55 protein-coding genes and 2 pseudogenes (2 of these 57 running past the window's edge) are annotated in these 56,931 nt (G+C 60.1%); 41 read left to right on the forward strand and 16 right to left on the reverse strand.

Annotated features, from left to right (window positions below; translation table 11 throughout):
* Positions 1–131: pseudogene (locus tag ACA074_RS10315) on the forward strand (lysis system spanin subunit) (its annotated part extends 169 nt beyond the left edge of the window); the annotation flags it as partial.
* A gap of 46 nt (positions 132–177) precedes the next feature.
* On the opposite strand, the gene ACA074_RS10320 reads toward ACA074_RS10315, so the two are convergent.
* Positions 178–1,260 carry an acyltransferase family protein gene (locus ACA074_RS10320; protein ID WP_497678931.1) on the reverse strand — a complete coding sequence of 361 codons (1,083 nt, stop codon included), beginning with the start codon at positions 1,258–1,260 and terminating at the stop codon, positions 178–180.
* Between the two features lie 158 nt (positions 1,261–1,418).
* On the opposite strand from ACA074_RS10320, the gene ACA074_RS10325 reads away from it, so the two are divergent.
* Complete coding sequence (locus ACA074_RS10325; protein ID WP_497678932.1) at positions 1,419–1,952, forward strand: glycoside hydrolase family 19 protein; 534 nt, start codon at positions 1,419–1,421, stop codon at positions 1,950–1,952.
* Positions 1,922–2,473 carry a lysis system i-spanin subunit Rz gene (locus ACA074_RS10330; protein ID WP_497678933.1) on the forward strand — a complete coding sequence of 184 codons (552 nt, stop codon included), beginning with the start codon at positions 1,922–1,924 and terminating at the stop codon, positions 2,471–2,473. Before ACA074_RS10325 ends, ACA074_RS10330 begins: the two co-directional genes overlap by 31 nt.
* On the opposite strand, the gene ACA074_RS10335 is transcribed toward ACA074_RS10330, so the two are convergent.
* On the reverse strand, positions 2,445–2,771 hold the full coding sequence (locus ACA074_RS10335; RefSeq protein WP_497678934.1) for a hypothetical protein: 327 nt from the start codon (positions 2,769–2,771) through the stop codon (positions 2,445–2,447). The two genes, ACA074_RS10330 and ACA074_RS10335, sit on opposite strands and share 29 nt — an antisense overlap.
* A gap of 383 nt (positions 2,772–3,154) precedes the next feature.
* Here ACA074_RS10335 and ACA074_RS10340 point away from each other — a divergent pair, with 383 nt between their 5' ends.
* On the forward strand, positions 3,155–4,060 hold the full coding sequence (locus ACA074_RS10340; RefSeq protein WP_497678935.1) for a hypothetical protein: 906 nt from the start codon (positions 3,155–3,157) through the stop codon (positions 4,058–4,060).
* Positions 4,061–4,427: 367 nt separating this feature from the next.
* On the opposite strand, the gene ACA074_RS10345 is transcribed toward ACA074_RS10340, so the two are convergent.
* Both ACA074_RS10345 and ACA074_RS10350 read right to left on the reverse strand, forming a co-directional pair.
* Entirely contained in the window at positions 4,428–4,643 is a 216-nt protein-coding gene (locus ACA074_RS10345; protein WP_187676970.1) for a hypothetical protein, read from the reverse strand.
* Positions 4,644–4,776: 133 nt separating this feature from the next.
* A complete protein-coding gene (locus tag ACA074_RS10350) occupies positions 4,777–5,058 on the reverse strand; it encodes a hypothetical protein (protein ID WP_497678936.1) in 282 nt (93 codons plus the stop codon).
* Positions 5,059–5,285: 227 nt separating this feature from the next.
* Between ACA074_RS10350 and ACA074_RS10355 the strand changes: the two genes are divergently transcribed.
* From ACA074_RS10355 to ACA074_RS10365, 3 genes are all read left to right on the forward strand, one after another.
* Positions 5,286–5,615, forward strand: a complete 330-nt coding sequence (locus ACA074_RS10355; protein ID WP_497678937.1) for a hypothetical protein — start codon at positions 5,286–5,288, stop codon at positions 5,613–5,615.
* Between the two features lie 84 nt (positions 5,616–5,699).
* Positions 5,700–6,176 (forward strand): anti-virulence regulator CigR family protein, encoded by a 477-nt coding sequence (locus ACA074_RS10360; protein WP_497678938.1) that lies wholly within the window; start codon positions 5,700–5,702, stop codon positions 6,174–6,176.
* Between the two features lie 120 nt (positions 6,177–6,296).
* On the forward strand, positions 6,297–8,108 hold the full coding sequence (locus ACA074_RS10365; RefSeq protein WP_497678939.1) for an ABC transporter ATP-binding protein: 1,812 nt from the start codon (positions 6,297–6,299) through the stop codon (positions 8,106–8,108).
* Here ACA074_RS10365 and ACA074_RS10370 read toward each other — a convergent pair.
* From ACA074_RS10370 to ACA074_RS10380, 3 genes are all read right to left on the reverse strand, one after another.
* Entirely contained in the window at positions 8,105–9,049 is a 945-nt protein-coding gene (locus tag ACA074_RS10370) for an alpha/beta hydrolase (protein WP_497678940.1), read from the reverse strand. The genes ACA074_RS10365 and ACA074_RS10370 overlap by 4 nt on opposite strands.
* A gap of 112 nt (positions 9,050–9,161) precedes the next feature.
* Positions 9,162–10,160, reverse strand: a complete 999-nt coding sequence (locus ACA074_RS10375) for an NAD(P)H-quinone oxidoreductase (RefSeq protein WP_497678941.1) — start codon at positions 10,158–10,160, stop codon at positions 9,162–9,164.
* Between the two features lie 61 nt (positions 10,161–10,221).
* The gene (locus ACA074_RS10380) at positions 10,222–11,412 is read right to left on the reverse strand and encodes a YbfB/YjiJ family MFS transporter (protein ID WP_497678942.1); all 1,191 of its coding nucleotides are present in this window, start codon (positions 11,410–11,412) and stop codon (positions 10,222–10,224) included.
* A gap of 111 nt (positions 11,413–11,523) precedes the next feature.
* Here ACA074_RS10380 and ACA074_RS10385 point away from each other — a divergent pair, with 111 nt between their 5' ends.
* Together ACA074_RS10385 and ACA074_RS10390 are read left to right on the forward strand one after the other, a co-directional pair.
* Positions 11,524–12,399 (forward strand): LysR family transcriptional regulator, encoded by an 876-nt coding sequence (locus ACA074_RS10385; RefSeq protein WP_497678943.1) that lies wholly within the window; start codon positions 11,524–11,526, stop codon positions 12,397–12,399.
* 182 nt (positions 12,400–12,581) lie between these two features.
* Positions 12,582–13,058, forward strand: a complete 477-nt coding sequence (locus ACA074_RS10390; RefSeq protein ID WP_497617505.1) for a hypothetical protein — start codon at positions 12,582–12,584, stop codon at positions 13,056–13,058.
* Positions 13,059–13,107: 49 nt separating this feature from the next.
* Here ACA074_RS10390 and ACA074_RS10395 read toward each other — a convergent pair whose 3' ends face one another.
* Positions 13,108–13,830, reverse strand: coding sequence for a pirin family protein (locus tag ACA074_RS10395; RefSeq protein ID WP_497678944.1), 723 nt, complete (start codon positions 13,828–13,830; stop codon positions 13,108–13,110).
* Positions 13,831–14,050: 220 nt separating this feature from the next.
* Here ACA074_RS10395 and ACA074_RS10400 point away from each other — a divergent pair, with 220 nt between their 5' ends.
* Both ACA074_RS10400 and ACA074_RS10405 read left to right on the forward strand, forming a co-directional pair.
* Positions 14,051–15,001 (forward strand): GlxA family transcriptional regulator, encoded by a 951-nt coding sequence (locus ACA074_RS10400; protein WP_187676979.1) that lies wholly within the window; start codon positions 14,051–14,053, stop codon positions 14,999–15,001.
* Positions 15,002–15,091: 90 nt separating this feature from the next.
* Entirely contained in the window at positions 15,092–16,561 is a 1,470-nt protein-coding gene (locus tag ACA074_RS10405; RefSeq protein WP_497678945.1) for an ATP-binding protein, read from the forward strand.
* On the opposite strand, the gene ACA074_RS10410 is transcribed toward ACA074_RS10405, so the two are convergent.
* The gene (locus ACA074_RS10410) at positions 16,526–19,336 is read right to left on the reverse strand and encodes an ATP-binding protein (protein WP_497659198.1); all 2,811 of its coding nucleotides are present in this window, start codon (positions 19,334–19,336) and stop codon (positions 16,526–16,528) included. The genes ACA074_RS10405 and ACA074_RS10410 overlap by 36 nt on opposite strands.
* A 357-nt stretch (positions 19,337–19,693) precedes the next feature.
* Between ACA074_RS10410 and ACA074_RS10415 the strand changes: the two genes are divergently transcribed.
* Complete coding sequence (locus ACA074_RS10415; protein WP_497679315.1) at positions 19,694–20,263, forward strand: flavodoxin family protein; 570 nt, start codon at positions 19,694–19,696, stop codon at positions 20,261–20,263.
* Positions 20,264–20,286: 23 nt separating this feature from the next.
* Here ACA074_RS10415 and ACA074_RS10420 read toward each other — a convergent pair whose 3' ends face one another.
* Positions 20,287–20,742, reverse strand: coding sequence for a helix-turn-helix domain-containing protein (locus ACA074_RS10420; RefSeq protein ID WP_187676982.1), 456 nt, complete (start codon positions 20,740–20,742; stop codon positions 20,287–20,289).
* 254 nt (positions 20,743–20,996) lie between these two features.
* Between ACA074_RS10420 and ACA074_RS10425 the strand changes: the two genes are divergently transcribed.
* From ACA074_RS10425 to ycaC, 6 genes are all read left to right on the forward strand, one after another.
* Positions 20,997–21,989 carry an MBL fold metallo-hydrolase gene (locus ACA074_RS10425; RefSeq protein WP_497678946.1) on the forward strand — a complete coding sequence of 331 codons (993 nt, stop codon included), beginning with the start codon at positions 20,997–20,999 and terminating at the stop codon, positions 21,987–21,989.
* 54 nt (positions 21,990–22,043) lie between these two features.
* On the forward strand, positions 22,044–22,967 hold the full coding sequence (locus tag ACA074_RS10430; protein ID WP_187676984.1) for a LysR family transcriptional regulator: 924 nt from the start codon (positions 22,044–22,046) through the stop codon (positions 22,965–22,967).
* A 207-nt stretch (positions 22,968–23,174) separates the two neighbouring features.
* Entirely contained in the window at positions 23,175–23,591 is a 417-nt protein-coding gene (locus ACA074_RS10435; protein WP_187676985.1) for a DoxX family protein, read from the forward strand.
* Positions 23,584–24,210 carry an antibiotic biosynthesis monooxygenase gene (locus ACA074_RS10440; RefSeq protein ID WP_489880834.1) on the forward strand — a complete coding sequence of 209 codons (627 nt, stop codon included), beginning with the start codon at positions 23,584–23,586 and terminating at the stop codon, positions 24,208–24,210. Before ACA074_RS10435 ends, ACA074_RS10440 begins: the two co-directional genes overlap by 8 nt.
* A gap of 30 nt (positions 24,211–24,240) precedes the next feature.
* The gene (locus tag ACA074_RS10445; RefSeq protein WP_401265817.1) at positions 24,241–26,079 is read left to right on the forward strand and encodes an amidohydrolase; all 1,839 of its coding nucleotides are present in this window, start codon (positions 24,241–24,243) and stop codon (positions 26,077–26,079) included.
* Positions 26,080–26,148: 69 nt separating this feature from the next.
* A complete protein-coding gene (ycaC, locus tag ACA074_RS10450) occupies positions 26,149–26,772 on the forward strand; it encodes an isochorismate family cysteine hydrolase YcaC (RefSeq protein ID WP_016774080.1) in 624 nt (207 codons plus the stop codon).
* Positions 26,773–26,980: 208 nt separating this feature from the next.
* On the opposite strand, the gene ACA074_RS10455 is transcribed toward ycaC, so the two are convergent.
* On the reverse strand, positions 26,981–28,408 hold the full coding sequence (locus ACA074_RS10455; protein ID WP_497678947.1) for a mechanosensitive ion channel domain-containing protein: 1,428 nt from the start codon (positions 28,406–28,408) through the stop codon (positions 26,981–26,983).
* Positions 28,409–28,468: 60 nt separating this feature from the next.
* Positions 28,469–29,488, reverse strand: a complete 1,020-nt coding sequence (locus tag ACA074_RS10460) for an alpha/beta hydrolase (RefSeq protein WP_489880832.1) — start codon at positions 29,486–29,488, stop codon at positions 28,469–28,471.
* Between the two features lie 159 nt (positions 29,489–29,647).
* On the opposite strand from ACA074_RS10460, the gene ACA074_RS10465 reads away from it, so the two are divergent.
* Positions 29,648–30,553 (forward strand): LysR family transcriptional regulator, encoded by a 906-nt coding sequence (locus ACA074_RS10465; RefSeq protein ID WP_187676991.1) that lies wholly within the window; start codon positions 29,648–29,650, stop codon positions 30,551–30,553.
* A 105-nt stretch (positions 30,554–30,658) separates the two neighbouring features.
* Here the strand turns inward: ACA074_RS10465 and ACA074_RS10470 are convergent, their stop codons facing one another.
* The 3 genes from ACA074_RS10470 to gspG all read right to left on the reverse strand — a co-directional run bounded on the left by ACA074_RS10470 (position 30,659) and on the right by gspG (position 32,846).
* Positions 30,659–31,141 carry a hypothetical protein gene (locus tag ACA074_RS10470; RefSeq protein ID WP_497678948.1) on the reverse strand — a complete coding sequence of 161 codons (483 nt, stop codon included), beginning with the start codon at positions 31,139–31,141 and terminating at the stop codon, positions 30,659–30,661.
* Positions 31,142–31,215: 74 nt separating this feature from the next.
* Positions 31,216–32,403 (reverse strand): type II secretion system F family protein, encoded by a 1,188-nt coding sequence (locus ACA074_RS10475; RefSeq protein ID WP_497678949.1) that lies wholly within the window; start codon positions 32,401–32,403, stop codon positions 31,216–31,218.
* Between the two features lie 14 nt (positions 32,404–32,417).
* Entirely contained in the window at positions 32,418–32,846 is a 429-nt protein-coding gene (gspG, locus tag ACA074_RS10480; RefSeq protein WP_401265805.1) for a type II secretion system major pseudopilin GspG, read from the reverse strand.
* A gap of 206 nt (positions 32,847–33,052) precedes the next feature.
* On the opposite strand from gspG, the gene ACA074_RS10485 reads away from it, so the two are divergent.
* From ACA074_RS10485 to ACA074_RS10590, 22 genes and pseudogenes are all read left to right on the forward strand, one after another.
* Positions 33,053–33,661 (forward strand): lytic transglycosylase domain-containing protein, encoded by a 609-nt coding sequence (locus tag ACA074_RS10485; protein WP_497678950.1) that lies wholly within the window; start codon positions 33,053–33,055, stop codon positions 33,659–33,661.
* 196 nt (positions 33,662–33,857) lie between these two features.
* Complete coding sequence (gene mnxG / locus ACA074_RS10490; RefSeq protein WP_497678951.1) at positions 33,858–39,689, forward strand: manganese-oxidizing multicopper oxidase MnxG; 5,832 nt, start codon at positions 33,858–33,860, stop codon at positions 39,687–39,689.
* Between the two features lie 160 nt (positions 39,690–39,849).
* On the forward strand, positions 39,850–41,772 hold the full coding sequence (locus ACA074_RS10495; RefSeq protein ID WP_497678952.1) for a YncE family protein: 1,923 nt from the start codon (positions 39,850–39,852) through the stop codon (positions 41,770–41,772).
* A gap of 27 nt (positions 41,773–41,799) precedes the next feature.
* A complete protein-coding gene (locus ACA074_RS10500; protein WP_187676998.1) occupies positions 41,800–42,453 on the forward strand; it encodes an SCO family protein in 654 nt (217 codons plus the stop codon).
* Entirely contained in the window at positions 42,450–43,082 is a 633-nt protein-coding gene (locus ACA074_RS10505; RefSeq protein ID WP_401265794.1) for an SCO family protein, read from the forward strand. Before ACA074_RS10500 ends, ACA074_RS10505 begins: the two co-directional genes overlap by 4 nt.
* A 9-nt stretch (positions 43,083–43,091) precedes the next feature.
* The gene (locus ACA074_RS10510) at positions 43,092–44,642 is read left to right on the forward strand and encodes an ABC transporter substrate-binding protein (protein ID WP_497678953.1); all 1,551 of its coding nucleotides are present in this window, start codon (positions 43,092–43,094) and stop codon (positions 44,640–44,642) included.
* A 15-nt stretch (positions 44,643–44,657) separates the two neighbouring features.
* Positions 44,658–45,419, forward strand: a complete 762-nt coding sequence (locus ACA074_RS10515; protein WP_187677001.1) for a SurA N-terminal domain-containing protein — start codon at positions 44,658–44,660, stop codon at positions 45,417–45,419.
* Between the two features lie 221 nt (positions 45,420–45,640).
* The gene (locus tag ACA074_RS10520; RefSeq protein WP_497678954.1) at positions 45,641–46,171 is read left to right on the forward strand and encodes a response regulator; all 531 of its coding nucleotides are present in this window, start codon (positions 45,641–45,643) and stop codon (positions 46,169–46,171) included.
* Positions 46,172–46,252: 81 nt separating this feature from the next.
* On the forward strand, positions 46,253–47,959 hold the full coding sequence (locus ACA074_RS10525; RefSeq protein WP_497678955.1) for a GspE/PulE family protein: 1,707 nt from the start codon (positions 46,253–46,255) through the stop codon (positions 47,957–47,959).
* Complete coding sequence (locus ACA074_RS10530) at positions 47,940–48,743, forward strand: hypothetical protein (protein WP_497617531.1); 804 nt, start codon at positions 47,940–47,942, stop codon at positions 48,741–48,743. The genes ACA074_RS10525 and ACA074_RS10530 overlap by 20 nt, the downstream gene beginning before the upstream one ends.
* Position 48,744: 1 nt before the next feature.
* On the forward strand, positions 48,745–49,290 hold the full coding sequence (locus ACA074_RS10535) for a PilN domain-containing protein (RefSeq protein WP_187677005.1): 546 nt from the start codon (positions 48,745–48,747) through the stop codon (positions 49,288–49,290).
* Positions 49,277–49,825, forward strand: a complete 549-nt coding sequence (locus tag ACA074_RS10540) for a GspMb/PilO family protein (RefSeq protein ID WP_187677006.1) — start codon at positions 49,277–49,279, stop codon at positions 49,823–49,825. The genes ACA074_RS10535 and ACA074_RS10540 overlap by 14 nt, the downstream gene beginning before the upstream one ends.
* Positions 49,825–50,343 (forward strand): hypothetical protein, encoded by a 519-nt coding sequence (locus tag ACA074_RS10545; RefSeq protein WP_401265782.1) that lies wholly within the window; start codon positions 49,825–49,827, stop codon positions 50,341–50,343. Before ACA074_RS10540 ends, ACA074_RS10545 begins: the two co-directional genes overlap by 1 nt.
* Positions 50,340–52,190, forward strand: a complete 1,851-nt coding sequence (locus ACA074_RS10550; protein WP_187677008.1) for a secretin GspD/PilQ domain-containing protein — start codon at positions 50,340–50,342, stop codon at positions 52,188–52,190. Before ACA074_RS10545 ends, ACA074_RS10550 begins: the two co-directional genes overlap by 4 nt.
* 2 nt (positions 52,191–52,192) lie before the next feature.
* The gene (locus ACA074_RS10555) at positions 52,193–52,666 is read left to right on the forward strand and encodes a type II secretion system protein (protein ID WP_187677009.1); all 474 of its coding nucleotides are present in this window, start codon (positions 52,193–52,195) and stop codon (positions 52,664–52,666) included.
* Between the two features lie 5 nt (positions 52,667–52,671).
* Positions 52,672–53,046, forward strand: coding sequence for a type II secretion system protein (locus ACA074_RS10560; RefSeq protein ID WP_305442477.1), 375 nt, complete (start codon positions 52,672–52,674; stop codon positions 53,044–53,046).
* Entirely contained in the window at positions 53,021–53,560 is a 540-nt protein-coding gene (locus ACA074_RS10565; RefSeq protein ID WP_401265775.1) for a type II secretion system protein, read from the forward strand. Before ACA074_RS10560 ends, ACA074_RS10565 begins: the two co-directional genes overlap by 26 nt.
* Positions 53,557–53,949, forward strand: coding sequence for a curli production assembly/transport protein CsgE (csgE, locus tag ACA074_RS10570; RefSeq protein WP_497617533.1), 393 nt, complete (start codon positions 53,557–53,559; stop codon positions 53,947–53,949). The genes ACA074_RS10565 and csgE overlap by 4 nt, the downstream gene beginning before the upstream one ends.
* Complete coding sequence (locus tag ACA074_RS10575; RefSeq protein WP_489880820.1) at positions 53,946–54,377, forward strand: curli assembly protein CsgF; 432 nt, start codon at positions 53,946–53,948, stop codon at positions 54,375–54,377. The genes csgE and ACA074_RS10575 overlap by 4 nt, the downstream gene beginning before the upstream one ends.
* A gap of 29 nt (positions 54,378–54,406) precedes the next feature.
* Positions 54,407–55,285, forward strand: coding sequence for a CsgG/HfaB family protein (locus ACA074_RS10580; protein ID WP_187677014.1), 879 nt, complete (start codon positions 54,407–54,409; stop codon positions 55,283–55,285).
* Between the two features lie 899 nt (positions 55,286–56,184).
* A complete protein-coding gene (locus ACA074_RS10585; protein WP_497678956.1) occupies positions 56,185–56,562 on the forward strand; it encodes a DUF6124 family protein in 378 nt (125 codons plus the stop codon).
* 19 nt (positions 56,563–56,581) lie between these two features.
* A pseudogene (locus ACA074_RS10590) lies at positions 56,582–56,722 on the forward strand (hypothetical protein); the annotation flags it as partial.
* Between the two features lie 101 nt (positions 56,723–56,823).
* Here the strand turns inward: ACA074_RS10590 and ACA074_RS10595 are convergent.
* Positions 56,824–56,931, reverse strand: the end of a protein-coding gene (locus tag ACA074_RS10595) for a type II toxin-antitoxin system RelE/ParE family toxin (protein WP_083368636.1). 162 nt of this gene lie beyond the right edge of the window; the window shows 108 of its 270 coding nt (coding positions 163–270); the start codon falls outside the window, past its right edge; it ends in the stop codon at positions 56,824–56,826.

The raw sequence follows: 56,931 nt of genomic DNA on the forward strand, positions 1-56,931 counted from the left end.
CTTCCGGCGCCGTCGGCGTGGATCAGGCAGCCGTACGCGCCCGACTTGACCCAGCGCATGCTCAAAGAGTTATCGCCATCACCGACACCGGCGACCGTGGACTGATTGTCTTGAAGGCCTGTCAGGCTTAAGTCAGGATGTTGCCGCGCTGATCGGAACCAATTGCTCTGAAACCCACTATGAGGGCGTAGATATCGGAGTTCGTGCCCTAGATGACCTCAAACGAGTAATTACCGCCCGTCCAGCATTCAAACCATACTCTTCTACAGTCTTATTTATGGCATAGCAGAATAAGAAAAGAACAAAGATGGTAGCTATTTTCAATAGCTCAACCGGAGCCCCTAAAAAAACAAGCGATTCATTTATATAATTCCAAAGCCAGTTGTGGAATAAATATACAGAATAAGTGAGGGCGGATAGGGTTCTCATAACTGGCCCGTCGCTGAATGATTTTCTTGTAAGCCAAGAAAATGAAAATAAAGTGATCGCGTATAAGCCATAGTTTAACTCCTTCCAGTCTGGCAAGTATTCTGCCGTGCTCGAAAGTGATGTGTATAGTAAAACTGCTATCGACAGCAGGCAAAGATTTACTGTCTGTTTATGTCGTTGGATCAGAAAAATACAAGAGCCAATGAACAGATAAGGCGCATATGCTGTGAAGTAGGCAAATGCTAATCCTGGTGCGTTTGGAAATGGTGGAAGCAACTTTAGAGCTATGGCAATAACAACGAACAGCAACGGAAGTAGAAGCGGCTTCTTGAATGCGCCTAGAGCCCTAAGGATTGCCATTGCGCAATAAAACGAGACCTCCAATCGGAGTGTCCATTCTACACTTCCTAAAACAGGAGGGATCCCAAAGTAGTCACCTAGAAGTAATAGCCTAGGTACCCAAACCTGAAGGCCGGCAAATGGGATTCCAGCGATGTATCTGTCAAGCACAGCTTGCAGCACCACTGCAAAAATAAATAAAGGATATATTCGGAAAATCCTTTTGATGATGAATTCCGTAGTGTTCTCTGTTTGTAATACATGGGTTATTATATATCCAGATGTAAGAAAGAATACAACTACACCTGCTGCGCCACCATATGTAAGCTCATGCATCACTTTTGATAATAGTCGAATGGATGCATGAATTGAATCGTCCTGTGCAATTGACAGAAATAACTTGTTAAATTGATGTCCTATTAAGACACTGATAAATGCGAATGTTCGCATGTAATCAAGAAAGACAATTCGCTCCGAGCTTTTGCTATTCATTCGTCACCGACTTCCGAAGCCGTACCAGGCTAGATGCACGCATTTTACACACCGCTGGGGATGTGGGTATGGGCAAAGGCGTCCATCTCATTAATCTGCTGTGGCCAATGCGAGGCCTGCTCGCTTTTTCCCTACGGTTAGTTTTTTTGGAGAGACCCATGCCTATTACCCAGCAGCAGTTGCTGCAGATCCTCCAGAACGCCGGCAAGCAAGCCGGCGTTTTTGTTTCCGCTCTGAACACCGCTATGCAGCATTACCAGATAGTAGGCCCGAAGCGCGCTGCAGCGCTCATTGCGCAAATCGGCCATGAGTCTGGCCAGCTGCGCTACGTACGTGAGATTTGGGGACCGACCGCTGCCCAGCGTAGGTACGAGGGCCGCGAAGACCTGGGCAACACCGTGCCGGGTGACGGCCGGAAGTATTGCGGACGCGGCCTGGTCCAGATCACCGGCCGGGCGGACTACGCCAAGTGCGGCGAAGCGCTGGGCCTTGACCTGATCAATCATCCCGAGCTGCTCGAGCTGTCTCAGCATGCCGCGATGTCGGCTGCGTGGTTCTGGAAGCAGAAGGGGCTGAACGATTTGGCCGACAGGGACGAGTTCAACACCATCACTCGGCGGATCAACGGCGGCCTGAACGGCTTGGCGGATCGGCTGGCGCTGTGGGAGAAGGCGCGGGCGGTGCTGGCGTGACCGTGCCGGGGCGGTTGATTGGCGTGCTGGGGCTGGTGGTCGGCAGCTTCGGCAGCGCCTGGCAGTTTCAGGATTGGCGTTACGGTCAGCAACTGGCCGAGCAGGCAAAGCTGCATGCCGAAATCTTCAATCAAATGACACAGGCCGCCGCCACGTCGCAACAGGCCGAGCAAGACAAGCGGCTGGCGTTGGAGCAGCGGCTGGCCGCCAGTGAGCAAACCCACTTCAGGAAAATGACTGATGCCCAACGTGACCAAGATCGCCTGCGCGATCGCCTTGCCACTTCTGATTTGCGGTTGTCAGTCCTCCTCGACGCAACCGACGCTGCCAAAGGCTGTGGTCTGCCAGCCTCCACCGGCGCCGGCGGCGTGGATCATGCAGCCATACGCGCCCGACTTGACCCGGCGCATGCTCAACGAATTATCGCCATCACCGACACCGGCGACCGTGGACTGATCGCGCTGCAGGCGTGTCAGGCCTATGTGAAGGCGCTCAGCTCCTCTGCTCCCGCGCATCCCTGAGAAGGCGCTGATTTTCTTGGAAGAGATGGTCTCTCTGGTGCGCCACGTCCGCAAATCTGCGCCTTTCGCTCCGTAAATCCCCCTCGGCGTACTGAAGCTTTGCCCTGAGGGAATTTCTCTCCTGGGTGAGCGCGTCATTGTCACGAACCAAGCCCTCAATATTTTCAAGTGCCCGATCGAGCTTGAGGGTGAGCGCTTCGAATTCATTTTCGTACATCCTGAGCTGGTGCCGGCAGGTTTCGAGCGAAGTCGGGTTACCGAGCCAATCGTCGGTGTCTTCTATATAGAGGGGATCCACGGTAGCGCCTTGCTTTGTACTGTTTGGATATACAGTAATGGGGGCGTGGGCGAGGGTAAGGCGACGAGCTGTAGGGTTTTTGATTGGTGTACGTCTGCAGGACGCCGGGGAGGGATCAGAACACTGCAGGAAAATACAGCGCTAGTTTGTTGATTCTTATAGCGGGTAACTAGATTTTTGACCTCGCTAATTTCGGTATGTTTCCTTTATCTATCAATAGGTTGTGTTTATTTCGGTGTCACCTTGACATGGTGGCTCCCGTGCGGCGAAGTGCTTGAGCAACGTTTTTTTCGGAGGCATGATTCTATTGTGCCAGTACCTTGAAGTATTGTATGACCTCGGTTGAGCAGGCACGTATAGCCTGACCTAAAGAGGAATCGGTAGTGAGCGAAGTTTTAACGTTGGAAGCGTTTCCACATTCCATAATGGTAAAAGAGGGAGAGGAGCTGGCGCAGCAGGGTAGGGAAGCTGTGGAGTGGCTCCGGACTTTAGGGGTATCGACACCAGCAGACCGCTACCATGGGTATGTGCGGGCTATTGAAGCTTTCGGGAAATTTCAAGGTGATGAAGCAGCAGTAAGAAAAACAGCGGACACTTTTGTTAATGCCAATGCCGAACTATATGAGCTGATCAGGGTTCGCACAGCCCTCTTGCAGGTCGACTCGCAGGGATACCTAGATACGCTAAAAAGGATATCGCAAGGACAGCCGTTTCGACACATCGCGGATAACGATCCAGGAAGGGACTACCTCTTCGAGATGTCTATCGCAGCCCGTCTTTTAAATGCTGGGCATGAGGTAGATCTAAATCAGATTGCTGATATCGTCGCTCAAGTCAATGGGCGAAAGGTTTACGTAGAAGCAAAGCGTATAAAATCCAAAAGTAAGGTTGCTTCTAGAGTTTCGGAAGCAAATAAGCAATTGAAGAAAAGGTTAGCTCAGGATAAATCGAGTACTTCCCGGGGGATTGTAGCTGTCAATATAACGGATGTGATATCACCTAATTGCGAGACTGTCCTTGTCCAATCCGAAAGTCATTTGCGTGACAAGCATTCTCGCGTCTTCAATGGATTTATCACAGAAAATCCGGACTCCTTTCATAAAGGAGAGCAGTCGAAATGCCTGGGCGCATTCATTGAATCAAGCTGGCAAGGCTGGATTTGGGACGGCGATTCAGATCCGAGACTCTTTTTCTGTCGCGGTGCTACTTTCAAACTTTATCGAGTAACTCAATCCGAGGAGAATTATGTTCGGGATTTCATCCCAAAGCTTGCCAATCAGTTTGGTTGAATTCCTCCGGTCGGCTTCTTCGGGGCCTGCGCAAAACCTCCTCTGGAGGCCGCGTGTTTCCGTTCGCATAATCACAAAAAAACGGATGTTTTGTTATGGCTAAAAAAGGATTTTGTCAATATAAAACAGTGGCTTAGGTCGCTACAGTCCCCAGCATGGGGTGCTAGGGGTAGAGTGTTCGAATCACTCCGTCCCGACCATATATTTCAATGACTTAGGCCAATGTTCACAGCATTGGCCTTTTTCATGCGTGTGAGTTTTGCCGGACTTGTTTGAATTTGGTGTTTATCAGGACGGGCTGCGCAAATGGATTGCAGTTGCCCGATATTTCTCCGTCGGTGCCGCGCAGTCGAGCGTTCTCGATAAATCAGCTATTTTTTGCGTTTAGCTTGCGAAGCTCTTCGTAGGTCGCGGATTGAACGAACCAGAAACCAGAGATGATGCACCAGCTCAAAGTGCCGATGACGAAGGTGCTGATGGCTGCGAGAAAACTCTGGCTCAGCATTACCAGTGCAGCAATCCAGATGACTGCCAGTGCAATGTAGAGAACGGTGTTGTTGACGCTGATAACGAAGTCTTTCATGTGCATTCCTTGGATAGATTTTCCTCTGGTTACCCTTCATGGGATTCCAGTGGTGGCATCATATTGCCATCGCACCAGGCTTCGCTAGTCGCTAATAGGGAAAGACTCGATATCAGTCATGCTGTTTAGGTGATTACTGATTGGGCTTTTTCTCGATATCTTCCGAGTCACTCGACGTCGCCGCATCTTTTTCAGTTTCATGGGCTTGCGCACCCGCATTTCCCCCTGAAGACTCCTCTCCCTTCTTATTCGCCCTCTCATCATTGGCGCGCGTGCTTTTCGATTGATTGACGCCCGGCAGGGCATTCGGTGGTGCGGCGGAGTCAGCGCTGGTTTTCTCTGTTGCCAAGGCGCATGCCGGCCCGATGAGCAACAGACCGGCAAACGATACCGCCATGATTTTCTTGTTCATCATCTAAGCCTCCACGCGATTGGATGTACTGCATTGGAATTGTGAGTCGGGAAAAGGTGCGCGGAGATGGACGAGTGGTAGTAATTACCGACTTGCAACCCGCGTCATTTGGCAGAGCCTTTGGCTTGGCGAGTTGTCGCCAGATATTGGCCAAAAGCGGCAAATTGCTGGCCCCCGAGTTGTCCTTTCATCGTCAAACTCGCCTTTTTTCAAAAGGTTAGGTTGGCTATATGCGGACGATTGTCATAACCGTTGCAACGCTTTCCCTGGCTGTCTTTGCCTGGGGAGTACAGGCAAAAGAGTTAAGCAAAAGCCATCGTTTCGCCTGTACCTGGGGCTCGGATATCGCCGCAGGAGCGCAGCGATCCAAGCTCTCAGGGATGTCTTTGTATGGCGCGCGTAAACAATTGCAGGTACGTCGATTTCAGCAGCCATGGATGCGCATGACTGCAATGGGGATTACCGAACAGACCTACAACAGCAGCTCAAAGCTTAAACCGGCGGCGGTCAAGCAGACCTACTACGAGCAGTGCGTGCGACATGAACTGGTCCAGCGATAGACGGGGACTACTCGACATCCAGAACCAATTGGCCAATCGCGGTCTACAGTTCAGTGGATGATCCCACTGTCTGAGAGTACGGATATGTTCAGATCAACTCGATGGGTTGCAGGTTTGATGTCGCTCGTTCTGGCCGCCGGCTCGTCGGTGGCGCTGGCCGATCCCGGTAACGGTAAAGGGCAGGGCAACGGTAAAGGCAATCCCCACAATTCCCAGGGCCAGGGCCAGGGCCAGGGCCAGGGCCAAGGGAACAAAGGCAAAAATGCGGGGCGTGACGATTGGAGTCATGGCCCGGCTGTCGACCGAGGTAATGTGATCGGTGTGATTGGCGGCTATCGCGACTACTGGAGCCCAGGCCCTGCACTGCCTCCGGGCATCCAGAAAAACCTGGCTCGCGGCAAGCCGCTGCCGCCGGGTATCGCGAAAAAACTCGACAATCGCCTGCTTGGCCACCTCCCGCGTTATGACGGCTACGAATGGCAGCAGGCGGGTACGGATTTGATTCTGGTCGCACTCGCCACGGGTCTTATCTATGAAGTGCTCAATGGTGTCTTTGATTGAGCGCAAGTCAGCCATCAGCCCAACCTTTTCAGGTTGGGCTTTTTAATACCTTGAATAAGTCGTAGCAGGAGCAGCGGAGTACCATGTCGCGCTCTATTCACCTGCCGAGCTCATTGTCCTATGCCTGCATTTTCCCGCGTCACTTCGTTGCTCGACCAAGCGCAACGCGCCTTGCGATTGGTTTGGGGGACGTCGCGCGGTTTGTTTCTGGGGTTGGTGCTGGCGACATTGATTGCAGGTGTGCTGCCGGCACTCGCGGCATGGTTGGGGCAGCGCATTGTCGATGCAGTGGTTGCAGCCATGCAGTTGCACGCGCAGCAGGGCGATGCGCCGTTGTGGCCGGTGTTGCGTTATGTGCTGTTGGAGGCCGGTGTGCTGGCGTTGTTGTCCGGCACACAACGGGCGTTGTCGGTGCAGCAGTCGTTGTTGCGGGTGCAGTTGGGGCAGAAGGTCAACACGTTGATTCTGGAGAAAGCTCAGACTCTGTCATTGGTGCAGTTCGAGAACTCTGAGTTCTACGACAAACTGGTGCGCGTGCGCCGCGAAGCCTCGACACGGCCACTGGCGTTGGTCATGAAGTCGCTTGGGCTGATCCAGAACCTGATCATGCTGATCAGCTTCGGTGTGCTGCTGGTGCATTTTTCCCCGTGGGCATTGGTGCTGCTGGTGATCGGTGCGTTGCCGGTGTTCTTCGCCGAGGCGCATTTTTCCGGTGATGCTTTTCGGCTGTTCACCCGTCGCGCGCCGGAGAGTCGCCAGCAGAGTTACATCGAAACGCTGCTGTCCCACGAGGCCTACATCAAAGAGGTCAAGCTCTTCGGTTTTGCTCCGCTGCTGTTGCAACGCTATCGCGACACCTTCGCCAAACTCTATGCCGAAGACCGGCGACTGACGTTACGTCGCGATAGTTGGGGGTTCGGTCTCGGCTTGCTGGGCACTGCGGCATTTTACGTGGCGTACGCCTGGGTGGTGATCGATGCGGTGCATGGCAATATCAGCCTGGGTCAGATGACCATGTACCTGGTGCTGTTCAAACAGGGGCAAAGTGCAGTCAGTAGCAGTCTGAGCGCAATCAGTGGTTTGTACGAAGATGGCCTGTACCTCACGAGTCTTTATGAATACCTGGCCGAGCCGGTTCTCGCCGACAGCGGTCACCTGACTGCCGGCGCACGACCGGGCGATGGGTTGCGCTTCGAAAACGTCGGTTTCCGTTACCCCGGTGCAAGTCGTGCGGCACTGGAAGGCATTGACTTGCATCTGGTGCCGGGCAAGAGCATGGCGCTGGTCGGGGAAAACGGCTCAGGCAAGACCACGCTGATCAAGTTGCTGACCCGGCTCTACCGTCCCGATCAAGGGCGGATTCTGCTTGATGGCAGCGATTTGCAGGATTGGGAGGAAACCACGTTACGGCAGCGCATTGGCGTGATTTTCCAGGATTACATCCGCTACCAGTTCAGCGTTGGAGAAAACATCGGCGTCGGCGACACGCTTGCGTTCAACGATCAACAGCGCTGGAAAGAGGCCGCAGCCGAAGGCATGGCAGCGCCCTTTATCGAAGCCCTTGACCGTGGTTATGCGACACAACTGGGGCGTTGGTTTGCCGGTGGTCAGGAGTTGTCTGGCGGGCAATGGCAGAAAATTGCCTTGTCCCGGGCCTATATGCGGCGTGATGCCGACGTCCTGATCCTCGACGAACCGACGTCAGCCCTTGACCCGGCGGCAGAGGCGGCAGTGTTCGAGCATTTCAGCCAACACATGGATGGCCGGATGACCTTGCTGATCTCGCACCGTTTTTCCAGTGTGCGCAATGCTGATCACATCATTGTCTTGGAGCAGGGCCGGATACTCGAGCAGGGCGGCCACGAAGATCTGATCGCCGTTGCAGGGCATTACGCCCAACTGTTCGATTTGCAGGCCCGCGGCTATCGCTAGGAGTCCTGTGCGCTGCGCAGCGCCGCTGGCCCGGCAATCCGCGGAGCAGGTTTGGTCTGCATCAACGCATCGATTGCCTTACGATAATTCTGTCCGCCCAGCGCCATGCTGTTGTTGTGCGTGGCGCCCGGTACCAGCAGCAGGCGCTTGGGTTGTTGCGCGGCGTTGAACAGTTGCTCACTGAAGCGCGACGGCACAAAAGCATCTGCCAGACCATGCACCACCAACAGCGGCATATGAATATCGGCGATCTTGTCGACGGAATCGAATTTCTGCGACAGCAGCCAGCGCACCGGTAGCGAGGTGTTGGCCACGGCGGCAGCGACGTCCGCCAGCGACGTGAACGTCGACTCGATCACCAGACCGCGCACCGGTAGCGGCGAGTGATTGCGGGTGGCGTCCTGACCGAGTTCGGCCGCCAGATCGATCGCCACAGCGCCCCCGAGGGAATGACCGTAAATCAGGCGTTTTTGCGGATCCGGTTGCAGCAGTTTGAAACGCTCCCAGGCCACCCGGGCATCTTCGTAAACGCTACTTTCCGATGGCAGATCACCCTTGCTCTTGCCGAACCCCCGGTAATCGATGGCCAGTACCGAGTAGCCCGCCGCGCGCAATTGCTCGATGCGGAACAACTGCCCGGTGAGGTTCCAGCGCACGCCGTGCAGATAGAGAATCGCCGGTGCGTTGGCTTTTTCCGCCGGCCACCACCAGGCATGAATGTTTTGCCCGGCCTTGAAACTCTTCGGTTGCAGATCGAGTTCCTGCACGCTGCCGGGCAGGCCGCGATACCAGCCGGCCGTGCCCGGTTCGATGCGAAACAGCAGTTTGCGTTCGGTATGTTCCAGCACGGCACAACTCGTCGGCACGCCGATAATCAAGGCGGCCATGCAGGCAAACGCCAAGCGGCGACGGCGCAGACGAGTCATGAAGGAAAGGAACATTAAACGTTTCACCACGGCGCAGACAAAGAACGCTTTTTACCAGATGCCTCGGTCTGCGCGCGATATTTTCGACCATCGTGCATGCGCAACGATTACAAAATGCTGCAACGGCTCAGTCGACCCGCAGCACAATCTTGCCGATATGGTCGCCGGCTTCCATGTGCGCATGGGCCTGCGCCGCGTCGGAGAGTGAGTAAACCTTGTCGATCATCGGCAGGCAGCGTCCGGCGTTCAGTGCTGGCCAAACGTGCTCGCGCAATGCGTCGGCGATGGCGGCTTTCTCCGCAGTGGTTCGTGCGCGCAGCAGCGATCCGGTGACCACCGCGCGTTTGCCGAGGATTGCCAGCAGGTCTACGTCGTTGGCCTTGGCGCCGCCCAGAAAACCGAGCATTACCAACCGCCCGTCCATCGCCAGGGCGCTAACGTTACCGTTGAAGTACGAGCCGCCCATGATGTCGAGAATCACATTCACACCCTGGCCAGCGGTTTTTTCGGCGACGACTTCAGTAAAATTTTGATCGCGATAGTTGATCGCCTCGCCACCCAGTTCACGAATCGCCGCACATTTTTCAGGGCTGCCGGCGGTGGCGAAGGATTCGATGCCGAATTCGCGGCAGAGCATCAGAGCGGTGGTACCGATGCCGCTGGTGCCGCCATGAATCAATACACGTTGCCCCCGGCTGGCGCCGCCGAGGCTGAACAGATTGGCCCATACGGTAAAGAAGGTTTCCGGGATCGCGGCGGCCTGCACCCAGTCGAGGCCATCGGGGATTGGCAACGTCTGGCCCGCCGGGACTGTGCAATATTCGGCATACCCTCCGCCATTGGTCAGCGCACAAACCTTGTCGCCCACGGCAAACTGGCTGACTCCGGCGCCGAGCGCCACCACTTCACCCGCGACTTCCAGGCCGGGAATCGGGTTCATGCCGGGCTTCATCGGATATTTGCCGGCACGCTGCAAGGCGTCCGGGCGGTTGATTCCGGCGGCATGCACACGGATCAGCACTTCACCTGCTGCGGCCACCGGTAGCGGCACGCGTTTGGCTTGCAGGACATCAGGGCCGCCGGGTTCAGTGATTTCGATTCGGGTCATTTCGTTGGGTATGGACATGTCGATTCCTGTTGCTAGAGGTTCTGTAGATCGGAGCACGGCCCGCAGGCAATGATTCCCTTCAATTTGCGCAGCAGCGTTGTTCAGTCGAAGAGGGCAGCCATTTCAGGGCCTGCTCCAGCAAAAGCGCCACTGCAATCGCGCCGGCAGCGATCACGAACAGCAATGCATGATGGCCGCCCGTGGCATTGAACAACGCCGAATAGGCAAACCCGGCCAGCGCCTGAAACGTGGCAAACGATACGGTGGCGCGGCTCCAGGCGATTTGTTGGCGATGATGATTCGGCACCAACTCATGCACGCGAGCCAGGGCCAGTGGCACGATGCCGGGTGGGAATGAACCGATAATCACTGCCAGAACGGCCAGCGCCATAAAGGATTGGGAAATCGCCAACAGCCCCAGCGCAATCGCCTGCACCGCCAATACCAGTCGGATGCCCATCCGTGCGCCAAGCCGATCCGCCAGAAAGCCATAACTCACCGGCCCGACGATTGCACCCAGGCCATACATGACCCACACCAGTGCGCCAATATGCGCCCCGGCACCGAGCCCGCGAGCCACGTAATCCACCAGGAACACCATGGCCGGCACCAAACCTGCGGCCATAAACGCGTACTGGGCGAACAGCAGATAGACGGCGGGCGGCGTTGGCTCAACGGCCGCAACCTCGTGGGTCGCAGTCGGGTGCGGTAAATCGGAAGGCCAGCCAAACCAGCTCAGTGCCGTCAGCAACAACGACAATCCGCCCAGCCCCAACCAGGTGGCTTGCAGGCCAAGGCTCAACAGCGGCGGCACGATTGTCCCGGAACCGGCAATCCCCAGACCGATGCCCAGAAAAATCGCTCCACTGGCCAGCCCTTTGCGGGACGCTGGCACATGAGGCAGTACGGTCGCCGCCACCAGCACCATGATCGCGCCACCCGTAATCCCCGAGAGCAAACGCCAGCCAAAGAACCAACTGACTGATATCGGAAACGCACAGGCAAAAAACGCGGCGGTGACCAGCAGCATCATTAGCCGCAGGGCGTTTTTATTGCCGAGGTGCCGCGCTATCGGTCGGCCGAGCAGGGCGCCGATCAGATAGCCGACCAGATTGGCCGCGCCGAGGTAGACCACATCGTGGGCGGAAAACCACTGCGCCTGAATCAGCGAGGGAATCAGCGGTGTGTAGGCAAAACGCGCCAGGCCGATGCTGACCAGGCTGGCGCAGAGTCCCGCGAAGATCGGTAACGCTGAGGTTGATGTACGCATGACAGCAATCCTGAGGAAGGTTTATGGCGCTCAGCATATCGGCTATCTTTGCTGCGTTAATGCAGCGATTTGGCTTTATTGTGATGCAGATTTGCATCGGGCGGGGACAGAATGAATTGGGACGATGCAAGGGTTTTTCTCGCGGTATGTCGGGAGTCGACATTACGCGGCGCGGCGCGGGTACTGGGCGTGGATCAGGCCACCGTCGGGCGACGGATCACGGCGCTGGAGAAGTCCCTGAGCGCGACGTTGTTCCTGCGCACCTCCGACGGTTATGCGCTGACGGCGGTCGGCGAAGCGGCGTTCAAAAGCGTTGAGAAAATGGAGCACTCGGCGCTGGAGCTGGAGCGGCAGATTCAGGGGCTGGATGATCGCCTGACCGGTATCGTGCGCGTCAGCACCACCGATTCGCTGGCCATCGACTTCCTGATCCCGGCCATCGCCCGTCTGCACGAGCAACACCCGGACGTGCGCGTGCAACTGGATGCCTCCACGCAGATCCTCAGCCTGGCCAAGCGCGAGGCGGATATCGCCGTGCGCAACACCCGGCCTGACAATCCGGACCTCATCGCCCGGCGGATTGCCCGCTGGCCGGTGGGATTGTTCGCGTCACAGGCGTATATCGACGCCAAGGGCGCTCCACCGCAGGGAACGGCTTTCGAAGGCCATGACCTGGTGGTCTACCAGCCGTATTTGCAGACGAACAAAGACATGACGCTGGTTTCCGAACCGCTGCATCGCGGGCGGATTGTCGCCAGCCTGAGTTCCAGTCTGTTGGTGCGCCGCTCGATTGCGGCGGGTCTGGGTGTAGGAGAAATCCCGGTGTATATGGGCGAGCGTGACGGCCTGATCAGGCTTTGGCCGGAGCGCAATCGTCCGCAACCGTATGAGGTGTGGCTGGTGACCCACGCGGACTTGCGCCATACCGCGCGGGTTCGGGCAGTGATTGAACAGATTGTCGAGGCATTTGCGCTGGAGAATGAGTGACGGCTTAAAGCGCTTTGGAGAAGCTACGTCGTCTGACGAAACGCCCTACATCCACAGCAGAATCTGCCGGCTTGTGGGCTTGGGAGACCGGCCCTATTGTTGATGTGACTCGCAGCAACAGAAAATTCGCTTGTGAGTGATGCGCCAGGGAAGGTATCGGTAACCCAAGGAAGGGAATCGGATTGAACGCCAGGGAATTTGAGCAATATCAAAGCACCATCACATTGAGCAAAGGGCATAACATTCAAGCCATGAACGCTATCAGTCGTGAAGAATTCAACGCCAGGATCGAGACCATTGAGGCAAGAATGGATGCTCGGGTCGAATCTGTGTCAGCGAAAATCGAGGGGTTTCTGGATGTTCAGCTCGAGCGAGACAAGGCGCTGCTCGACCGCTACAACTCCATTTCTGCAAATGTGCAGCAGATCGCTCTAGAGTCAAAAGAGGCGGTCCGACAGGCCTCTACGATCAAGGCGAATTATTGGGCTTCAACCGCTGTGTATTTTCTCGGGATCGTCGGCATAGTCGTGGCGACTTACTACGCCAATCAAGCCAACGTCTATGTAGCGATTCAAACGACTTTGTCGGCGGTTCAAGCAGGCAAGGACACCCATCCGCCTAAACCTGCCGTGTCGCCATTACCGAGCACGCCACAATAAAGAACGGCCTTCAAATGAAGGCCGTTCTTGTGGGCGTTGAAACCCTGCCTCATGGCATTTGCGGCAATTCCTGAGGCCGCAGATCAAACACCAATACCTCGGCATCCACGCCGTTGCTCAAGGTCAGCGCCTGTTCCTCGCGAACCCGCACGCCGTCACCTTCCTGCAACAACTGACCATTGAGTTCAACGCTACCGCGTGCCACATGCACGTAGGCGTAACGGTTGGCCTGCAGCTTCAGGGTGGCACTCTCTTTGCCGTCGAACAGTCCGGCATAGACCCGCGCATCCTGGCGCACTGTCAGCGAACCATCGCTACCGTCCGGCGAGATGATCAGTTGCAGACGACCGCGTTTTTTCTGCGCGCTGAAGTGCTCCTGCTGGTAGCGCGGTTTGGCGCCGCCGACGTCCGGCACAATCCATATTTGCAGGAAGTGCACAGGCTTGGTGGCCGAATGGTTGAACTCACTGTGCGCCACGCCGCTGCCGGCGCTCATCAGTTGTACGTCGCCTGGGCGGATTACCGAGCCTGTACCCAGGGTGTCTTTATGTTCCAGCGCACCTTCAAGCACGTAGGAAAAGATCTCCATGTCGCGATGCGGGTGTTGGCCGAAACCCTTGCCGGCGGCAACGCGGTCATCGTTGATCACCAGCAGGTCGGAAAAACCCTGTTCACGCGGATCGCGGTAGCTGGCAAAGGAAAAGGTGTGGAACGACTTCAACCAGCCATGATTGGCGAGGCCACGATCGGAGGCTTTGCGAAGAGTCAGCATGATGAAATCTCCTTGGGGGACGTGAATTCGTCCGAGTGAGGAGAAGGTTACTGTTTACTCTTCAAGGCAATAAGTAGATGAAAATTGAAATACTGTCCTGTTTTGGTTGACAGTTGTGTGCGGTCGATCACGTATTTTTTTCCGACGACTGCGCCGCAGTTGGCCATAATGCTCAGCCTGTCTTGTCCGTTTACCCTTCTTTATCAGTGATGTTTACCTCATGAAAACCGTGGCAATGGTGTTGTTCCCCGACTTTCTTCTGCTCGATATGGCTGGGCCGCTGGAGGTGTTTTCGGTGGCCAATCGCTATTTGAAACCGGAGTTGCACTATCAACTGACCACCCTTGGCACCGAGCGCGGCCCGTTACGGGCATCCAATGGTGTGCTGGTACACACCGACCGGCATATAGAAGATGCCCCTGAGCGCTACGACTTGCTGCTGGTGCCGGGAGGGCCGGGGGCTTACAACGAAAGACACCCGGCGCTGCTTGCCTGGCTGAAAGCAGCCGTACCCTGTGCCGAGCGATACGGTTCGATCTGCACTGGCGCCTTCGTGCTCGGACATGCGGGGTTGCTCGACGGCTATCGGGTTACCACCCACTGGAACTACACCGAACGCCTGATCAAGGCTTTTCCGAAGGCTAGCGTCGCAACCGATCAGATTTTCATCGAGGATCGCAATCTCATTACCTCAGGCGGGGTCACGGCCGGCATCGACATGGCGCTGGCATTGGTCGCTCAGGATCACGGCAAGAAGCTGGCCCAGGACGTCGCCAAAGTGTTGCTGGTGGTGATGAAGCGTCAGGGCGGACAGGCTCAGTTCAGCCCTTTGATGGCAGCGGTCGCCCCTCTGGAAACACCGGTCACCCGAGTACAGAATTACGTGCTGGAGCACCTCGACGAAGCTTTCAGCGTCGAGCGCATGGCTGGGTTGGCCAACATGAGTGCGCGGCACTTTGCGCGGATTTTTGCCCGCGACATCAATATGACACCCATGGAGTTCCTGCAAAGTGCACGCATCGACTGCGCACGAAATCTGCTGGAAACCAGTGATCTGCCTTTGAAAACCGTGGCCTACAAGAGCGGTTTTGGCAGTGTGCGGCACATGCGCCTGTTGTTCGCTGAAAAACTCGGCCTGACCCCCGTGCAGTACCGCGAACAGTTCAGCTAGAGCGGTTCTGTCCGTTACGCGCACCCGGATGTCCGTGATGCGCCCTGTACGGAGGTTGTGCCGTCATCGCAGGCTGCCAAGATAGTTGGCATGAACAGCCTCAACGATTTGAACCAGGCGACCGTGCTGCATTTCGGCCCCTACGCCTTTCATCTGCGCCAACGGCTGATCCTCGAAGGGGATCGGCCACTGCGCATGGGCGGGCGTGCGCTGGACATTCTGCAGGTGCTGGTCGAGCGCGCAGGTCGAGTAGTCAGAAAGGAAGAGTTGATTGCGCGGGTCTGGCCCACGTCGGTGGTTGAGGAGATCAATCTTCGCGTACACATTGCTGCCCTGCGACGGGCCCTCGGTGATGGTGAGAACGGCCAACGCTACATCGTCAACGTGCCGCAATGCGGCTACTGTTTCGTTGCTCCGGTGCACGGCGACAGTACCGCGCAAGTGGCCCTGGAAAACCTCCAGGCACCGCAACACAACTTGCCTGTGCGGCTGACGCCGGTCACCGGTCGCGACTCAGTGGTGGGCTCGATGGTGCGGCAATTGCCGCTGTGCCGGTTGATGACCGTGACGGGGCCTGCGGGTGTCGGTAAAACCACGGTGGCGTTGCGCGCTGCGGAATTGCTGTTACAGCACTTTCGTGACGGGGTATGGCTGGTGGATCTGGCGGTAGTCAACGACGCTACGCCACTGCTCGATCATCTGTTGCAAACCCTTGATACCGATCTTGTCACGCTGTCTGCCCGCCACACGTTGTTGGTGCTGGACAACTGCGAGCACCTGCGCGAAGCCTGCAAGGCTTTGGTTGAACGTTTATTGGAGGCCGCGCCAAGGCTGTCGATTCTCGCCACCAGTCGTGAAGCATTGCAGGCCAGTCTGGAGACGGTGCAGATCCTGCCGCCGCTGGTCATTCCAAAATCCTCGGCGTTGAGCAGTGTCGAGGAGACCATGGGCTATTCGGCAGTGCAGTTGTTTGTCAGTCGTGCCCGTGCCCGGCAGCAGGGTTTTACCCTGCGCGAACAGGATCTCCATGCCGTGCGTGACATCTGTCGACGACTCGACGGGCTGCCGTTGGCGATTGAACTGGCGGCGGCGCACATCGATGCGTTGGCGATGGTCGGGTTGCAGTCACAGCTCGACAATTGTCTGCAATTGCTCAGTCATGGCCGGCGTACGGCCGTGCCCCGCCATCAAACCTTGAAAGCTGCGCTGGACTGGAGTTATCAGCACCTGAACGATCAGGAACAACGGGTGCTGCAACGCCTGTCAGTGTTCAAAATGGCGTTTGCCATTGATGCCGCGATGGGGGTGATCAGTTGCGCGCAATTACCACCGTCGACGCTGGCCTTGATCATTGAGCGGTTGGCGCAGAAGTCCTTGCTGACGGTGGAGCGGGGCAGTGCCGGGGTGCGCTATCGCATGCTCAACACGACCCGTCGTTATGCCCGCGAGCAACTGGAGCGCAGTGGTGAGTCCAACGACTACGTGCGCCGGCATGCGCGCCACGTCAGTCGCAGTCGTTTGGCTTCAGGTTCGCAGTTGACCGCCCAACTCGTCGAGTAACACGCGCACCTTGCGCAAGTCCGGTGTCGCGTAGCCTTCGGTGAAGCGTTGGTATATCGGACTCAACAGGTCCAGCGCTTCTCGATAGCGGTTCTGCCGTTGCCACAGTTGGGCCAGCGATGTGGCACTGCGCAATTCCCAGGCCAGAGCGCCTTGGGTTTGAGCGATCAACAGCGCTTGGCGCAATACATCTTCTGCTTGCTGAGTGTTGTTGGTTTTAGGGCAACCCGATTCTTCATTCAACAATCGATCCGCCCGAGCGCGCAAAATTTCTGCCGCGCTCCAGCCTGCTGCACCGCTCTGTGCCCGTTCAAGCAACGCATCATCAACAAAGCCACTGTCCAGCGTCACCATGATTTCCCTGATCAGGCCGCTGTCATCGGTTGGCATCGGCGCGGCGGTATCGGCGTCGATGACCTGCGCGTAGTGCCGTGCCCATCGATAGAACAGCAGTACCGAATGCTTCTGTGCCTGCTCCAGCAACAGATTCAGCAAAGCACGGGCGTTTTGCTGGTCTCCGTTGTAATGAGCGATCAGGCAACTGGCCAACGCCAGGGTGTAGCAGATCGAGGTGCCGTGATTGATTTGCACGGCGATGTCCAGTGCCTGCCGTGCCGTACGCCAGGCTTGTTCCGGGAAGCCTTGCAGCCATAACACCCGGGCGAGCACCGTCAATGAGGCGACGCTTTGGTCGTACTGCACGCCGAAGCCATGGGTGAAGCGGTTGAGATTACCGCTTTGCGCCATGCGCTGAATCACTTGCTCTGCATGCAGGCGCGCCTGCGGCTGGTCGCCGGCGTAATGCAGCGCCAATACTCGCAAACGATGCGTGCTCAGCGACAGTAGCGGATCGCCGTGCACGCCGAGTCGATCGAACTGTTCGCTCTGTTCCAGCGCCAGTCGATAGTGGCCACAGCTGAGGTTGACCGCCATGTGCCCGGACACCGCGCGCAGTTGCCCGGCTACATCGTCAAGTTCCTGCGCCAGCGCGTGGGCGTCGACGAAGGCCGCGATGGTTTCCGGGGTGCCGCCCCAGGTGTGGTAGCAGGCGCTGCCGAGCGCCAGTTTCAAGGCGATTTTCACCCGAGGGCAAGCCTCATCAGCGTTTTCGAGCAGGGCCAGCGCCTGACGCACGTAACCACCGTATTCCTTGAGTAGCGACAGCTCTTGCCACAGCGGCGCCGAGGTCGCGGCCAGATAAATCCCTACATCATTGGGGCCGACACCGTTCAGGCTCCAGTCCAGCGCCGCGCGCAAGTCTTCCAGGCCGCGTGCATAACGCTCGATCCACAGGTCGGTTGGGGTGTTTTCCCAATCGGTCTGCCCCTGATACATAAGTGCCAGGCAGCGTTCAGCGTGGCGTTCGCGGGTTTCGGCGAGTTCGGCGCACTGGTCGAGCTTTTCCAGGGCATAACGGCGCGTAGTATCGAGTAGCCGGTAGAACACCTCTTCATCACCGACTTCGACGTTGAGCAACGACTTGGCGACCAGTTGCGTGATCGAGCCAAACACTTCGCCGGGCTTGATGTGCTGGCCACCGATCACGGCAGCGGCGGACTCCAGCGTGAAGCCGCCACGAAACACGCCGAGTCGGCGCAGGCAAGTCTGTTCGCAATCGGTGAGCAGGTTGAAGCTCCAGTCCAGCGTGGCACGCAGAGTGAGATGACGCTCCACACTGCTTTGATTGCCGGCGGCCAATGCCGGCAAGCGGCCCTGCAACTGGCTCAACAAACCATTGAGGCCCAGTTCGGCGACCTGTGCCGCCGCCAGCTCCAGCGCCAGCGGAATGCCGTCCAGACGACGGCAGATTTCAATGGCATCGGGCAACTCGGCGTCGCTGAGTTCGAAGCCCTCATGAGCCGCCAGTGCGCGTTCGGCAAACAGTTGCAGTGCAGAAAAACTCAACGCCTGTACGCGATCAAGCACGGCAATCGGCGGCGGGTAATCAAGGGACTCAAGACGCTGCACATACTCGCCTTCGGCACGCAGGCTCTCGCGGCTGGTGGCCAGAATGTGGACCTGTGGCGCACCGCGCAAAATGCTCTCGCCGATCAGCGCCACGGCGTCGATCAAGTGTTCGCAATTGTCGATCACCAGCAGCATCTGGCGCTCGCGCAGGGCGTTGACCAGACTGGTCAGCGGCTCGTTGTCATGCAGTAGCACATCAAGCAGGGCCGCCAGGTGCGAGCAGATCATTCGCGCGTCGTTGATGGGCGACAGATCCAGCAGCCGAATACCGTCCCGATAGTGGCCGATCATCTGTTCGGCAACGCGCAGGGCCACGGTGGTTTTACCAATACCGCCGGGGCCGACCAGCGTGATGCAGCGCTGGCGCGGCAACTGCCTGATCAGGCTGTCGACCAGCGGCTGCCGGCCGATCATTCGCGTGCGGCGCAGCGGCAGGTTATGCCGCGTGCCGGTCTGGGCGCAGGTGGGTTGTTCGATCAATTGCAGCACGAGCGGTGCGACAAAACTGTAGCCGCGCTGTGCCACGGTGACGATGTATCGCTGTCCGGCCTGACCATCGCCGAGTGCTTTGCGCAGGGCCGCCATGTGTACCCGCAGGTTGATGTCTTCCACGACGCTGTCCGGCCAGACCCCGGCGATCAATTGCTGCTTGCTCACGACTTCGCCGGCATGCGCCAGCAGGATCAGCAGAATGTCCATGGCGCGTCGGCCCAGGCGCAACGGCTGGTCGCCCTCAAGCACCAGCCGTTGTCCAGGATGAATCCGATAGGGGCCGAAACCGATGGCCTGATTCGGGGAAAGACTCAACCGCTCACTCCTGCGAAATTCTTGTCATCCTGCCCCAGGCTTGTGAAGCCTCCGTGAAGGGCAGGGCGGATCAGGGCGTCAGTTGCACGCAAGCCTTCTAATCCGCAGTTTGCGGACATATTCCTCAGGTTCTGGCGCCAGTGCAACGTGCAGATTGCCGTCAACACTCGAAACGCTATGGCGTAACTTCCGTTTTTACACACTGCAATGCCCAAATCACCGCTCTGCGCCACGGACAATTAACAACGATTAACTCGTCTGCGTCCGCTCCAGCCTCAAAACTCCGATCAAACAAGTTCAACCTCAGGCACAGACCTGATGGCTGCAATGGAATGCACTCGTCCGGAGGACGGCGCAATGAGCAACGTGGTGGTGGTCTATCACAGCGGTTATGGCCACACACGCGTCATGGCCGAAGCCGTGGCGCAGGGCGTCGAACGGCACCTGGGCAGTACCTGTCGGTTGGTCGCGGTAGAAGAAGTCGAACGCTATTGGGATGAGTTGCACCGCGCCGATGCGATCATCTTCGGCGCGCCGACCTACATGGGCAGCGCCTCGGCGGGCTTCAAGCAATTCATGGAGGCCAGCGCGGCGTTCTATCTGGCCAAACCGTGGCGCGACAAGGTCGCTGCGGGGTTCACCAATTCCGGCAGTCTGTGCGGCGACAAGCTCAATACGTTGCTGCAAATGGCGGTGTTCGCCGCGCAGCATTCGATGATATGGGTTGGGCTCGATTTGCTCCCGGCGCGCTCGGCGGCCGGGTTCTTTGATGGGCAATTGAACCGTCTTGGCAGCTCGCTCGGTGCGATGTCCCAATCCAATGTCGAACAGACGTCCGAGCAGGCGCCGCCGCTCGAAGACCGGCGCACGGCGGCCCATCTGGGTGAGCGGGTGGCACAGGTGGCGCAGCGGTTGAGGCACAAGTGAGGAAGGGGCGATAGGATCGGCGCCTACACTGCAAGGCGCATGCCGGCAGACGCTGGCGAAGGTTGCGATCTTTTGAGCTTCATATCCGGCACTTCACGACAGCGCCAGGCAAACGGGCTGATCCCTTCGCTACGGGTGAAGATGTGGCAAAAGTGCGCCTGATCACAGAAGCCGCATTCCAGGCTGATCTGCGTCAGGCTCAAGTGGGTGTGCTGGATCAACAGCTTGGCGCGGGCGATGCGCTGAGTCCGGATCCAGTCCTGTGGCGAGAGCCCGGTACTGCACTTGAACGCTCGGGAAAAATGACTGCGTGACAACGAACATGCCTCTGCCAGTTCGGTGACCTCCAGGCTTTCACCCAGGCGATCGAGGATCAACTGTTTGACCCGCCGTTCGCGCTGCGGACTGAGGCCGCCGATGCGCGGTGTGCGGGATTCGCTGGCGGGGGCGAGGGCGACTGTTTGTTGTAAGTGAGCCATGGCCAATGTCCGTGTCGGGGGAGGGGACGCACGCTGGGTGCTTTCCCCTCTGGTCAAGAAAACAATGTTTCGCAGTGGGTTTCATTGTTGGACGGGGCCGGAGGACTGACGAGTTAAACGTTGTTAATTGCGCCGCAAAACTTTGAACTCAGCACATCGCTGCAAGTCGGCGACGGGGCGGATCGGCGAGGATGACGACTAATAAGAGGCACACGTTCGGTGCCGTCGAAGATCGATCAAGCAAGGGGACTCGCATGACAGGTTCGTTGCACGCTGCATTGGGCACACTCGGTTTGGCACTCGCGTTGGCGGCCGGTAGTGCTGTGGCACAAGCGCCGCAGGTCGGTACGCAGGCGCCCGGTTACTTCCGTTTGGCGTTGGGCGACTATGAAGTGACCGCGCTGTTCGACGGCTACAACGATCTGTCGCCCAAACTGCTTCAGGGCATGAGTCAGGGACAGATCCGTGCATTGCTCGCTCGCCGTTCGATTGAAACCCCGGGTGTGCAAACGGCGTTCAACGCGTTTCTGGTCAACACCGGCAAACAGTTGGTCCTAGTCGACACGGGCGCCGGGCAGTGCATTGGCGCGACTGCCGGCCAGCTCTCGGCGAACATGCAGGCAGCGGGCTACAAACCGGAACAGGTCGATACCATCCTGCTGACCCATCTGCATCTGGATCACGTTTGCGGATTAGTCGACGCTCAGCAAAAACCGATTTTCGCCAACGCCACGGTGTATGCGGCCAAGGCTGAAGCTGACTATTGGCTTGATCCGCAGGCCTTGGCCAAGGCACCGGCCGGGGCGAAAGAGTTCTTCAAAATCGCTCAGGATTCCACGGCGCCCTACGTGGCCGCCGGCCGCTTCAAAACCTTCACGCCAGGGCAATCACCCCTGCCGGGCGTGGTCGAGGCGCAACTTGAAAACGGGCACACGCCAGGCAGCACCACTTACCGATTTACCTCGCAGAACCAGAGCATCGTGTTCATGGGCGATCTGGTGCACAACCTTGCCGTGCAGTTCGAACACCCTGAAGTGTCGATCAGTTTTGACGTCAACAGTCAGCAGGCCATCAAAAGCCGTAACGCCGTGTTCAGCGCTGCTGCCGCCAGCAAAACCTGGGTGACCGCCGCGCACCTGCCGTTTCCGGGGATCGGTCACGTCACCGCCATCGACAAGCATTTTCAATGGGTGCCGGTGGAATACGGCCCTTACAAACGCGCGGCCAAAGTACCGTTGATCGAGTAAAGTAAGGCGCTTTCGCATGACTGAACAAGACCTCCAGGCAAGGAACACGAGCCCATGAACCGTAACGATCTGCGTCGCGTCGACATGAACCTGCTGGTGATTTTCGAAGCACTGATGTTCGAAAAGAACCTGACCCGCGTCGCCGAAAAACTGTTCATGGGCCAACCCGCCGTGAGCGCGGCGCTCGGCCGTTTGCGGGATCTGTTCGATGATCCGTTGCTGTTGCGCAACGGTCGCGGCATGGAACCGACCGCCCGCGCCCTGGCTATTCTCAAAGAACTGCAACCGGCAATGGACGTCATTTCCGGGGCGGTCAGCCGGGCCAAGGAATTCGAACCGGCGAGCAGTTGCGAGGTGTTTCGCATTGGCCTGTCGGATGACGCCGAATTCGGTCTGTTTCCGCCGCTGCTGCGCCAACTTCAGGAGGAAGCGCCAGGGATTGTGGTCGTGGTACGCCGCGCCAACTATTTGCTGATGCCGGCGCTGCTGGCCTCCGGAGAAATCTCGGTTGGCGTCAGCTACACCACCGATCTGCCGGCCAACGCCAAACGCAAGAAGCTGCGCGACATTCCCTGCAAAGTCCTGCGCGGCGACGACCGTCCGGGGCCGCTGACGCTGGACGAATACTGCGAACGGCCGCACGCGATGGTGTCGTTCTCCGGTGACTTGAGCGGCAACATTGATCTGGATCTGGCCAAGCTTGGCCGTTGCCGTCGCGTGGTGCTTGGTGTGCCGCAGTTCAGCGGCTTGCGCGCTTTGCTGGCGGGCACCGAAATGATCGCCACGGTGCCGGATTACGCCGCCTGTGCGCTGGTTGAAGGCTGCGCCCTGCGCGCCGAAGACCCACCGTTCCCGATTGAGGCGGCGCAATTGTCGATGGCCTGGAGCGGGGTGCATGACAACGACCCGGCGGAGAAGTGGTTGCGCTCGCGGATCAGCCAGTTCATGTCGGCATCGCTGGATATTCCGCCAGCCTGAAGAAAAACGTAAATCCCCTGTGGGAGCGAGCCTGCTCGCGATGGCGCCCGGTCAGTCGACTTCAATGTTGAATGACACACCGCTATCGCGAGCAGGCTCGCTCCCACATTGGTTTTAGGTGACTGAAAGAAAGAGAGCACATCCATCCAATTTCTCCCCGCCCCGCATTGGCATTATTCAGTTCAATGACATTTAAAGGGTCGGGTCATGAATGCTTTGCAACGAGACGAACGGGCGCGCGACCTCGGTTTACTGTTTTTACGGGGCAGCGGTGGATTGTTTCTGCTGTGGGTACACGGCTTGCCCAAGCTGCTGGACTTTACGGCCCAACTGCAACTCATCGAAGACCCGTTCCACCTCGGCGCCCACCTCACCCTGATTCTGGCGATCTTTGCCGAAGTCCTCTGCCCGCTACTGATCGTCGCCGGAGTGCTGGCGCGATTGGCGTGCTTGCCTATTCTGTTTGTGCTGCTGGTGGCGATGCTGGTCGTGCATCCGCAATGGAGTGTGGCCGAGGGGCAGTTCGGCTGGCTGCTGTTGATCCTGTTTGCCACTGTGTTTATCGCCGGGCCGGGACGGCTGGCGCTCAATGTTCGTTTACCCGGAGTACTGCGTTATGCCTGAAGTCCTTAGTCAAAAAGCACCGGGGGCCGATGAGACCGTCACGCTGATCGTCAAGCACCGGGTCAAGGCCGGTTTTGAAGCAGCCTATGAAGCCTGGTTGCGCAATATCGTAAAGGTGGCGGGGCAGCGCGAAGGGCACTTGGGCGTCGACGTGGTGCGCGGCAAGCGCGCCGGCCTCGATACTTACACGTGTGTGCTGCGTTTTTGCTCGACCGAGGCGATGCAATTGTGGCTGGAGTCACCGCAGCGTCAGGCCCTGGTCGATGAAGCCGCTCCGATGCTCGCTGATGGCGACCAGACTGAGGTCGCCCCGGTCAATGAATTCTGGTTCGCGCCGCTGGCCGATGCCGCCTCGCCGCCGCCGCGCTGGAAGCAGGCGGTGGTCACCTTGCTGGTGATTTTTCCGCACACCTTGCTGGTGCCGCTGATCTGGGGGCCGCTGCTCGGGTTGCACCCACTGCTTTCCAACTACGTGATTGCCACGTTCCTGATCACCCTGACCATCGTGTTGTCGGTGGTGTACGTGTTCATGCCGCCCGTGACCCGTTTGTTTGCGCCCTGGCTGGAAGCCGGTCAGGCCCATACACACGTCGAATCCACAGAACACCCGTCACGCTGAAACCATTCATTTTTTGTCGAAGGAACTGCGATGAACGCCGATCTGATTCTCTTCAATGGCCAATTTCATACCGTAGACCGCACTAAACCACTGGCCAGTGCCGTGGCGATCAAGGACGGCCGTTTCGTGGTCGTTGGTAACGACACCCAAGCCATGGCCCTGCGCGGTTCATCCACGCAAGTGATCGACATGCACGGCCGCTGCGTCATCCCCGGTCTCAACGACTCGCACTTGCACCTGATCCGTGGCGGTTTGAACTACAACCTCGAACTGCGCTGGGAAGGCGTACCGTCGCTGGCCGATGCGCTGCGCATGCTTAAGGAGCAGGCCGACCGCACACCGACGCCGCAGTGGGTGCGCGTGGTCGGCGGCTGGAACGAATTCCAGTTCGCCGAAAAACGCATGCCGACCCTCGAAGAACTCAACCAGGCCGCGCCGGACACGCCAGTGTTCGTCCTGCACCTTTACGACCGTGCGCTGCTCAACCGCGCCGCATTGCGCGTGGCCGGTTACACCCGTGACACGCCGAACCCGCCGGGTGGCGAGATCGTCCGTGATGCCAATGGCAACCCGACCGGCATGCTGGTGGCCAAACCCAACGCGATGATTCTCTACTCGACGCTGGCCAAGGGGCCGAAGCTGCCGCTGGAGTATCAGGTCAACTCGACTCGCCAGTTCATGCGCGAACTCAATCGTCTCGGCCTGACCAGCGCGATCGATGCCGGCGGTGGTTTCCAGAACTACCCGGACGATTACCAGGTGATCGAGCAATTGGCCAAAGATGACCAGTTGACCGTGCGTATCGCCTACAACCTGTTCACCCAGAAGCCGAAAGAAGAGCTGACCGATTTCCAGAACTGGACCGGCAGCGTCAAGTTGCACCAGGGCGACGACTTCCTGCGCCACAACGGCGCCGGCGAGATGCTGGTGTTCTCGGCAGCGGATTTCGAAGACTTTCTCGAACCGCGCCCGGACCTGCCGCAAACCATGGAGCAGGAGCTGGAACCGGTGGTGCGCCACCTCGTCGAACAGCGTTGGCCATTCCGTTTGCACGCCACGTACAACGAATCGATCAGCCGCATGCTCGACGTGTTCGAGAAGGTCAACCGTGACATTCCGTTCAACGGTCTGCCGTGGTTCTTCGACCACGCTGAAACCATCACCCCGCAGAACATCGAACGGGTGAAAGCGCTGGGCGGTGGCATCGCGATTCAGGATCGCATGGCGTTCCAGGGCGAGTACTTCGTCGACCGTTACGGCGCGAAAGCCGCTGAAGCCACGCCGCCGATCAAGCGCATGCTCGCCGAAGGTGTGCCGGTCGGCGCAGGCACCGACGCCACGCGGGTTTCCAGCTACAACCCGTGGACGTCGCTGTACTGGATGGTCAGCGGCCGCACCGTCGGTGGTCTGGCGCTGTACGAAGAAGGTTTGCCGCGCACCACCGCGCTGGAATTGTTCACCCACGGCAGTGCCTGGTTCTCGTCCGAGCAGGGCAAGAAAGGCCAGATCAAAGTCGGGCAACTGGCAGATCTGGCGGCGCTGAGCGCGGACTTCTTCCACGTCGAAGAAGAAGCCATCAAGTGGATCGAGTCGGTACTGACCGTGGTTGGCGGCAAGATCGTTTACGCCGCGGGCGACTTCCAGGATCTCGGGCCAGCCAGCGTGCCGGTGCTGCCGGACTGGTCGCCAGTGGCAAAAGTCCCGGGCCACTGGCGCCAGAACGCGCCGATGCAGGCTCAGGTGCACCAATGCGTCGGCGCGTGCGCCGTGCACTCGCACAGCCATGAAAAGGCGCGCCTGTCGAATGCCCCGGTCAGCGATTTCGCCGGTTTCTGGGGGGCGTTCGGCTGTTCCTGCTTCGCCTTCTGATTCTTACCCAAAAGCGCTGGCCTCGACGGTCGGCGCTTCACGCAACAACCATCCACCCAGGAGTTTCCCATGAGCGTTCCATACAAGCGTCTGAACAAAGATGATGCGGTTGTGCTGCTGGTCGATCACCAGACCGGTTTGATCTCGCTGGTACAGGATTTCTCGCCAAACGAATTCAAGAACAACGTGCTGGCACTGGGCGACATCGCCAAGTTCTTCAAGCTGCCAACCATCCTCACCACCAGTTTCGACGCAGGCCCGAACGGCCCGATCGTACCTGAGCTGCTTGAGCAGTTTCCGGACGCGCCGTTCATTCAGCGTCCAGGCCAGATCAACGCCTGGGACAACGAAGACTTCGTCAAAGCCATCAAGGCTACCGGTCGCAAGCAACTGATCATCGCCGGTGTGGTGACTGACGTGTGCGTGGCATTCCCGACGCTGTCGGCCATCGCTGAAGGTTTCGAAGTGTTCGTGGTGACCGATTCTTCCGGCACTTTCAACACCACCGTGCAACAAGCGGCGTGGGCACGCATGTCGGCGGCCGGTGCTCATCTGATGAACTGGTTCGCTGTGGCTTGCGAGCTGCAGGGTGACTGGCGCAACGACATGGAAGGCCTGGCGCATCTGCTGTCCGAGCGTCTGCCGAACTACCGCAACCTGATCAACAGCTACACCAAGTTCACGGCCAAGTAATCGATCGCGCCTGAAAAGCCCCTCACCCTAGCCCTCTCCCCGAGGGAGAGGGGACTGACCGAGGGGTTCTTTCGAGTTGCACCGACCTGAGCGATCGAGTCGATCTCCGGTCTTGAAAAGCTTGAAGATCAGCTCCCTTTCCCCCTCGCCCCCCTTGGGGGAGAGGGTTGGGGTGAGGGGGTAAGCTCTTGATCTTAAAATCTTCGCATCAGCGCTTTTGCAGCCAACCGAGAACCCCGCCTTTCCTCACCACCACCGGTTTAACCATCAACGCGAGGCGACTGTTCTGCTGCCGCACCGCCTGCAACTTGTTCAACGCCGACCCAACCTCCTTGCGCTGCTCCATGCACTGGCGCGTCAGGTTCTTGTCGAGGCGATAGATGATGCTCGACGTCAGCGCCGTAAACGTAGCCTGCGACGGGGTATCCGCCAGAATGCTTTGCTCGCCCATGACCTCACTCGGCCCCATGCGCCCGGCCTCTGTCTGGCTGGCGCCATCCGGTACCGTTGCGCTGACCACCCCGGTGGCAATCACGAACAGACTCTCCGGCACTTCGTCCAGATCCAGCACCACCTGGCCCGCGCTGTACTGCTGCGCGACCATCGATTCGGCGAGGCGATCACGTTCGTCGGCACTCAGCGAGCGGAAGATTTTCACTTCATCGAGCAACGCGCGGGCGCGGGTCGACGGCTCGATCACGCCGTCCGGATGCCGCGAAATCCCGGCGGCTTCCAAGTGGCGGTGTGCGAGGTCGAAGAGTTGATTGCGCACTTCGCTTTTTTTGCCCAGTTCGGCGATAAACCCGCTGGCCACGTATTCGGACATTTCTTCGCCGGCCTCTTTCAACACCACTTTCGGCGCCGGGCTCAGCAGCAGGCTGCTACTGCCTTGCAGCGTCCGGTCGAGGGCGTCGAGCACGCGGCGTGGGCGGATGTGGTTCGGCACTTTGATGCTGATCGACACGCCATGCATGTTATTCGGCCGGCTAAGGTTGACGATCTTGGCCTTGGCCGCCACCGAGTTCGGCACCACGGCCATGGTGCCGGCGCTGGTCAGCAGGTGCGTGGCGCGCCAATCGATGTCGAGCACTTTGCCCTCGACGCCGTCGATCACCACGAAGTCGTCCACTTGATACGGCTTGGTGGTGTTCAGAACGATCCCGGAAAACACATCGGCCAAGGTGCTTTGCAGTGCCAGACCGACGACGATTGCGAACACACCGGACGTCGCCAGCAAGCCTTTGACCGGCAGCTCCAGCACGTAGCCGGCCGCAGCGACGATGGCCACCAGAAACACCAGCGCACCGATGACGTCCTGCAACAAGCGACCGCTGTGGCCGATGCGCCGCATCAGGATCAGGCCGATGACTTCGGTAAGGACTCGCGCGGCGTACAACCACCAGATAATGCCCAGCGCGGTTGCACCGAGTTGCGCGACCTGGTCATCGGCAAACTGCGGCGCCTGCAAAGGGCTGACACCGGCGTTGATCACCAGCGCGGTGAACGCCAGAAACAGCACCAGCCGCACACCCACGCGCGGCGCGCGATGTGTGAAGGGGGCGAGGTGCCAGAGCAGGCCATCGAGCACCAGCAACACGGCACTCCAGGACAGCAGGTGAGCAAGCATGAAGTTCATGGGAGCGCTTCCACAAAAAAGCCCTTCCCCATACATCGCTGCGTGGGGAAGGGCTTGGGCTTAGTTGAGGTGGGTTTTCAGCTCAGCCGCTGCCTGGCGTACCGCCGCTTTCACTTCGGGAATGTGGCTCAGCGGATTGAGCAAGCCAAAGTCGTGGATCATCCCGTTGTAGCGCACCGCGGTCACCGGTACACCTGCCGCATCCAGGTGTCGGGCATAACCTTCGCCTTCATCACGCAACACGTCGAACTCGGCGGTCTGCACCAGCGCGGCGGGCAGGCCTTTGAGCTGTTCGGCGCTGGCGTTCAGTGGCGAGGCGTGGATCTGCGCACGCTCGGCCGGGTTGGTGGTGTAGCTGTCCCAGAACCATTTCATCATGCCTTTGGTGAGGAAGTGACCCTCGGCGAATTGCTGGTACGAGCCATCGTCGAACTGTGCGTTGGTCACCGGCCACATCAGCAACTGGAAGCGCAGCGCCGGGGCTTTCTGTTCTTTGGCCATCAGTGCCACGACCGCCGCCATGTTGCCGCCGACGCTGTTGCCGGCCACCGCCAGACGCTTGCCGTCGACACCGATGTCCTTGCCGTGCTCAGCCACCCATTTGGTTGCGGCGTAAGCCTGGTTGATCGCAGTCGGGTACTGCGCTTCCGGCGACGGCGTGTAATCGACGTACACCGCCACAGCGCCAGAGCCCACCACCAGATCACGGATCAAGCGTTGGTGCGTCGGGAAGTCGCCCAATACCCAGCCGCCACCGTGGAAGAACATGAACACCGGTAACTCGCCTTTGACCTTGGCCGGACGCACCACTTTCAGGTTGATCGTCTGGCCGTCGACCTTGATTGCCTTGTCGCTGACTTCCACACCGGACAGATCAACCTTCACCGAAGCCTGCGCGCCGGTCAGCACCGCACGGGCGTCTTTCGGACTCAGTTGCTCAAGCGGCTTGCCACCACCGGCGGCGAGGGCTTCGAGAAAGGCTTGGGTGTTGTGTTCGACACCCGGGCTGCCAGCGGCGAAAGCGTTGCCGATGGACAGGGCGAGGAGGGAAGCGGTCAGGGTTTTTTTGACGATGTTCATGTGCAATTCCTTTTAATCCGTTTGATTTTTTATGCCTGAGTTGCGGGCTGCTGTGGCGCTGGGGTTCAGGCCTCAGCAACACCGTGAGCACAGATTAGTGGGATGCCGAAAAGTGAAAAAGCGGCTATAAAGCGTTTAACTGTCCACCAGAGAGTGACAATGAACCCGTTCGAAGACATGCGTATTTTTTGCCAGGTCATGGACTCCGGCAGCTTCACCTCAGCAGCCGATCAGTTGGGCCTGTCCAAGCAGTTCGTGAGCCGCCGGTTGATGCAGTTGGAAGAGCGCCTTGGCGTGCGCTTATTGAACCGCTCGACCCGCCGGCTGGACGTCACGCCATTGGGCCAAAGCTATTACGAATCGGCCCTGCGCCTGTTGAGTGAGGTAGAGCAGGTCGAGCAGGGCATCGCCGGGCAAACCGCCGAGCCACGCGGGACGATTCGCCTGAGTGCGCCGCTGTCGTTTGCCGTGGCGCACCTGGGTTGTCTGCTGCCGATGTTCTTGCAGCGCTATCGCGAGGTCACGGTGGAAGTCGACTTGAACGACCGCCCGGTGGACCTGCTCGGCGAAGGCTATGACCTGGCGCTGCGCATTGGTGTGCTGGAAGACTCGACCTTGATCGCCCGCCGTATCGCCTCCATCGAACGGGTGTATTGCGCCAGCCCGGCCTATCTGGCCGAACGCGGTACGCCGCTCAAACCCGAAGATTTGCACAGTCATGATTGCTTGCCCTACGGTCACGGGCGCTCGGTGCAATGGCGGTTCAATGAGGGGCAGGGCAAGCCGCTGCTGGTCAACGTCACCGGGCGCATGCGCGTCAACAACGGCGAGTTGCTGCGCGATGCGGCGGTGCAGGGGATGGGGATTACCTATCTGCCGACGTTCATTGTCGGCGCGGCGTTGAAGGATGGCCGACTGGTGCCGGTGCTCGATGACTTGCGTCCGGAGCCGCTGACGTTGTCGGCGGTGTATCCGCAACATCGTCAGGCTTCGCGGCCGGTGCAGGCGCTGGTGGAGTTTTTGCGGGAACGCCTTAACCAGAATCCAGTCGCCCACCCTTTGTAGGAGCTGCCGCAGGCTGCGATCTTTTGATCTTGCTGGCAAAGGTCAAGATCAAAAGATCGCAGCCTGCGGCTGCTCCTACAGGGATCGTGGTGTTTTCAGGTGGGTTCAGTTGGCGCGTTTGTCATCGCCAGGTTCGCCGCCGACGTGAACACCGCGATCATCACCGACTTCACCTGACCGGTGTACGCCGTGATCATCCCCCGGTTCGGAGTGATTGCCGCTGCGACCCGAGGCTGAGTGATCGCCGGAATGTCCCGAGCCCTGACCGCTGCTGCCACTGTGTCCGCCGCCTTCGCCATGACCGCTACCGCTGCCACCGTGGCCACCACCATTCCCGCCACCGCCGCTGCCGCCACCACTTCCTCCGCCGCCGCTACCACCGCCCCCACCACCATGGCCGCCACCGTTTCCGCCACCGCCACCGCCACCGCCACCGCCGCCATGTCCGCCACCGCCACCGCCTCCGCCACTGCCACCTTCCTTGGCTTGAACAGTGGCTACTCCCGACAGGCTGTCCGGAATCAATACGGTAGACGCTGAAAGAACTGCGCCGATGGCCATTGCGAGCACGAGCTTTTGAATGTGCATATCGTTCTCCATCTTGGTGATTTGGTTGGGAACGTCGATGAGCATTGTTGCGTCGATCCGACCCGTTCCCGAGGTCAGTGAATACTCGAAGCCAGTTCGAAAATCGGGATGTACATCAGGATCACGATGACCCCGATCAGCAGGCCGATGAAGGTCATCAGCAGCGGTTCGAACAAACGCACGAACCACTCGATCCAGCGGCTGATTTCTTCGTCGTAGAAATCGGCGCTGCGTTCCATCATCTGCCCAAGGTTGCCGGATTGTTCGCCCGCTCGCAGCAGCCGCAGGGACACTGGCGTCACCAGCCGGTTGAGCTCCAGCGCGGTAGACAATGACTGGCCTTCGCGCACTCGCTCGCAGGCCTGATCCAGCCGCGCCCGCGACGCCACGGTGAGCAAGCCGCGGACCATGCCCATGGCGGTGACCAGCGGAATCCCGCCTTGCAGCAGAATCCCCAGCGAACGGTAAAACCGCGCCAGTTCATACATGAAAATCCGTTGATGGACGGCGGGCAGCTTCTCCACCAGCCGATCCAGCCATCGGCGAAACGCCGGCTGTTTTTGCAGCAGGGCGAGGGCCACGACAATCGCCGCCAACGCACCGAAGAACTCAAGCTGATGGGCATGCAGAAACATCCCGCTGCTCATCAGGATCTGCGACAGCCACGGCAGGTTCGAGCCCAGTCCTTCGAACACCAGGCTGAAGCGCGGTACCACGTAACCCATCAAAAACAACACCACGCCACCGCCGACGACCAGCAACAACAGCGGGTAGATCGAGGCGCTGACGATCTTCTGCCGCACCTCGTCCATACGCTGGCGATAGCTGACGTAACGACCCAGTGCTTCGCCGACCGCACCCGTCTTTTCGCTGGACTGCACCAGCGCCACGTACAGCGGCGGAAACACTGCCGACAACTGGCCCAATGCCTGGGAGAACGATTTGCCCTCGTACAGTAGGCGCACCAGTTCACTCAGGGTTTTGCGGGCGGCGGGGGCGGTTTCTTTTTCGGCGAGACTTTCCAGCGCATCGATCAACGGCAAGCCGGCGTTGATCAGGGTGGTCAGTTCCTGGCTGAACAACACCAGATTGAAGGTTTCGCGCTGGCGCAATCGCAGTGAGCGCCAGTGTTTTTCCGCGTGGAGGCTGAGCACGCGCAGACCCTGGTCTTCGGCGATGTGCCGCGCCTCGCTGTGCCCCGGCGCCTCGATGCTCATAGACACCACGCCAGCCTTGCCGACCGCTTTCAGATTAAATCGCATGGGCCGCGCTCCGCTTACTGCCAATTGGTCACTTCGGCGTTTTCGCCGTCACCGCCGGGCTGGCCGTCCTTGCCCATCGACAGCAGGTCGTACTCGCTGTTTTCGCCGGGATAGCGGTAGGCGTAATTTCGGCCCCATGGGTCTTGCGGAAGTTTTTTCTGCAAGTACGGGCCGGTCCATTTCGCTTCATCGCTCGGCGCCAGTACCAATGCCTGTAGGCCTTGTTCGGTGGACGGGTAGTGGCCTACCTCCAGTCGATACAAGTCCAGCGCTTTGCTCAGGCCTTCGATCTGCGCCTTGGCCACTTTCACTTCGGAGCGGCCCAACTGGGCGAAGTATTTCGGCGCGACGATCCCGGCCAACAGGCCAAGGACCACCAGCACCACGAGCAATTCGAGCAGGGTGAATCCGCGTTGGCTACGCGGACGAATTTGCAGCTTCATGATGACCTCCCGTGAGTGGCAGCCGTGTCGCCAGGAGGGCTTATGCAATTGCCATGCTCAGCCCCCGCTTAAACCTGGTTGATTGGCTGAAGCCCTTGTGTTTCGGGCTTTCCAAGAAACGGCACAGTGCTTGCGTATGGCTCAAACGTGATCGGCCATTGGGGCATTTCCCCCAATTTATCGGGGCTGATCCGGGGAGGCCCGACATGAAATTTCTTGCCAGCGGATTGCTCGGCTGTGTGCTGCTTGGCGGCACCGCGCAAGCCGATGTGTTCATCTCCGTGGACGCCAAGGGCAGCTACGTTCTGTCCAATGTTCACCGTCCCGGACGCACTTACGAACGGGTGATTCAGGAAGCCGAAACACCGCTGGTCAGCCTTGATCAGCAGCCGCAGATGATCGCCAGGCAGCCCTATGCCGAACTGGTCTCGGCGGCGGCGACAGCCCATCAATTACCTGAAGCGTTGCTGCACGCGGTGATCAACGCCGAGTCGCATTACAACGCCGGCGCGACCTCGCCCAAAGGGGCAGGCGGGTTGATGCAGTTGATGCCTGATACCGCACGGGAGTTGGGGGTGAAGGACGTCTACGACCCCAAGGCCAACATCCAGGGCGGGGCCAAATACCTCAAGCGTCTGATGACCCTGTTCGACAACGATATCGCCCTCGCGGTGGCCGCCTACAACGCCGGGCCGGAAGCCGTGCTCAGCCGTGGCCGGGTGATTCCGCCGTTCGCTGAAACCCAGCGTTATGTGCCCAACGTGCTGCGCCAATACCGGCGATTGCAGGGGCTGGCGATGGATGCGCCGTTGTAGGCCCACCCGGTTCACCCACTTTCGGGGCAAATCGGGCAGGCCCGAAAAGTGGGGAAAAGCGGTGGGGAATATCCCCCGTAATCTCAAGTCGTTGCGGTAACTGATTGAACGGTAATGAAATTTTTTGTGGCACGCGGATTGCTCCACCGGTTTACGAGAATCATTCCCGTGAGCACCCACTACGAGGTTTGCGATCATGGTCGGCTTTCATCACGCTCATCGCTCATTCAATTGGTTGCTGATACTGGCCTCGATGCTCAGCATCGACCTGGCCAGCGCGGCCGTGCGCTGCGAGCGCAACCTGGTGGCCAATGTCGTGGCCTTCGATCAGCCGCTGATGTTCAACCGCCTCGGTGCGCAGAATGCCAACGGCATGATGTACGCCCTGCGCCGCGATGTGGTCGATGAGCATGACGTGTCGCTGGCCTACGGCGGCGCGGCGGTGCCGGGCAAGGTGTCGTTGCGTGCGGACAAGCGTCCGCGGCCATTGGTGCTGCGGGTGGCGGCGGGGGATTGCCTGACGATCAATCTGCAGAACCTGCTCGACTATCAGGCCAACCCGAACAAGCACTTCGAAAACGAGGGCGAAGAAGAGGGCGGTGAAAACGCCAACGGCGCCGAAGCGTTCAAAGTCGACGAGCAAGTCGCTGATCGTCATGTCGGTTTTCAGGTCAACGGCCTGCAAGCGGTGAACAGCATCGACGACATTTCCTCGTTCACCGGGCGCAACGCCAACACCCTGGTGGTGCCGGGCGCAAGCCGCTCCTACACGTTGTTCGCCGAGCGCGAAGGCGCGTTTGCGGTCAGCAGCCGCGGTGCGACGTTTGGCGGCGAAGGCGCGGCGGGTAACGTTGCCAACGGCCTGTTCGGCCAGGTCGTGGTGGTGCCCAAGGGCGGCCGCAGCTATCGCAACACCCTGACCGAAGAGGAAATGCGCCTGGCCACCACAGGGCGTGCACCGACCGGTCAGCCCATCGTCGACTACCAGGCGCGTTATCCGCAGCGCGAACCGTGGCTGCGCGAAGGCAAGGCCGGCACGCCGATCATCAACATGGTCGACGGCAGTGAAATCATTTCCAGCGAAAGCGACGCGATTGTCATGGGCAGCAACGCCGACGGCAGCTTCCCGGCCAGCACTTATCCGCTGGAATCGGTCGGCAAACGCAACCCGGCGATCCCTAACCGACTCGAACCGTTCCGCGATTTCGCCTCGCAGTTCCAGGACGAAACCGCCGCCACGCAAGCATTTCCCGCTTACTGGGCAGACCCGGTGATGGCCCATGTGCTGGAGCCGACCCGCGATTCGTTCATGATCAACTACGGCTCCGGCGGCATGGGCGCCGAAGTGGTCGCCAACCGTTTGGGCGTAGGGCCGATGCATGACTGCCTGTCCTGCGCTTACGAAGAGTTCTTCCTCAGTTCGCACACCGTCGGCGACGTGGCAATGCTGGTAGACGTACCGGCCAACGCGGGACTTGAGAATATTCTCCCGGGCCAAACGCCTCGTGCCGATCAGATAGGTGTCAAAGCGACCATGGCCCTGTATCCGTCGGAGCCGTCGAACGTCAACCACAGCTACATTGGTGACTTCGTCAAATTCCGCAATACCCACAATGGTCACGAGCAGCACATCTTCCACCTGCACGGCCATCAGTGGCTGTTCAACCCCAACGACGACAACTCCGATTACGTCGACGCCCAGGGCATTGGCCCTGGCGCCGGTTATACCTATGAAATCGCCAACGGCGGTTCGGGTAACCGCAACCGGGTGGCGGGGGATGCGATCTATCACTGCCACTTCTATCCGCACTTCGCCCAAGGCATGTGGGCCATGTGGCGGGTTCACGATGTTTTTGAAGAAGGCACCCGGCTCGATGTTTCGCAGCAAGGTGCGGACGGTTATCACAGCGAACCGTTTGCGCTGCGCAGCGGCAAACCGGCGGCCGGTGCCCGGGCATTGCCCGATGGCGAAATCATCGCCGGCACACCCATTCCTGCAATAGTGCCGCTGCCTGGCAAAGCCATGGCACCGATGCCCGGCAAAGTCGTGGTGGTGCCGAAAATCGGTGAAACCCTGGTGGCCGGCAACGACGACGATGACGAAGAAGAGGGCGACGACGACGGCGAGCACCAAGGCGGCAACGCGGGTGGGCAAGCCATCGGTTCCCTGGCGTTGGTGGATCGCAGCGAAGCCAACCGTAATGCTGACGGCAGCCTGAAAAACCCTGGTTATCCGTTCTGGATCGGCGGCATGGAAAGCTCGGTCGGCCAACGTCCGCCAACCCCACCGCTGGACATGCTCGACGCCGCCACCGCGCAATCCCTGAAGGCCAGCGGCAAAGCGCTGTGGGCCAACCTCGACCCGGCGCAATCCGGTGGTTGGGACGGTGGTTTGCAGCGCCATACACTCGATGGCGTGTCGGCGGGAGGCGAGGCGCGCACCGTGACCACGTCGCTGGATTTCTCCAAGGAAGTCACCCGTGCCAAACCGATTTACATGCCGGAAGAGGGCACCGAAGTCGAACAGGCGGCCATGGCCTTCCACGCGAAAAAGGATCACCCAAGCTATGCCTTACTGCCCGGCAATCAGGTTGTGGCCAAGGCTTTCCGCACCAACGGCGCCTTGCCGATTGCCGGCGCGCCGTACTACGAACCCTGCATGGATGACCGGCAAAAACGCCTGACCAGCAGTGCCGGCAGCGGTGAGTTCGCCAGCGGCGAGCGGGTTGACGGCATGTCCTTCGTCGGCGCCTCGACGTTCACCGCCGACCGTCCGCGGATCTACAAAGCCGCCAACATCCAGTTCGACGCGGTGTACAACAAAGTCGGCTACCACTTTCCGCAGGCGCGCATTCTGGCGCTGTGGGAAGACGCCTGGCCGGTGATCACCAAGCAGCGTCCGCCAGAGCCTCTGGTGATGCGCATGAACACCTTCGATTGCGTGCAATACCAGCAAACCAACCTGGTGCCGGCCACCTATGAAATGGACGACTATCAAGTCCGCACGCCAACCGACGTGATCGGCCAGCACATCCACTTGCCGAAGTGGGATCTGACCTCTGCCGATGGCTCATCCAACGGCTGGAACTACGAGGACGGCGTGCTCTCCCCAGGTGCCGTGCAGGAACGTATCCTCGCGATCCGCGAGTTCAACCAGTGCGAAGGCACCGACCCGCGCGATGGCACTCAGGCCTGCCCGAAAGCCAAGGCGCATCCGTACTTTGGTCAATTCGGTCGTGCCGACTGGATCGGTGCGCGCACGGCGATGCAGCGCTGGTTCGTCGATCCGGTGGTCAATATCAAAGGCGTGGACCGTGGCCTCGGTACGATTTTCACTCACGACCACTTAGGCCCATCGACGCACCAACAGATTGGTCTGTACGCCACTGTGCTGGCTGAACCTGCCGGTTCCACCTGGCTGCACGCCGAAACCGGCGAGCCTCTGTACAGCGGCGCACGTCAGGACGGTGGGCCGACTTCATGGCAGGCGGTGATCAACACCGGCGACCTCGATGGCGACGGCAAGAACGACAGCTTCCGTGAGTTCTTCCTCGAATACAGCGACTTCCAGCACGCCTATGAAGCCGGTGTGTATGTCGGCGCCGGGCCTAATGGCGTGCCGAATCCGCAAGCGTTCCCGGCCACGGCCGACAGCTTCCGCTACGCGATCAACCCGCCAGTGCGCAACAACGCCAGCAACCTGCTCGAAGGTATCGTGGAAGTGCAGGGTGGTCAGGTCCCGGGCTGCCCGAGCCGGCCATGCCCACAGGCGATCTCGGTGGATGACCCTGGCATGTTCGTCGTCAACTACCGCAACGAGCCGCTGGCCCTGCGCGTCTACGACCCGAACAAGGTCGGCCCGGACGGCAAGCGCGGCATGCAGGCCGACGGCCTCGGCGGTGACCTGGCGTATGCCATGCAGAGCCGTACCGACCGTGCAATCCCGGCGATGAACCTGGCGCCGAACCTGCTCACCTCGGCCACCGGGCCTACCGGCGGCACCACGCTGTTCCCGCCGCACATCAACAAGGGCGGCGCAGAACCGGGCGACCCGTTCACGCCAATGCTGCGCACCTACACCGGCGACAACGTGCGGCTGCGGGTGCATGCCGGCGGTCATGAGGAAGAGCACAACGTCACCTTGCACGGCGTGAAATGGCTGCAGAGCGGTTCCGGTTTCGGCAACAGCTCCAACTCCGGCTGGCGCGCGTCGCAGATGATCGGCATCTCCGAGCAGATGGGCTTCATTGCGCCGGTGTCGATGCTCTCCAGTTCTGCGGCAACGACGGGCGACTATCTGTACTCGATGGACGCCTCGATCGAAGGCTACTGGAGCGGTATCTGGGGCGTGATGCGCAACTACACCGCCAAACGCAGTGACCTGTTCGCCATCCCGAACAACCCGACTCCGGCGGGTATGCGCAACACCGTTGCGTTTGAAGGCAGTTGCCCGCGCTACGGCGCCAACCCGAACGGCATCGGCACCCGGCCGACCGTGCAGCGCAACTATGAAGTGGTCGCAGCCCTGGCCAACGACATCCTCGGCAATACGCTGGGCCTGACCATCGGCGATCCCGAAGGCCTCGGCCAACATGTTGGCGGGCCGCTAAACCCGGCGGGCGGCACCCTGGTGCTGAACTCGCGCACGGTGAGCATTCCACAGGTGACGGTGACCGACCCTGAAAATGGCGAGACCATAACCATCGGCGGGCAGAGCGGGCCGCTGCATGATCCGACCGCGATCCTGTACGTGCGCAAATCCGACCTTGATCCGGTCAGCGGCAAGCTCAAGCCCGGCCTTCCAGTCGAACCGCTGGTGCTGCGCGCGGCTGCCGGGGACTGCATCAACATCACTCTGGAGAACCGTCTGCCGAGCGTGATGCCGGATCTGACCCAGACCGCCGTGATGCAAGGCATGGTCAAGCGCGACCGCAACAGCGGCCTCGGTTCGACCACCTTCAGCAACAACCTGATGCGTCCGTCCAGCCACGTCGGCCTGCACCCGCAACTGCTGGCCTACGACATCACCAAATCCGACGGCACCAACGTCGGCGTCAATCCGACCCAGACCGTGCCGCCGCGCGTTGGCAGCAGCGGCGCGTACCCGACCCGTACTTATCAGTACTACGCCGGGCACCTGGAGCGTGAAGGCAAACCGGTGACCCAACTGGGTCGCAGCGTCGACAACATCAATGCCACGGCGGTCGAGTTCGGCGGTTTGAACTTCACCCCGGCGGACGTGATCAAGCAGCCGCAAAAAGGCCTTGGCGGGGCGATGAGCATCCTGCCGATCGGCGCCACCTGGGTCGACGATGCGCGCAAGGTTAACGCTACGGTCACCGCGCCAGGGCAAACGACTTACCGCGACTTCGCGATGGTCTGGCACAAAGCGTTGAACACCCGTTGGGCCAACGGCCGGCCGGTCGAAGGCATTGCCGCCGAAGGCTTCGGCTTGCCGACCGATCCGCAGGACAACTCGAGCATGGCGATCAACTACAAGACCGAGCCGCTGTGGTATCGCTTCGGCCTCGCCCCGGATGCACCGTTCGGGCACGCCGATGGCGCTGGTTATGGCGACATGACCAACGCGCACATGGCCTACAGCAATGCGCTGGTCGGCGGTGATCCGCAGACGCCGGTGCTCTACGCCAAACCGGGGCAGCCGTTGCGCGCACACGTCCTGATGCCGAGCGGTGGCAGTCGTGGCAGCACGTTCCAGCTCGACGGGCACGTCTGGTCGATCAATCCGTTCCAGGCCGAGAAGAGCGACACCAGTGGCTATCCGCTGGGCACGCCGGGCGTGGGTTCGGTGCGTTACGGCTACAACCCGATGTCGATGTACATCGGCGCCCGCGAGAGCGTCCTGCCGGCAGCGCACTTCAGCCTCATGCTGCCGAGCGCCGGGGGCAGCAATGCGATACCGGGGGACTACCTGTTCCGCGACTACGGCGCCTACGGCAACATTTCCGGGTTGTGGGGATTGCTGCGGGTGACCAATGAACCGGAACCGGCACCGCAGGGCCAGTAGCTGCAAAGCAATGGATCTGTGAATGCAAAACCTGTAGGAGCGAGCCTGCTCGCGATTGGGAGCAACTCGGTTTTGGATGGTGTAGCTGAAATGCCATCGCGAGCAGGCTCGCTCCTAAAGGAACCGTGTCGTCTGGATTGGATTTGAAGGGGAGTGCGGTATGAACAGGATCATCAACATCACGGGAGTTTGTCTGCTGGCAGTCGCGGGGGCGTTGCTCACGCTCAGCGAAATGGCGCTGGCGCAACCCGAGACCGACCAGGTGCTGAAACGCGATGGCGTGGCGGTGGACTTCAAACTCCAGCCGCTGGCCGCTGACGGCAAACTGCGTGAAGGCGAGTTCGCCGACGTGCAGTTCCGCATCACCGACAGCGCCTCCGGCCAGCCGTTGTCCGGTGTGGCGCCGGGGGCGTGGGTCGACCCTGAAACCGTCGCCGCCGATCTGGCCCAGGGTCGCGAAAAAAGCTGCAAATCCCGGGTCGGGGTGTTCCTCAAATCCAACATCGGCGCGCGCCCACTGCTCGATCTCAACAGTTATTACCTGTTGGTGATGAACCGCGACGCGAGCATTGCCGTGGTCGATCCCTCGGTGTCGGTCGGCGGCATCACCAGCACCATGGCGCGGATCGAACTCAAGCAACCGCCGATGGATTGGGTCACGCCCAAAGACAACAAACGCGTATTCGTGTCGATGCCCACGGCCGGCGAAGTGGCGGTGATCGACAGCGAACAATTCAAAGTCCTCGACTCGATTGCCGCTGGCAGCCAACCGGTGCGCGTGGCACTGCAACCGGACGAACGTTTGCTGTGGGTCGGCAACAACGCGAGCAAAGCCGAAGAGTCCGGGGTGACGGTGATCGACACTCAGAGCCTCAAAACCCTCAAGCATCTGGCCACCGGCCGTGGCCATCACGAAATCAGCTTCAGCAAGGACAGCCGTTTTGCCTTCGTCAGCAACCGTGACGACGGCACCGTGAGCGTGGTGGATATCGCCAGCCTGAACATCCTCAAGCAAGTCAAAACCGGCTCCAGCCCGCTGTCGGTCGCGTACTCGCCATTGTCCGGCGCGGTTTACGTGGCCGATGGCAAGGACGGCACCGTGACCGTGATTGACGGCAACAGCCATGCCGTGCGCCGGGTTATCCCGCTCCAGCAAGGCCTCGGCCCGATGGGTTTCAGCGCTGACGGCCGCTTTGGCGTGGTGCTCAACACCGTGGAAAACCGCGCCTCGATCATCGACGCGGCCAACGACTCGGCGATCCACGACCTCGACGTGTCCGCAGAACCCTATCAAGTGGTGTTCACCAAGGCCTATGCCTACGTGCGCGGACTGGCTTCGCCGAAGGTCACCATGATCAATCTGGCCTCGCTCGGTGAAGGCCGCCAGCCGATCAGCCAGGGTTTTCAAGCCGGCCCGCAACCGCCGCGCATGGCCGGGGATTTGCCGCTGGCCTCAAGCCTGGCGGTATCGCGCGATGACAACGCGGTGTTCGTGGTCAACCCGGTGGACAACACCACCTATTTCTACGCCGAAGGCATGAACGCGCCGATGTCCGGTTACCCCAACCGGGGCCAGATTGCGCGGGCGGCCATGGTCATCGACCGCAGCCTGCGCGAAGTGTCGCCGGGGCTGTACAGCGCGCGGGTGAAACTGCCGCCAGCGGGGCGTTTCGACGTGGCGTTCCTGCTCAATCAACCGAACATCATTCACTGCTTCACGGCGCAAATCGAAGCCGATGGCACGGTGGCAAAACACCTCGGGCAGCCGAAGGTCGAGTTCCTGCTCGACAAGACTGCCGTAGCGCTCAATGACCCCTACGTGGTGCGTTTTCGCATCGTTCAGGGCAAGCAGAAAGTCCAGCGCAGCGGCGTGAAAGACGTGCAGTTGCGCTACTTCCTCGCACCGACCTCGCACCCCCGCGAAGTGGCGGCACGAGAAGTCGCCGATGGTGTGTACGAAGCGCCGGTGACCCTTGATCGCAGCGGCGCCTGGTACCTGCATGTGCGTGCGGCATCGCTGGGTGCCGGTTTCGATGACAAGACCTTTGCCAGTGTTCGGGTAGCCCCGGGCCAGACGCGTTGATCCGTTCTCATGAAGAGGAATTTCGACATGAACCGATTTGCATCCCGTGGCCTGTTGACCCTGTGCCTGCTGAGCGTGGGCATTCACCAGGCTCAGGCCCATTCAGCCGACGAACATGCCGGGCACAAAGCAGCCGTCCCCAGCAACTCGCAGGAAAACGCTCAAGTCAAATTCGCCAACGTCTCGTTGCTCGATCAAAACGGCAAAACCGTGCGCCTGGAGCAGGATCTGGTGCAGGGCAAAATCGTTGTCATGAGCTTCATCTACACCAGTTGCACCACGGTGTGCCCGGTGGTGTCTTCGATCATGGGCAAGGTGCAAAAGCAGCTGGGCGCACGGGTCGGCACTGAAGTGCAACTGGTGTCGATCAGCGTTGATCCGCAACGCGATGACCCGAAACGCTTGCAGGAATACGCCCGCACCTTCCAGCGCGGCCCGGGCTGGAGCTGGTTGACCGGCTCGTCGCAATCGATCACTGAAACCCTCAAGGGGCTGGGCAGTTTCAGCGGCGACTTGAAGAATCATCAACCGCTGATCCTCGTCGGTGATGGCGACAGCCGCCACTGGACCCGCTATTACGGCTTCACCGATCCGGCGCTGCTGTCCAAGGAAGTGGAAAAGCTCAGCGGCCTGCGCACCCACGCCAAACACACCGCCATTGCCATGGAGCAACAGCCATGAGAGCCCTCGACTGGATTTCCCTGACCGCGTGCTTGTGCATTTTCGGCAACGTCGCCGTTGCCCACGAAGGCCATGCTCCCGAGGCTTCTGCCACCGCAACTGAAAGCGTTGCGGCGGCACCGGCCACAGGCACCCGCGACGCTAAAACCTGGTTCACCGACACGCCGTTGCAGGATCAGAACGGTGAAACCCTGCGCTTCTATAGCGACGCGCTGCAAAACCGCGTGGTGCTGCTCAACGTGATTTTCACCAGTTGCAACGATGCCTGCCCGTTGATTACCCGCAAACTCAAGGAAGTGCGCGAGTTGCTGGGTGACAAGGCTCAGGACATCACCTTTATTTCCCTTACCAGTGACCCGCTGCGCGACACGCCGGCGGTGCTCAAGGCTTACACCTTGAAGCAGGGTTCCGATGACCCTCATTGGCTTTTTCTTACCGGCGACAAGGCGCAGATGGACCTGGTATTGAGCCGTATCGGCCAGATCATTCCGACACCGGAACAACACTCCACGCAGTTGATCGTCGGCGATGTCGCCAACAAACGCTGGAGCAAAATCCGCCCCGATGCCCCGGCCGCCGCCATTGCCCAGCGCTTGCAGTTGCTGACAATGCCCGTGGCTGGCCGTTGAGCACGCACCATGAAGCGCTGCCGCGTTCTCGCCCTGTTCCTGCTCGCCAGCGTCAGCTTTGGCGCGACGGCGCTGCCACTGACGCCCGAAGAAGCGGCGGGCAAGCGCCTGTACCGCGAAGGTCTGTCGGCCAGTGGCGAGGCGATCATGGCGCGGGTCGGCGCGGCGGATGTGTTGCTGCCGGCCACCAGCCTGCCGTGCAGTAACTGCCACGGCGCCGATGGCCTCGGCCGGCCCGAAGGCGGGGTGCGTCCGCCGGCATTGAACTGGTCGCGGCTGACCAGCAGTTATGGCCAGCAACAGGTCAACGGCCGCCACTATCCGGCCTACACCGACAGCAGCGTGGCGACGGTGATTCAGCAGGGACGTGACCCCGGCAACAACCGTCTCGACCCGAGCATGCCGCGCTTTCTGCTGTCGATGAAGGATCAGCGCAACCTCACCGCCTACCTTAAACGCCTGGCCGATGAGCGCGACCCCGGTCTCGATACCGAGACCTTGCGCCTCGGTACGTTACTGCCCAGCCAAGGACCGTTAGCCGAGGAGGGCGCCACGGTGGCGGCGGTGCTCAACGGCAGTGTCGCGCGGATCAATCAGGCGGGCGGCATTCATGGCCGGCAGTTGCGCCTGACGGTGATCGACCCCGGCCCGGATCGCGCCAGTGCCGAACAGGCGTTGCAGCGACTGATCGAGCAGGAACAGGTGTTCGCCCTGATCGCGCCGCTGGCGCCGGCCCTCGACAGCGCGTTGGCAACCCGTTTGGAGCAGGCCGGCGTGCCGCTGATCGGGCCGTTGTCGCTGCTCGGCTCGGTGCAGGCCAGTGCGCAGATTTTCGAACCGTTGCCCGGATTGCGCGAGCAACTGATTGCCCTGGCCGATTACGCCACGGCCAGCCTGCGCGTGCTGCAAGGGCCGACGCTGATTGCCTGTGCCGACGACCCCACGCAGACGCAAGCGGCGCAAACCCTGGGTCAGTATTTGCAGGGTCACGGCTGGCAGAACGTCCAGGTACACGTCTATGACCCGGCGGCGGATGCGCTGCCGTTGGGCTCGCGTTCAGTCTTCTATCTGGGCAGCGGCGCTGGCTTCAGTCGCCTGGCCACACGCTTGCAAAGTGCCGGGCAGGTGCCGTACCTGTTCGCCGCCTCGAGCCAGGTGGCCGGGGATCTGATGCAGGTGCCGGACGGCTTTTCCCGGCGGGTGTTCCTCGCCTATCCGTTCGTACCGAGCGACTGGACCCAGAGCGGGCGCATGGCCCTGACGTTGCTGCGCGAGCATCAAGGCCTTGGCGCTCAGCACGCAGTGCTGCAGGTCGGCGCCTACGCCTCGATGTTGCTGCTCAGCGAAGGCATGAAACAGGCCGGACGCGATGCCAGCCGCGAAAAGCTGGTGGCCGCGCTGGAAGGCCTGCACGACTTCGACACCGGTCTGACCCCGCGCCTCAATTTCGGCCCCGGACGACGCCTGGGGTTGAGCGGCGCGCATGTCGTCACGGTGGATTTACCGGATCAGCGCTTTTATCTGGTTGCACCCTATAAACCGATTGTTGCCAGCCCCTGAACGGAGGCTCTGATCATGAAGCTCAGAACGTTAATGCTGTTGCTGACATGCTGGTTGCCCGTAGCCTTGGCCAACAATGGGCCAGCGGCCGCGCGGGTCAATGGCGAGGAAATCTCCGAGTTTCGCCTTGAGCGGTTCTTCGCCGAGTACCTGGAAGATCAGGGCCGCGCGGTGGCGAGCATTCGCAATCCCAAAGCCTATAAACAGCTGCGTCAGGCCGCGCTCGATGCGCTGATCGACAAAGAGCTGCTGTGGCAGGAATCGCGCAAACGTGGCGTGGTGATTGACGAGCAAAGCGTGCGCCGGCAGGTCGAACAGACTCGCACTACAATCGGCGGCACCGAGAACTTCAACCGGCGTTTGCAGGAGGCGGGTTTCGATGAAGCCTCGTACGTCGAGTACATGCGTCGCGAACTGGCCGCGCAGCAGATGTTCGCCGACCTGATCCGGCAGCGGTTCACCCAGACGAGGCACGTCTTGATCAAAGTCGCGCCGAACGCCGATGCCGCCACGCAGGCTCAGGCACGTCTACGCTTAAATCAGATGCGAGCGTCTATCATCAGCGCTTCGGGGTTTGCCAGCGGTGCGGTGCGATCACCGTTTGGTTGGCATCTGATTTATTTGCAGAACCAGTTGGAGGCGAGCGATGTCCCACAATCAGAGGGGCTGGAAGCAGTCACGGGCGAGTTTGCCCGACAGCAACAGACCCAGGCTCGTCGCCAAGTGCTCGCGCAATTGCGGGCGCAGAACAGGATCGAACGAATTGACGACGATTGAAGGTTCCCCCCCATTAGTGGGGAATGGCTTCGATGCCCATTCAGGTGCTTCCCCGTTTCTGGGGAACGGGGTACCGGGACGAGCGGGCATTGTCATGAAATTCAAGGACATGAAGACTAAAATTTACCGGCACTCAGCCTGGCATGAAGTGTGCGTTACCCATGGTAAGGCGCACTCCAGCGGGTTCAGTTTTCGGACTTGCGGGTTTCAAGGAGTCGACCTTGGTTAACAAAGTACTGGTTGTCGAAGACGAACAGCTGCTTGCACAGAATCTTCAGGATTATCTGTCGGCGCAGGGGCTGGACGTCCGGATTGCACATGACGGAGCGACGGGTATCGGTTCAGCCGAAACGTTTGCCCCCGACGTGTTGGTGTTCGATTACCGCTTGCCCGATATGGAAGGCTTTGAGGTGCTCGACGCGGTCCGCCAGAACAGGGCGTGTCATTTTGTGCTGATAACGGGTCACCCGACCGCTGAAGTCTGTGAGCGGGCACGGCAACTGGAAGTCAGCCACATCCTGTTCAAACCGTTTCCATTGGCGGAACTGGCCCGAGCTGTCTGCGACCTTCTGGGGTTCAAGCGCGAAGCGAAACCCGGTTCGAACCCTTCCGAGGGTTTCGTCGAACGACGCCAGAGCAGGACCGAGAGCTTCCCGTTGCAGTTGTACGATGGCAGTTGGGTGCTGGCGGATCGACGACGACAGTCGCCATCCAAGGCACCGGACGACGATCAAATGCTCACCGGGGAGTAGTGGCGCGATCAGACGTTCCGGCATTTGCCGCCAGGGTTTGTCGCGCCGACAGGGCTTTAAGCCCCGGTTGGAGAGCAAACCATGGAACGTCTGTCCGTTGTCGTCGAACCGCTGGTGGTGGAGAGCGCACCGCAACGCTTTTCCAGTGAGCAGTTGGCCCAGGCCCGGGCGCGGGCCGCCAGTTCCGGGGAGCGCGTTCTTGATGCGCTCGGCGTGCTGTGCGAACTGGCGCCGATGCCGTTCATTGATTGCCTCGGCGCCACCCTGCATTATCCGGTGCTCGACACCGACAGCCTGTTTCAATCGACGCCGGTATTCGACCGGGTCACCCTCGCACAATGCCTCAAACGTGAATTCATCCTGCTGCGCCACAACGACGAAGTCATCGGCGTGTTTGCCGACCCCTTCGATTCGGCGCGGCTGGCCTGGATCGACGATTGCCTGCACGGCGCGCCGCTGTATCTGGTACACGCAGACGACCTCAAGGCCTATCTGGCACGCCACGAAGAGAGCTTCCACGCTGTCGAATCGCTGAACGCCCAGGGCGACACCCACAGCGAGATCGACACCTTGCAAAGCCTGTCGCTGACCAGCATCAGCGAAGACGCCAGCAGCGTGGTGAAGCTCGTTAACTCGACCCTCTACGACGCGCTGAAAATGCACGCCAGCGACATCCACCTCGGTACTACCGGTCACGGTCTGGTGATCAAGTACCGCATCGACGGCGTGCTCAACAACATCAGCAAAGTCCAGGGCGCCGAGTTTGCCGAACAGGTGATCTCGCGGGTCAAAGTCATGGCCGAACTCGATATCGGCGAGAAACGCGTACCGCAGGACGGTCGCTTCAAGATCGGCATCAGTGGCCGGCAGATCGACTTCCGGGTATCGATCATGCCGAGCATCTTCGGCGAAGACGCGGTGCTGCGGGTGCTCGACAAACAGGATCTGGCCGACAAGGTCTGCGGCGTGCAACTGCAAGCGCTGGGCTTTGAAGACGAGACCCTGCGCCAGTTACGGCGCCTCGCCGCCGAACCCTACGGCATGGTCCTGGTCACCGGCCCGACCGGCAGCGGCAAGACCACCACGCTCTACGCGATGATCACCGAGATCAACCACGGCGTGGACAAGATCATCACCATCGAAGACCCGGTCGAATATCAGTTGCCGGGGGTGCTGCAAATTCCGGTCAACGAGAAAAAAGGCCTGACCTTCGCCCGGGGGTTGCGCTCGATCTTGCGTCACGACCCGGACAAGATCATGGTCGGCGAAATCCGCGACCCGGACACCGCGCAGATCGCCGTGCAATCGGCACTGACCGGGCACCTGGTGTTCACCACCATCCACGCCAACAACGTCTTCGATGTGATTGGCCGCTTCACCCAAATGGAAATCGACCCCTACAGCCTGGTCTCGGCGCTCAACGCGATCCTCGCCCAACGCCTGATTCGGCTGGTGTGCAGCAGTTGCAGCGCGCCGGTCAACCCCAGCGATGAAGAACTGCGCGCCTCGGGCCTCGACCCGCAGAAAGTCGACCACTACCACTTCGTTCACGGCAAAGGCTGCGGCCACTGCCGGGGCAGCGGTTATCGCGGGCGCACGGCGATTGCCGAGTTGCTGCACCTGGACGACGAGCTGCGGCAGATGATCGTCGAGCGCCAACCCATCACCAAAATCAAAGCCCTGGCCTGTGCCCGTGGTTTGCGCCTGCTGCGCGAATCGGCGCTGGAGCTGGTGGAACAAGGTCGCACCACGCTGGAGGAGATCAATCGTGTCACTTTTATCTCGTGAACATTTTGTCGCCGTGCTCGGCGCCAGCGGTGTTGGCCTGGGGCAGCGGCGGGGCAGTGAAACCCTGTGGCTGGGCAGCGTCGGTTACATCGACGAAGGCTTCCAGAGCTACGCGGTGGCGCTGGACACCCTCGACCGTCTGCTCGGCGAACACGCCCGCGCCGGTGCCGAATTGAGCGTGGTGATCTCCGGCCACTTCAGCCGTTTCTGTCTGGTGCCGTGGAGCGCGCAAATCAGCAGCCCGGATGAGCTGAGGGGCTTCGCCCAACTGTGCTTCGAAGACCTGTTCGGCGTGCCGACGCAAACCTGGACTCTGGTGTTGTCTGCCGAGCCTGCCGGTTACGACCGCATCGCCAGCGCCTTGCCGCAAGACTTGCTCGATCGCCTGCGGGCACTGGTCAGCGGCCGTGGTGTGCGCCTGCGCTCGGTGCAGCCATACCTGATGACGGCGTTCAACCGTTTCGACAAAAGCCTCGACGCCGGCGACTTCCTCTTCGTGGTCGCCGAGCCGCAACGCAGCGTGTTGCTGCTGGCCCGGGAAGGGCGTTGGGCCGGCGTGCGCTCGGCGGGTGGCAGCGACAGCGATGCAGCGCTCAGTGCCTTGATCGGTCGCGAACGGCAGTTGCAGGCGTCGACCAGCGAACGCGCCTTCAACGTTTATCTGCATGCCCCGGCGCGCCTCGATGCGCATCCGGACGTGGCCGGGGTGCAACTGCGCACCCTTGAAGACGACTCGATGACCGTGCGTGACGGCTTGTACGTCATGTCCCGGGCGGTGGCCTGACATGCGCGCCCTCAACCTCGACTTTCAGCCACGTCCACGCTCCGGCCTGTTGGGTTGGAGCCTGCTCGGCGGCGGCGCGTTGCTGGCGCTGCTGTGCTTCGGCGTGCAACAGCATCTCGATGCCCAGGCCGAACAACAGCAAGGTCATTTGCAAACCACGCAACGCCAGCTCACCGGCGACAGCGCCAGCAAAAGCACCTTGAGCCCGGCCGAAACCCGTGAGCAAGCGCAAAACCTTGCGGAAATGCGCAAGGTCTCGCAGCAACTGCGCCGCCCGTGGGAACGCCTGTTCGCCATGCTTGAGGCCATGCCACGCGAGGACATCGCGCTGCTGACCCTGACCCCGGATGCGCGCAAGGGCCAGTTGCGCATCAGCGCCGAAGCGCGGGATCTGCCAGCGATGCTGGCTTTCCACAAGCGTCTGGAAGCCAGCGACGAGCTGTCCGACGTGTCGCTGCTGAGCCACGAAATTGTCGTCAAATCGCCGGAACAACCGGTGCAATTCAACCTGTCGGCGACTTGGGAGATTGGCGATGCGAATCCCTAGACTGATCGTCCACGAATACCTGCAAGGCCTTGGCCTGCCGGGTCTGGCCGGGCTGGCGCTGTTGTTGATCGCGCTGATCTGGGCGCTGGGCGGCTTGCTGCCGGGCTGGCAATCGTTGCAGCACCTGAACCAGCAGACTCAGGAAGCCAGCGAGTATCTGGCCAAGGTGGAGGACGGCAGCATCGCGCCGCCGGTGGTGCCACAGCGTCAGCTCGACGACTTCCGCAACAAGCTGCCGGCGCAGCCGCAGGCCACCGTGGCCATCGACCGCATCTACGCGCTCGCCGCCCAGGAACACATCACCCTGGCACGCGGCGAATACGCCCTCGGCGTCGATCCGAAAACCCATCTGGCGCGCTACCAGATTCTGCTGCCGGTGCGCGGCAGCTATCCGCAACTGCGCCGCTTCCTGCACGCCTTGCTCGGTCAGTTGCCGGCGGTGGTGGTGGAAGACGTCGAGTTTCAACGCAAAAAGATTGGCGACACCGACCTCAACGGCCGGATCCGTATGACCCTTTACCTGTCGAGGTCGTGATGAATACCAAGCGCGTGACAGGTTGGGTGGCGTTCTTCGGCGTGGCGGCGGCGCTGGCCTGGTTGCCGGAATTTCTCTCGCCGAGCGAAGACGCCGATTCGGCTGAAGTGGCCGTAGCGACGCCTGCGAAAAGCGCCAGCCGTGGTGCGTTGCCGGCCAGCAGCGGCAAAGTCAAAGCGGCGCCGATCAAGGACTTGAGCCCGGCCGGTGATCTGTTCGCCACCAAGAGCTGGAAGGCCGCGCCAACCCTGGCCACGGTCACTGAACAAGCGATTACGCCAACCCCGGTGGTGCCTGCCCCGAGCCTGCCACCGGTGCCGTTTCAGTTCGTCGGCAAGCTGCATGACCGCAGCGACCTGCAAGTGTTTTTGCAGAGCGGCGAAAAGATCTACGTCGTGCGCAACGGGGATGTGATCGACGACACCTGGAAGATCACCGGCATTTCCGAACTGGAATTGAGTCTGGTCTACCTGCCTTTGCATTTGTCGCAGACCTTGTCTGTGGGGAGTACGCAATGAACAGATCCCTTTTACTGATGAGCCTGGGCCTCTGCGCCGGGCTGGCCGCGTGCAGTTCTGCGCAGGTGGCCAACAAGGAAGCTGCCGACCTGATCGAGCAGGGCCAATACGAGGCCGGGCTGGCCCGGGTCGAGGAAGGCTTGCGCGAGGATCCTCGCGACACCGAGTTGCACCTGCTGCTCAACAGCGGCCGGGCCAAGGCGATCACTGCATTGCTGACCTCCGGTGACACCGACCGCTCACGCCGCGATTTCGCCTCGGCGCGCACCGCCTACAACCGCGTGTTGACCATCGAGCCGAACAACCGCCGCGCCCAGGATGCCCTGCGCCAACTCGACTACCTGCGCAGCATGGACGAGAAGCTTGAACTGGCCCGTGGCGACTTGCGCCGGGGTGACATCTACGGTGCCGACCGCCAGGTCAAACAGATCCTCGAACTCGACCCGACCAACGAAGGTGCGCTGGAGCTGCAAGGCAACATTCGCCTGGTGCAGAGCCGCAACGTGATCCCGTATCCGCAACTGCGCACCAAGCTCGACCGCCCGGTAACCCTGGAGTTTCGCGAAGCCAACCTCAAAACCATTTTCGAAGTGCTGTCGCAGGTCGCCGGCCTGAATTTCATCTTCGACAAAGACCTGCGCCCGGACATGAAAGCGACGATCTTCGTGCGTGACGTGCGCATCGAAGACGCGGTGACACTGTTGCTGCAACAGAACCAGTTGCATCAGAAAGTGGTGAACGAAAACACGCTGCTGATCTACCCGGATTCGCCACAGAAGCTCAAGGACTATCAAGAGCTGGTGATGCGCACCTTCTACCTGACCAGCATCGATGCCAACACCGCGTTGAACATGGTCAAAACCATGCTCAAGACCCGCGACGTGTTCGTCGACGAACGCCTCAATACCCTGACCATGCGCGACACCGAAGACGCCGTGCGCATGGCGGAAAAACTCCTGCAATCGCAAGACCAGTCCAACCCTGAAGTGGTGCTGGAAGTGGAAGTGATGGAAGTCGCCACCCAGCGCATTCTCGACCTTGGCCTGCAATGGCCGAACACCTTTGGTGTGGTCAACAGCGACGGTTCGGCGGTGACCCTGCTTGATCAACTCAAAGGCATCAACTCCAGCCGCATCAGCATCTCGCCATCGCCACAGGCCAAGATCAACGCGCAGGACAACGACATCAACACCCTCGCCAGCCCCGTGATTCGGGTCAGCAACCGTGAGCAGGCGCGCATCCACATCGGTCAGCGCGTACCGATTATCAGCGCCACCTCAGTGCCTTCAACCCAAGGCCCGGTGATCACTGAAAGCGTGACTTACCTGGATGTCGGTCTGAAGCTCGAAGTGCAACCGACCGTGCATTTGAACAACGAAGTGGCGATCAAGATTGCTCTGGAAGTGAGTAACGCCACGCCGCTGGAACCGACCCGCCAGGGCACGATCCCGGTGCAGGTCGACACCCGCAACGCGCAGACCTCTCTGCGCCTGCACGACGGCGAAACGCAGATCCTCGCCGGCCTGATGCGCAATGACCACGGCGCCACCGGCAACAAGATTCCGGGTCTTGGCGACATACCTGGCATCGGCCGGCTGTTCGGCAGCAACAAGGACACCGTCGGCAAATCGGAGCTGGTGCTGTCGATCACCCCACGGATCGTGCGCAACCTGCCGTATCAAAGCCCGTCGGACATGGAGTTCTCTACCGGCACCGAAACCAGCATGCACATTCAGGCGCCGGATCGCTCGATGCAGACCTACACCGCGCCAGCGCCTGTTGTGCAGCCTCGCGCTGTCGGCAGTTCGGCCGTGGCGACCACCCGTGTCACCGTCGAGAAGCCTTGATCATGAACGCCTCCCAGCGCGGTTTTACCTTGATCGAAGTCGTGGTGACGCTGGCCCTGATCGGCCTGTTGGCGAGCATGGCCGCGCCACTGACCGAGACCGTGGTGCGGCGCGGCAAGGAACAGGATTTGCGCACCGCGCTGTATCAGATTCGCGATGGTATCGACGCTTACAAACGTGCATTCGATGCCGGTTATATCGAGAAGTCGATGAACAGCAGCGGCTATCCGCCGAACCTGCAAGTGCTGGTCGAAGGCGTGCGTGATGTGCGCAGCGCCAAGGGTGCCAAGTTCTACTTTTTACGCCGTATCCCGCGTGACCCGCTGGTGCCGGCCAAACGTGATGACGAAGGGGGGTGGGGCGTGCGCGCCTACAACAGTTCGGCTCAGAACCCGCGCGATGGCGAGGACGTGTTCGACGTCTACTCCACGGCGCGCGGCAAGGGCCTCAACGGCATCGCCTACCGCGAGTGGTGAACCTCATGCGCCGGGAAAAAGGCTTTACCTTGCTGGAGTTGATGGTGGTGATGGCGATCATCGCCACGCTGATGACCATCGCGCTGCCGCGCTACTTCAACAGCCTCGAAGCGTCGAAGGAAACCACTTTGCGCCAGAGCCTGTCGGCGATGCGCGAAGCGCTGGATCACTTTTACGGTGACACCGGACGCTACCCCGATTCCATCGAGCAATTGATCGAACAACGTTACCTGCGCAACGCGCCACTGGACCCGATCACCGAACGCAAAGACCTGTGGGTGCTGATCGCGCCACCGGAAGGCGTCGCGGGCGGCGTGGCCGATATCAAAAGCGGTGCCAACGGGAGGGCGCGTGATGGCAGCCAGTATTCCGAGTGGTAACCGCGCGCAGCAGGGTGGCTTCACCTACCTGGGCGTGCTGTTCCTGATCGTTGTCATGGGCATGGGCCTGGCCAGTGCCGGCGAGTTGTGGTCGACCGCCTCGCGCCGCGACCGCGAGAAGCAATTGCTCTGGGTCGGCACGCAATATGCCCAGGCGCTGCGCAGCTACTACCGCAGTTCGCCGGGGCTGGCGCAGTACCCGAAAGAGCTCGCTGACCTGCTCGACGATCAGCGTTTTCCGGAGGCTCGGCATCATCTGCGTCAGCTCTATCCGGACCCGATCGGTAAAGGTGAATGGGCACTGCAACGGGGTTTTGACGGACGCATCACCGGCCTCAACAGCCCTTCGACCGAGGTGCCGTTGAAGCAGGCGGACTTCCCCACGCAGTGGTCGGATTTTCAAGGCATGCAGCGTTATTCGGACTGGCAGTTCGTTGCCGAAAAAGCCTTCCTCGACGGCACCAACGGCCCGGCCAAAGGCCAGTCGGTCTTGCCGCAGGCGTTGCAGCCATGAGCCGCCAGTGGATGTGCGCGCTGATCCTCAGTGTCGTGGTGGGCTGCACTCACGCCGCTGAAGAGGATGAATTGATGGGCTTCATCGTCGACGACACGATCTCGCACATCGGCCACGACTTTTACTACTCGTTCAGTGAACGCCTGCGCGACACCAGCCGGATGGATTTCAACCTGGTGGTGCGCGAGCGGCCCGACGCGCGCTGGGGCAGCCTGGTGACCGTGGAATATCAGCAACGCCTGGTGTATCGGCGCTTCCTGCCGCCGAACACCGTGGAACTGAAGGAAGAGGCCTACGCGGCCGCTGACTGGGTTCGACGCCAGGTTGTCCAGCGCAAGCTGGAGGCTCTGTTGCAGGACACCACCGACCTTGAGAAGGACGAACTATGAAAACCACAACGTTCTCACGGCGCAGCGGATTCTGGATCTCGGGGTTGTTGATCGGCCTTGCCAGCGCTGCCGCCGTCCAGGCCACCGAACTGGTCTACACGCCGGTCAACCCGTCGTTCGGCGGCAACCCGCTCAACGGCACCTGGTTGCTCAACAACGCCCAGGCGCAAAACGATCACGACGACCCGGACCTCAAAAGCCGCTCGACCGTGGCCGGCACCTCGGCGCTGGAACGCTTCACCAGTCAATTGCAATCGCGGCTGCTAGGGCAGTTGCTGGACAACATCTCCACCGGCAACACGGGGAGCCTGTCCACCGACTCTTTTATCGTCAACGTCATCGACGACTCCGGGGCACTGAGCATTGAAGTGACCGACCGAGCGACTGGTGAAGTTTCGGAAATTCAGGTGAACGGCCTCAACCCATGACGGGCTGACGGTTCCGGGGAGAGACGGACATGAAAAAGATCATCGCGCTAGGGCTGATGTTGGCGACATTGCAAGGGTGCAGTCTGCGTGAGCCGATGTCGGCCGAGCAGGACACCGAAACTCCGACCCTGACCCCCAGGGCCTCGACCTACTACGACTTGCTGAAGATGCCGCGACCCAAGGGGCGTTTGATGGCGGTGGTGTACGGCTTCCGTGACCAGACCGGGCAGTACAAGCCGACGCCGGCGAGTTCGTTTTCCACCAGCGTGACTCAGGGCGCGGCCTCGATGTTGATGGACGCGATGCAGGCCAGTGGCTGGTTTGTGGTGCTGGAGCGCGAAGGGCTGCAGAACCTTCTGACCGAGCGCAAGATTATTCGCGCCTCGCAGAAGAAGCCGAATACGCCGGTGAATATTCAGGGTGAGCTGCCACCGTTGCAGGCGGCGAACATGATGCTTGAGGGCGGGATCATCGCTTACGACACGAATGTGCGTAGTGGTGGGGAAGGGGCGCGGTATCTGGGGATTGATATTTCCCGGGAGTATCGGGTGGATCAGGTGACCGTCAACTTGCGTGCGGTGGATGTGCGCAGTGGGCAGGTGTTGTCGAATGTGATGACCAGCAAGACGATTTATTCGGTGGCGCGCAGTGCCGGGGTGTTCAAGTTTATCGAGTTCAAGAAGTTGCTCGAGGCCGAGGTGGGTTATACGACGAATGAGCCGGCGCAGTTGTGTGTGTTGTCGGCGATTGAGGCGGCGGTGGGGCATATGGTGGCGCAGGGGATTGAGCGGCGGTTGTGGCAGGTGGCGGGGGATAGTTCTTCGCCTTCTCAGGATGATGTTTTGAATCGGTATTTGAGTCAGAACAAGGTTGATCCGGGGGCTGAGGCTGAGGCTGACGTTGAGTGAACGTGGCGGCCTTTGGGCCGACCAGGTTCTTGTTGATTGAGTACATATCCGTTGCTGCGGTAACGGCTGCTTAGGGTTTCGCCCTGACGGCGACTCACTTTTTTGACAAACGCCTCAAAAAAGTAAGCAAAAAAAGGCTTGCCCCAACGTTCGGCCCACTCGCTGAGGCTCGGGGTTCCTTCGCTCCGGGATTGATCCGGGGGCATCGCCTCCGGTTTGCTTCGCTGCACCTCCTCTCGATGTGTTTGGCTTCGCCAAACAGTCGCTGCGCTCCCCCCCCGGATAAATCCCTCCACTCAGCCTGCCGACGGGGCCGGTGGATCAAGATCAAGAGCAGCAGCCGAGCTAACGCTCATCCTGTTGAGTGGTGAGGAGCACAGCGTGGTCGGCTTTGGATTTGTGGTGGATTTGCCCCTCACCCCAGCCCTCTCCCGGAGGGAGAGGGGGCCGATTTGTGTGCTTTTCAAAGTCCGAGTTCAACGCGATAGCGCACGTCGGCGTACTTCCACCAAACCACTCGGTCAGTTCCCTCTCCCTCCGGGAGAGGGCTAGGGTGAGGGTTACGATCTGAAGTTTGTTTAAAAAAGTGTCTGAATCGGCGGAACCTTCCCACAATGTTTTCAGGTTGTCCGTCGGACGTCCGGTCTCTAGCCTGTGTTCGTCGCTGCCAATTCAGCGGCCGGGCATGGAAACCCGAAGATACGAGAGAGCGATTAGGCCTTTCATAACGTATGCTTGCGCACTTTCATTGTGTGCACTCTGTTATGGCGGTTGTGCGCGGGAGACATTCGTGTCTGCCGGGTTGCTCTCTCCCGGATTTCCAGCCTGCGTACAGCTGCCACCCATTTTTCCTGGAAGTCGAATGGGCCAGTTGCAACCATCAATGAGAGATAAACACCATGAAAAAACCAACACCCAATCCGCCAGAATCAGAAATCACCACCGACACCACATCCCCCTACGCCTCAGTCGACAGCAAAAAACTCTACGAAGCCGCCGACCGTGCGCTCGATTACTACCTCAATCCTTCCGCTCCGATCATGTCCAGCACTAACGAGCCGGAGCCCATGTACTTCGCCAACCCCAGGTACAACACCGAGTCTCTACTGGCCAACGCCAGCGAAACCCTCGGTTCGGCCAGTGAAATGCTCAACAACTTCGCCGCCTCGCTGCCGCCCTCACACCGCAAGACCGCGCTCGGTATTGCACAAGTCGTGATGCTGGGTGAACTGGCAGTCAATCAAGCGCTGGATCACGTCGAGTTGAAGGATGGCTAATTCCCCGAAGATCCAAAACGATCAGGAAGTAGAAAAGCGCCGTCTGACCTTGGAAGCGTTGGCCGATGTGGATGCTGGTCGCTTTATTGATGATCAAGCAGTGCAGGACTGGGCTGACTCTTTGAGTTGCTCGGAATCACCATCCAAGAGTTCCCCATAACTCAGGAAGGATGGGAAACAAAAAACGCGACCCTCGAAAAGGTCGCGTTTTTGTCGTTAACAAAATAATTACGTTGGTCTGCCGGCATTTTTCGGTCTGCGTTATGGATATTCCTGACGCGCATGCAAAACGCTCAAAATATTTATCCGACCCACCACTTGATAAATGATCAGGTAATTGGGGTGCACAACCATCTCGCGAGTGCCGGG

It is taken from the genome of Pseudomonas sp. LBUM1655 (assembly GCF_059716085.1).

Excerpts from the sequence above, each read along its gene's own strand:
- ACA074_RS10395 (WP_497678944.1), bottom strand. The coding sequence starts at position 13,830 with ATGCTGACTCTTCGCAAAGCCTCCGATCGTGGCCTCGCCAATCATGGC.
- ACA074_RS10525 (WP_497678955.1), top strand. The coding sequence starts at position 46,253 with ATGGAACGTCTGTCCGTTGTCGTCGAACCGCTGGTGGTGGAGAGCGCA.
- ACA074_RS10420 (WP_187676982.1), bottom strand. The coding sequence starts at position 20,742 with ATGGCTCACTTACAACAAACAGTCGCCCTCGCCCCCGCCAGCGAATCC.
- ACA074_RS10495 (WP_497678952.1), top strand. The coding sequence starts at position 39,850 with ATGAACAGGATCATCAACATCACGGGAGTTTGTCTGCTGGCAGTCGCG.
- ACA074_RS10385 (WP_497678943.1), top strand. The coding sequence starts at position 11,524 with ATGAATTGGGACGATGCAAGGGTTTTTCTCGCGGTATGTCGGGAGTCG.
- ACA074_RS10540 (WP_187677006.1), top strand. The coding sequence starts at position 49,277 with ATGCGAATCCCTAGACTGATCGTCCACGAATACCTGCAAGGCCTTGGC.
- mnxG (WP_497678951.1), top strand. The coding sequence starts at position 33,858 with ATGGTCGGCTTTCATCACGCTCATCGCTCATTCAATTGGTTGCTGATA.
- ACA074_RS10440 (WP_489880834.1), top strand. The coding sequence starts at position 23,584 with ATGCCTGAAGTCCTTAGTCAAAAAGCACCGGGGGCCGATGAGACCGTC.
- ACA074_RS10465 (WP_187676991.1), top strand. The coding sequence starts at position 29,648 with ATGAACCCGTTCGAAGACATGCGTATTTTTTGCCAGGTCATGGACTCC.
- ACA074_RS10370 (WP_497678940.1), bottom strand. The coding sequence starts at position 9,049 with ATGTTCCTTTCCTTCATGACTCGTCTGCGCCGTCGCCGCTTGGCGTTT.
- ACA074_RS10535 (WP_187677005.1), top strand. The coding sequence starts at position 48,745 with ATGCGCGCCCTCAACCTCGACTTTCAGCCACGTCCACGCTCCGGCCTG.
- ACA074_RS10500 (WP_187676998.1), top strand. The coding sequence starts at position 41,800 with ATGAACCGATTTGCATCCCGTGGCCTGTTGACCCTGTGCCTGCTGAGC.
- ACA074_RS10515 (WP_187677001.1), top strand. The coding sequence starts at position 44,658 with ATGAAGCTCAGAACGTTAATGCTGTTGCTGACATGCTGGTTGCCCGTA.
- ACA074_RS10560 (WP_305442477.1), top strand. The coding sequence starts at position 52,672 with ATGCGCCGGGAAAAAGGCTTTACCTTGCTGGAGTTGATGGTGGTGATG.
- ACA074_RS10475 (WP_497678949.1), bottom strand. The coding sequence starts at position 32,403 with ATGCGATTTAATCTGAAAGCGGTCGGCAAGGCTGGCGTGGTGTCTATG.
- ACA074_RS10375 (WP_497678941.1), bottom strand. The coding sequence starts at position 10,160 with ATGTCCATACCCAACGAAATGACCCGAATCGAAATCACTGAACCCGGC.
- ACA074_RS10345 (WP_187676970.1), bottom strand. The coding sequence starts at position 4,643 with ATGAAAGACTTCGTTATCAGCGTCAACAACACCGTTCTCTACATTGCA.
- ACA074_RS10470 (WP_497678948.1), bottom strand. The coding sequence starts at position 31,141 with ATGCACATTCAAAAGCTCGTGCTCGCAATGGCCATCGGCGCAGTTCTT.
- csgE (WP_497617533.1), top strand. The coding sequence starts at position 53,557 with ATGAGCCGCCAGTGGATGTGCGCGCTGATCCTCAGTGTCGTGGTGGGC.
- ACA074_RS10460 (WP_489880832.1), bottom strand. The coding sequence starts at position 29,488 with ATGAACATCGTCAAAAAAACCCTGACCGCTTCCCTCCTCGCCCTGTCC.
- ACA074_RS10555 (WP_187677009.1), top strand. The coding sequence starts at position 52,193 with ATGAACGCCTCCCAGCGCGGTTTTACCTTGATCGAAGTCGTGGTGACG.
- ACA074_RS10320 (WP_497678931.1), bottom strand. The coding sequence starts at position 1,260 with ATGAATAGCAAAAGCTCGGAGCGAATTGTCTTTCTTGATTACATGCGA.
- ACA074_RS10510 (WP_497678953.1), top strand. The coding sequence starts at position 43,092 with ATGAAGCGCTGCCGCGTTCTCGCCCTGTTCCTGCTCGCCAGCGTCAGC.
- ACA074_RS10425 (WP_497678946.1), top strand. The coding sequence starts at position 20,997 with ATGACAGGTTCGTTGCACGCTGCATTGGGCACACTCGGTTTGGCACTC.
- ACA074_RS10415 (WP_497679315.1), top strand. The coding sequence starts at position 19,694 with ATGAGCAACGTGGTGGTGGTCTATCACAGCGGTTATGGCCACACACGC.
- gspG (WP_401265805.1), bottom strand. The coding sequence starts at position 32,846 with ATGAAGCTGCAAATTCGTCCGCGTAGCCAACGCGGATTCACCCTGCTC.
- ACA074_RS10430 (WP_187676984.1), top strand. The coding sequence starts at position 22,044 with ATGAACCGTAACGATCTGCGTCGCGTCGACATGAACCTGCTGGTGATT.
- ACA074_RS10455 (WP_497678947.1), bottom strand. The coding sequence starts at position 28,408 with ATGAACTTCATGCTTGCTCACCTGCTGTCCTGGAGTGCCGTGTTGCTG.
- ACA074_RS10365 (WP_497678939.1), top strand. The coding sequence starts at position 6,297 with ATGCCTGCATTTTCCCGCGTCACTTCGTTGCTCGACCAAGCGCAACGC.
- ACA074_RS10575 (WP_489880820.1), top strand. The coding sequence starts at position 53,946 with ATGAAAACCACAACGTTCTCACGGCGCAGCGGATTCTGGATCTCGGGG.
- ACA074_RS10435 (WP_187676985.1), top strand. The coding sequence starts at position 23,175 with ATGAATGCTTTGCAACGAGACGAACGGGCGCGCGACCTCGGTTTACTG.
- ACA074_RS10325 (WP_497678932.1), top strand. The coding sequence starts at position 1,419 with ATGCCTATTACCCAGCAGCAGTTGCTGCAGATCCTCCAGAACGCCGGC.
- ACA074_RS10580 (WP_187677014.1), top strand. The coding sequence starts at position 54,407 with ATGAAAAAGATCATCGCGCTAGGGCTGATGTTGGCGACATTGCAAGGG.
- ACA074_RS10550 (WP_187677008.1), top strand. The coding sequence starts at position 50,340 with ATGAACAGATCCCTTTTACTGATGAGCCTGGGCCTCTGCGCCGGGCTG.
- ycaC (WP_016774080.1), top strand. The coding sequence starts at position 26,149 with ATGAGCGTTCCATACAAGCGTCTGAACAAAGATGATGCGGTTGTGCTG.
- ACA074_RS10485 (WP_497678950.1), top strand. The coding sequence starts at position 33,053 with ATGAAATTTCTTGCCAGCGGATTGCTCGGCTGTGTGCTGCTTGGCGGC.
- ACA074_RS10505 (WP_401265794.1), top strand. The coding sequence starts at position 42,450 with ATGAGAGCCCTCGACTGGATTTCCCTGACCGCGTGCTTGTGCATTTTC.
- ACA074_RS10350 (WP_497678936.1), bottom strand. The coding sequence starts at position 5,058 with ATGATGAACAAGAAAATCATGGCGGTATCGTTTGCCGGTCTGTTGCTC.
- ACA074_RS10405 (WP_497678945.1), top strand. The coding sequence starts at position 15,092 with ATGAACAGCCTCAACGATTTGAACCAGGCGACCGTGCTGCATTTCGGC.
- ACA074_RS10545 (WP_401265782.1), top strand. The coding sequence starts at position 49,825 with ATGAATACCAAGCGCGTGACAGGTTGGGTGGCGTTCTTCGGCGTGGCG.
- ACA074_RS10380 (WP_497678942.1), bottom strand. The coding sequence starts at position 11,412 with ATGCGTACATCAACCTCAGCGTTACCGATCTTCGCGGGACTCTGCGCC.
- ACA074_RS10400 (WP_187676979.1), top strand. The coding sequence starts at position 14,051 with ATGAAAACCGTGGCAATGGTGTTGTTCCCCGACTTTCTTCTGCTCGAT.
- ACA074_RS10360 (WP_497678938.1), top strand. The coding sequence starts at position 5,700 with ATGTTCAGATCAACTCGATGGGTTGCAGGTTTGATGTCGCTCGTTCTG.
- ACA074_RS10565 (WP_401265775.1), top strand. The coding sequence starts at position 53,021 with ATGGCAGCCAGTATTCCGAGTGGTAACCGCGCGCAGCAGGGTGGCTTC.
- ACA074_RS10585 (WP_497678956.1), top strand. The coding sequence starts at position 56,185 with ATGAAAAAACCAACACCCAATCCGCCAGAATCAGAAATCACCACCGAC.
- ACA074_RS10445 (WP_401265817.1), top strand. The coding sequence starts at position 24,241 with ATGAACGCCGATCTGATTCTCTTCAATGGCCAATTTCATACCGTAGAC.
- ACA074_RS10355 (WP_497678937.1), top strand. The coding sequence starts at position 5,286 with ATGCGGACGATTGTCATAACCGTTGCAACGCTTTCCCTGGCTGTCTTT.